Raw genomic sequence first — 52,053 nt, 5'->3', positions numbered from 1 at the left:
CCACGCCAAAATCCGGTGCCTCGGAGAGCAGGCCATGGCCGTCCTGAAGGGCTGGCGCCTGCTACGCAAGCTCCGCTGCAGCACCAACCGGATCACCGACATCGTGAAGGCCGTCGTCGTCCTTCACCACGCCTCAACCTGAGGTTGGAAAGGGCTCAGTGAGTCAGACGCACCAGCAGAACCACCAGTCACATTCTCACTGTCAGTAAGGCAGCACCTGAACAACCACACCGCCACCGACAAACCCAACGACACACCGGAGAAAAGGCAACCCCCACCATCGGGTGTATTCCGGGATCAGAACTCCCTCGACGAACTCGTCCAGCTTGTGCAGGTAGAGCGAGGTTCTCGGCCAGGCCCTCGGCCCCGGCGACCTCCTCGAATTCCTGCGCAGGGCTGGCCTTGACCCCGACGACGTCTGCCTCGACGACCCGCTCATCGAGTGGCGCGGCGGCGGACCAGCGGTATGGAGCCCCGGCCCCGACCAACAGTGAGATCAGCAGCAGGCGGGCCGCCACCCTCACCAATTGGCGGCCCGCACTGCTGCGCGGTCGGGGGCGCCGCCGAGCACGGCCCCAGCGACTGGGTCAGACCGCGGGCAGCGCCAAGTCGCCGATCGTCAGCCGAGGCTCGTACCCAGCGCCTGGATCACAGAGGTCCGGGTCCCTCCAAGTCCCGTAAATGCGTAGACAACAAATACAGGCAGGGGCCGGGCGGATAGATTCCGCCCGGCCCAATCTCACAGCCCATACAATCAGGCATGCGGCGTGGCGCAATTCAGAAATATGGCACCTACTCTGCCACACCTGTCTGATCCACTACTTCGACACCCGAATCCATCATACGCCGAGCGACTTGCGCCAGCAGACGATCATCCTCGATGATCAGCGTTGTGGATTCCTGCACGTCGGAGATCAGGAAAGTCTCTTCGCCGTCAATCAAAAACTTCCGGAGGATGAATCGCCCAGGAGGGGCATTCCATAGATGCTCGAATTCTGCCATGCTGGACATTATTGAGATCCTTTAATTCGGACCACGGCCGTATGGTCCACCATATCTGAACGTAGACCCGTCTCGCAATACTATCTGCGCTGATCGCTGCGGTGAGCCCAGAGATGTCTGCAGAAGTATATTTGCCCGATCCGCTTTGCTCGCGTATGGGAATGTGGGATGAGTGTGGTAGATCCACATCCTGTCAGCACCGGTGCCCATGTATACGGAGTGTTCTCCACCTGAGTACAGGTAGTACTGCCCGCCGCCCCCGTTCCTCCCGGGTCCGAGCTGGTAGACGAGTCCCCACTCACGATTAGTCGCATTTGTCAGCGCAGCCATCTCTGCGGGCGAGACGCGCCCCGATACGGGCATTCCGGTTCCGCCGGGCTCCTTAACGAGCCCTCGAAGAAGGTACGCCGTTTCGCTTGCTTCTGCAGCTACGCCCTTGGCGGCGATCGTTGAGAATCGACCGGCCGCAGCCGCTTCGGGGGCGAGGGGCCCCAAGGGGAGCGAAGCGAGCGCTGCCCCTTGCCCCGTCCCCTGGTCGAAGGCGGCACTGCTCAGGTTTACGCCGTGGTTCTCTGCGGCCTCCTTCCTCATTGCATCTCCGGCACATTCAACCTCGCCGAAAAGCTTGAATCCTCGGCAGGCGAAAGTGACCGTATCAACTATTCCGATTGAAATTCCCGCGGCATAGTCTCGATCATTTCCGAGTGGCTGAGAAACCCATTCACTGGTGCACTTTGCTCGATTACATGTGGTCTTTTTGTGTCCTGTGTATGGCCCGTTCCCCTTGGCGTTAACGTAGGTTCCCGTGGATCCGCTTTTGCCGCAGTAGATTCCACACCCCTTGTCGCTGGAGATGGGCTTTTTGTCCACAGGCTGGCCGTTGGTTTCACCGCCACCACCGCAGTACCCGTATCCGAAGCAGCTTTCGAGCCCGGTCGGGTCCATTTGCGAGATCGGGTTGCCGTTGGCGTAGGTGTAGCCGTTCATCTGCATCGGGTCGTTGATGTCGATGATCGGGTCGACCGAGATGAAGCGGCCCGTGGTGGATTCGTACTCCCGGGCGCCGATGTGTGTCAGGGCCGTGTTGGTGTCGTCGATGCCCGTGCCGAGGAAGGTGTGGCTGCCGGGCCAGTTGCCGGGCTCGGCTCCGCGGGGGTTGCCGTACGGGTCAGACTTGCGGCGGGTCACCGCCTGGCCGGCCGCCATGTCCACAGAGGTGGTGGCGGTGTTGTGGTGGTCGGCGAGCAGGGTCGACAGGCTGTGGCCCGTAGTCTTGCCGTTGGTGCGGCGGACAGTGGTGGGTGAGCCGGGGCTGCTGTAGTAGCGGGCCGCGTCCATGGCCTGGCCGGCCTTGTTGACGGTGATCTCGGCTTCGCCGAGGTAGAGGGTCCGGGAGGTGCCCTTCTCCTCGATCAGCCGGTTGCCGCCGGCGTCGTAGACGTACTTGGTCGCGGTGTCGGGAAAGTTCCACTGCTGGTTCAGCGCGTTGTCGGTGCTGCAGGTGTAGATGATCAAGTCGGTGCCGTCGGCGTCGTTGAGACCTGGGACGTCGAGGCAGTTGCCGGTCTTCGCGTTGTACAGGGACTTGTCGGGGCGCGAAGTGAACTTCTGGTACTCGTTCGTGCTGTCGCACGCCCGCAGGACTGCCTTGCCGCCTTCGGCGGTCAGGCACTTGCCGAGGGCCCGTACGGTGCCGTCGGTCATGCGCCACTGCTGGGCCTTCGTCTCCTTGCAGGACATCAGCTGGACGGGGGTACCATCCGCGGGGTTGCCGTTCTCGACGTCGAGGCACTTGCCGGACAGACCGGTCACGGCCACCGCACCGATGCCGGGGCTGCCCGCGGAAGTGAGCTTGTTGCGACGGTCCCAATTCAGGGTCTGGGTGTCACCGTCGATGCGACGGGTCGTCGTGTTGCCGGAGGCGTCGTAGGTGTAGGTGGACAGTGAGTTGACCGTGGAGCCGGGCTTGCGGGCCGTCTTCTCTACCTTGGTCAGGGCATGCGGCTGGGATCCCTCGTAGCGGTACGTGGTCTCGTCGTCGTTGGCCTTGTCGGTTAGGTCGTGGTCGATGAGCTTGGTGCGGTTGCCGATCGAGTCGAACCCGTACTCCTGCCAGAAGCCGTCACCATCAGGGCCGGGCGCGACATCGGCGAGGCTCGGGGCGGCGCACGTCTTTCCGGTCCAGGCGTTGGTGAGCTGGCCCATCGGGTTGTACGCGTAGCACTCGCGGTCGGTGGTGCCGTCGCCGCGGGTGTCCACGACGGAGGTGATGTTGCCCCCGACGTCGTACTTGTAGGAGACGTCACTAATCCGATTGGGGCCACCCGTTTCCCGGTCGCTGGTCGACTGGGTGAGCTGTCCGGTGCTCGGGTTGTATCTGTTGGTGGTCCACACGCGGTTCGGCGCACTGCCAGTGGTGGCCCGCAGGAGCTGCCCGAAGGGGCTGTAGACGGTTTCCGCGGTGTACCAGTTCAGGCCCGACAGGCTTTGGGGCATGCCGTCACGGTCATAGCGGCTGATCAGCTTCTCTGCCGCCAGGCCTCCGGGAGTGGCGGGGAGGGTTGCCGACTGGACCTTGCCCGTGGGCGTGTAGGTGGTGCTGTACGCGTAGCTGCCGGCGAGGCCCTTCGTGATGTCCTTGGTCGCGCCCGTGGCCGTGGACGTATCCGGGATCGTGATGCGCGAACCCGTGGGCCGGTACTCGGTGTCGTAGCCGGTGACCTCGGATTTGAACTGGACGCCGTCGACGTAGCGGACGGAGGCGACCGGCTTGCCCTTGGCGCCCGTCAGGGTGTCGAAGCTCCATGAGGCGATGAGGGTCCCGGTGGCGGAGTCGTCGCGGAGTTCGGTGGCGCGGCCGAGCGCGTCGTACACGGTGTACTGGGCGCGGCCGCTGGAGTCCTTGGCCCAGATCTGCTGGTCGAGCTTGTCGAAGCCGAAGGTCGACGTCCCGGTGTCCGGGTCGGTGGTGGAGATGGTGCGGCCGCGGGCGTCGTAGGCGTACGTCCACTGGTTGGCGGCCGAATCCTTGACCGAGGTCAGCTTGTTGCGGTTGTCGTAGGCGTACTCGGTCTTGTTCCAGGTGGTGCTGCCGATGTCGGTGGACGTCGCGTACTCGATGGCCTTGGTACGGCCCAGTGCGTCGGTCGAGGTCCGTGTGGTGCGGCTGCCCGGGAGGGGGATTTTTCCGGCCGCGTCCATGGAGGAGCGGGTGAGGGTCCAGTCGCCTGCGTACTGAGTGGTGGAGGAGTACTGGGCGACGCCCTGGTGCAGCGTGGTGCTACTGAGGGCTCGACCGCGACCGTCGTAGGCGGTCTGCGTGGAGTTCGGGATATCCGTCACGGAATCCGGTACGAAGATCTTCTCGTTCGGCGCGCCGTCGGCGTGGTAGCCGTTGTCGGTCTGGCGGACGGTGCCGTTCGCGTTGTAGAAGGTGTCCGTGATCAGGCGGCCTCCGCCGAGTGCCTGGCTCTGGGTCTGGCGCGGGCGGAGCAGGCCGTCGTAGATCGTGTTCGTTTTGGTGTAGGTGCCGTCGTCCTGCAGCGTGCCGCTGGTGACGATCGGAGGGGCGTCTTCCTTGATCTGGTAGCTGAAGGTGAAGGCTGCCTTGTCCGTGCCCGGCTTCTGCGACGGCGTGTATACGGCGGTGGTGCGGCCCAGTGCGTCGTACTCGGTGGTGACCTTGCGGCCGTTGGCGTCCGTGGTCTCCACGGGCGTGCCGCGACCAGGTTCGATCTTGGTCGTGGTGGTGTGGCCGAGCGCGTTGGTGCTGGTCACGGAGAACGCGGGGCCGGTGGCCGGGGTGTAGGCGGTGGTGAGCGGGTTGCCGGCGGCGTCGAGCACCTTGACGGGGCGGCCGAGGTCGTCGTAGTCGGTGCGTGTGGTGGTGATCCAGCTGGTACCGGCCGCGTCGTTCGTCTCGACCTGCCGGGCGAGTCCCTTGGTGGGCGCGGTGCCAAAGGCGTCGAGCGCGTCGTAGGAGGTGCGGGAGGCGGAGACCAGCGCGCCGGTGTCCTTGTGGGCGCAGTCGCCGGCGGTGGTTTTGAGGTCGCTGGGCAGGCCGATCAGGTTGTTGGTGGGGTTGTGGACGTAGGAGGTGGCCGTGCAGGTCTGCCCGACGATCTTCCCGTCGGGCTCGACCGCTTCGGTCTGGGCCGTCTTGACGAGGCCGTAGACGTCCTCGTGCTCGTAGAAGGTGCGTTTCGTCCGTGTTGCGCTGCCGCTGATCGTTTCGATCGTGTCCGTGCGCGCGGTGCCGGAGCGGTACGCCTCCAGGTCTGTGGTGCCCGATCGCTTACGCGTCGCGGTCTTCTGGCTCCACGGCTCGGTGAGCACGCGGGAGACGACGCTGCCGCCCGCCTTCTCGTACGTGATGGTCTCGAAGGCCTGTCCCTGGTACTGGCGCAGGTCCTTGCCGAAGTCCCGGGTGCCGGTGGAGTCCTTGACCGTGATCTCGGCGCGGCCGGCGTCGCCGGACATGCCGCGGAAGTAGCGGGTCAGGCTCTGCGACTGCTCCGTCGCCTGAGGGCCGCCCGGGTCGGACTGCACGCCCCGGGTGGTCACCACCTCGGCGTAGCCGCGCCACTGGTTGTAGGTGCGCAGCTCGGGCTTGGTGAACTCGTCGTCGTCCTTGGCCCAGGCGGCGTCGCCCTTGTACTCGTAGGCGGTGGTGACGTCGGGCTGGCGGCCGACGCGGTCCTTTTCGGTGACCTTGTCGACGACGTACTTGTTGAACCACTCCAGCGGAGGGTTGTCCAGGTCACCGTCGGGGGACCAGTGGGCGGGGAAGCAGCGGGTGGTGTTCTTGTCCGGCGCGGGGTGGGCTCCGCCGACGGGGCAGGGCGCCGAGTAGTCGACCTTGGTCTCGCCGCCGGTCTCGCTGCGGATGGTCTCCACCCGCAGCCGGTCGAAGCCCGGGGTCTTGTCCGTGGAGCTCGTGGCTACCCGGTTGGGCATGTCCACGGCGTTGGCGATGAAGGACACGGGCGGAAGCGGATCGCTGGGGTTGCCGTTTGCGCCGTAGCCGGTCCGGGTGATGGACTCCAGCCACAGCGGAGGGTGCGTGTCGGTGCGCTGCTTGGGGAGGGACTGGGCCAGCGACCACTGGTCGACCTTGGACAGTGCCGTGGAGCCGGGGGTGCGCTGCGCGTAGGTGGTGACGCCGGTGAGTCGCTTGCGGGACCAGAAGGTGGGCGAGCCGATGTAGCAGTTTTCGGCGTCCGCCTTGCAGTTCAGGGTGGACGGGGTGTCCCACCATGCCTGCTTGTCGCCGTAGTTCTTGGACTCGAACTGGGTGTCACCGCACTTGACGCTGCCTTCCTCCTTGCAGCGCTCCGCGACGGTGAAGTCGACGCGTCCGGCCGGGGCGCCCGCGAGGTTGTCGGAGCGCAGGCCGTAGAGGATGCGGACCGGGTAGCCGCCGCGGGTGTAGCCGACCTTGGCTGGGTCCTTCTCCTTGTACGCCTCGTTCCTGGCGTAGCGGTTCGCTTCCTTCGCCCAGTCGATGATCATGGCGTTGCCGTGGACGTCCTCGACGTAGTCGAGGTTCCAGCGCCACGCCTGCTGGCAGGCGGAGTCCGCGAAGGCGTCTTTGTGGCAGGGCTCCCCGGTGTGGTTGCCGAAGACCGGAACGGTGAAGACAGACTCTGTGCTGGTCCGCGCGTCTTCGCCGTGAGCACCGATCGACTGGCGGCCGAAGTGGTATCGGCTGCCGTCGCGGGCTGTGACGACCCAGTACTCGCCGTCCTGCGCGCCGTTGGTGGCGCCGGTTTTGCGCTCCACCTTGGAGCCGTCGTCGGAGGCTGGGATCCACTGCCCGGTGGTGTCGTCGTGGACGAGTTCGGTCGTCGTTCCGCCGAGTGACATGACCACGCTGTCGCCGGCCCAGCACAGGTCGGACTTCTTCTTGTCGCTGGTGTTGTCGTTGTTCGGTGCGCTCGGCTTGGCTTCGCGGTCATCGGCGCAGGAGCGGTAGCGGCGCTCGATGAAACCGGGGTTGTAGTCCCAGCCGTCGCCGATCCAGGATGCCTGGCCGTTGGTTGCGGACGTCTTGCCGTCGACCGCCTGGGAGGAATACGAGAACGCGATCTGCGGTGCCGGGCCCGCGGGAGGCGCCGGGATGTTCAGCGGGTAGGACCATGAGAAGCCGCCGCCGCTGCCACCTGCCGTCCAGGAACCGGAAGGTGACAGAGGGGTCGCCTTGTAGTTGCCGCCGGCTCCCGAACCGCTGTCGGAGGCGGCCAGAACCACTGGGCCTCCCCCGCCGACCGCCATGGTCCGCAGCCCCTGGCTCGGCGCTGTCGCCGGATCGACCGTGGCACGGACCGTTCCGCCGGCGGTGTCATTGGTGTTCGGAATGTCCTTGGCCACGGAGCATTCGGGGAGGGTCGGCGTTGTGAGGAAGCACTGCGGAAGCTGCTTCAGAGCCAGCCGGGTCGACCACTCGGTTCCGTAGAGGTCCTTGAACTGCTTGTAGTCCAGTTGGACGTCGACCGGGGTGGAACCGCCAGAGGGCGGCGTTACCGTGATGATCGCGCCGTCGACATCCGCGGCTTCCGTCGCCGTGCGCGCTTCGACCGCCACCGACCACGTGCCCGACGGGGCAGGTGGTGTCGGGTTGGTCTGCGTGGGAGATGCCTTGCCGATACTGACGGGCAGTGTGCCGGCCTGGACCAGCTGATTGCCTGAGTCCGCGGTCAGGGCGACGGGGGCGGACCCGGCGCTTGGCGGAGTGACCTTGGACGGTTCGTAGCCGGGAGGCGGCGGCGCCGCCACGCCGTCCCAGCCTTCGAGCTTGGCCGCGGCGACTTTGTCCAGCTTGGCCTTGAGATCCGGCTGCAGATCAGGGAGCTGGACGCCGCTGCGGTTACCCGGCGGCACGGCCCATGCCTGAGTGGGCAGCAGGGACGAGACGAGAAGCACGGACAGTGCGATGCCTGTCCGCCCGGCAAGGCGCGCGCGTGTTGCGCGCGCCTTTCTATTTCCGGGCAGGCGGAAATTATGCGCCGAGAACGGCGACATGTGGACCCCCCCACGAGCTGCCGCCGCGGCTATGGCACACGGGCGGCAGGAAACTGACAATGAGCCAGCTGATTCTGTGGCCAATGAAGGCGAAAAGCCATGGTTCCCAGATCCGATGTGGGCTTTGTCACCCTACGCGCCTCATATCGCCTGATAACCGGTGCAAACCTGCCCTAAATGCCAATCCAGCGACGTGGTTCCGGAGTGACGATGTCGGAGGGATGGTTCATGCTCGGCTCGCGCATCCTGTGCGTGAAAGGCGGGCGGGGAGCTCGCCGTTCATCTTTCGGGCGAGCAGCCAACAATGACGCGTGAGTGCCGAGGGTCGCGGAAATCCGCGCCCTGAGGGGGGAGAAGTACAGTCATGTCTGTCAGCGAATCCGTGGACCCGAGTCCACCAACAGCCGCTGAAAGTGATGCAGTTGTTGTGCCTCCGCGCCCTTGGTTCCGGCGCCGCCGGAGCCTGAGCGGCCTGGCCGCACTGCTCGCGGTCGCCGTCGCGGTACCAGTTGGCGTGCACCTCGGGGCGGGACGGCCCACGACGCAGGGGACCCGCGACGAGGCGAACATCGCCGCACCGCAGGCCCGGAGGCTGGCTGACGAGAGCGGCAAGGAAGTCGAGGTCACGGCCGAGCGCAGCGCAAACACCACCACCTGGGCCCAGCCGGGAGGCTCGTTCCGGAAGAAGGTGTACTCCGCCGCCATCCGGGCGAAGGTGGACGGGCAGTGGAAGCCGATCGACACCCGCCTGGAGCGGGTGGAGGGCGGTTTCGCTGCCAAGGCGGTCAACGGCCGAACCGTCTTCAGCGCCGGCACCAAGCGTGCTTCGCGAGGGGTGACGCGGGCGTCTCTGACGCGGGCGTCTCTGACGCGGGCGTCGTTGACGCAGGACACGCCCGGTACGGCCTGGACCGACCTCGTGCGCATGAACACGGACGGCCACGATCTCGTGGTGAGCTGGCCCGGAGCCCTGCCCGAGCCGGTCATCGACGGATCCCGGGCGCTGTATGAGAACGTCCGTCCCGGCATAGACCTGCTGCTGACGGCTCAGGACGGCGGCTACTCCCACGTCCTGGTGATCAAGGACAAGCAGGCTGCAGCCGACCCCCTGCTGGGTGAGCTGAAGTACCGGCTGGCTTCGCCCGACCTGACGTTTCAGCTGGATTCCGAGTCGGGCGCGGTCAGCGCACGCAACGACACTGGCGAGGAGATAGCGGGCTCCCCGTCCCCACTGATGTGGGACTCCTCCGGCAAGGTCACTACCACCGACAACGAGCCGGCCTGGAAGGCGACCGAGCTCTCCAAGCAGCACCCCGCCCTGGGCCTGCCCGGGCTGGCGGGCGCGGAGGGCGCCCGCGTAAAGGTCGCAAAGGCCGCGCTGGCCGACGGAGTACTTTCCCTGACACCAGACGGCTCACTGCTCAACGCACCGGAAACCGTCTACCCGGTCTTCGTTGACCCCTCCTTCAAGGGACACAAGCACGCTTGGACACTGCTGTACAAGACGGAGGGAAACTCCAGCTTCTACAACGGGCAGAACTACAACGCGAGCGGCACCAACGAAGCCCGTGTGGGATACGAGTCCACGACAGGCGGCACATCCCGGTCTATTTTCAATTTTGACTTCGGCGGCGAGCTGTACGGTGCTGCCATCGAGTCGGCCGCCGTCTACGCCCTACAAACGTACTCGTGGTCCTGTGACCGCAAGGCGATGGACATCTACTCGACCCCGTACATCACCTCGTCGAGTACGTGGAACAACACCAACACCGGCGCCTACTGGAACCGGAAGGTCGCCACAGAGATGGCGGGCTATGGCTACAACAGCTCCTGCCCTGACAACTGGATCGCCCCCGACATCAAGGGACTGGTCACCGACGCCGCGAACAGCGGTTGGGGCGCGCTGTCGCTGGGCTTCGCCGCCCCGAACGAGTCGGACTCGTACTACTGGAAGAAGTTCATCGCCAACGGCGAGACCGCCCCGTACGTCGACATCGTCTACAACCACCCGCCGGACATCCCGATCGCCGCGAACATGCAGACCTTCCCCGGCGGCCCGTGCCTGACCAGCGGGGCCGGAACCAGCATCGGCAAGACCAACGTGACCTTCCAGGTCAAGGCCAATGACCGCGACGGCGTCGAAACCCTCAAGACCGTCCAGATCGAGGTGTGGGACGCCGCCAGCGGACAGCAGATCTACAACCAAACGCCCACGCCCAACAGTGACGGCGTGGTCACCGCGGAAGTCCCCTGGGACAAGTTCACCTCGGGTCGCAAGTACTACTGGCTCTCCCGCACAGTTGACAAAGACAACTTGGGATCAACCGGCAGTGGTCCCCTGGACTCCGGCAGCAGCGGCTGGTGCACGTTCACCGTCGACCACGTCGCCCCGCCCGCTCCTACCGTCAGCTCCGTCCAGTTCCCGCCGCCCCCCGAATGGAGCGTCGAGTACGCCGGGACGAAGGACCAAGCGGTCGACGTTCGTGGCAGCGGCGCCAAGGCCGAGGAAATCCGCGAGTACCAGTGGAGCCTGAACCGACCCCTGTTCGACCAGAAGGCCACACCGACCAGCGGTGACCTGGCCACCCTCAAGCTCCAGGTCGACACCACCGGCCCCAACACCCTCTACATCCGAACCGTCAGCAAGGCGGGGAACATCTCCCCACACACCGCGTACCTCTTCTACGTCAAGCCCAAGGCAGGCCAGGACGGCCCCGGCGACGTCAGCGGCGACCGGCACCCCGACATCCTCGCCATCGACAAGGACGGCAACCTGCGCACCTACGCCGGCGACGAGAAGGGCGACACCGACGCCTACCTCCCCGGTGCCGTCGACAACGGCGGGCCTGCCCCCGCGGGCTACTGGAAGGACCCGGTGACCGGCAAGTCGGCCCTCATCGCCCACTCCACCGACTGGTACCCGGGTGACGGTCTCACCGACCTCGTGGCCCGGATGCCCGACGGCAAGCTGTACGTCTACCCAGGGATCGGCACAGGCCAGTTCGACATCAGCCGCCGCATGGAGGTCCTCCTCCCCGCGAGCGCACCCGACCCCGCGACGTTCCGCCAGATCGTCGCCACCGAAGACGTGACCGGAGACGGTCTCCCGGACTTCTTCGCCATCGACACGGCCGGCGGCTTCTGGGCCTTCTCCGGCTACACGGGATCGAGCTTCGTCTCGTACAAGAAGATGGCCGCCAACTGGGCGCCCCGCGACATCGTCGGCGTACGCGACGTCAACGGCGACAAGATCCCCGACCTCCTCTTCCGAGATGACGCCAACCACGACCGCGGACTCGTCCTGCGCAAGGGCAAGGCGGGGACGAACGGCGGCGTGGACCTCACCTCGCTCGAGTCCGCGGCCAAGTCCGAAGGCGGCGCGGACAGCACGTACGCCACGACCGGCTGGAGCCGCGCCGAAGTTCCCATGCTCCTCGGATCGCCGGACACCAACGGAGACGGCATCCCGGATGTCTGGTCCGTGGACACACTCGGAAACCAGTGGCTCTTCTGGGGCGGAGCCTCCGCGCTCGGAGCAGCGGCCGGCCGCGACGAGGACGGCTGGAACACCTTCCTCGCCATCGGTTAACTCCCACAAAGCCAACAGCAACGCCCATGACGGCGCCCGGCCAAGACCTCCTGGCCGGGCGCCGTACAGCTGCCGCGACAACCGACGCTCCCCCGCTCCCTTTCAATCCCGGAGGACCACTTCTTAGAGGTCATCTCATTTGGTGAGTCTGCGGTAGCAGATGAGGGTGCAGGCGATGCTGGTGAAGGCGAGGAAGTGTTCGGCTTTGCGTTCGTAGCGGCGGTGGAGGCGGCGGCAGCCGGCGAGCCAGGCCATGGTGCGTTCGACGACCCATCGGTGACGGCCGAGCCGCTGCGAAGACTCGATGCCCCTGCGGGCTATGCGGTGCTTGATACCCCGTTCGCGTAACCATTTGCGCAGGTGGGCATAGTCGTAGCCCTTGCCCGCGTGGAGCTTGCCGGGCTTGCGACGTCGGCGCCCGCGGCGGGAGCGGATGGGCGGTATGCCGCGGACGAGAGGCTCGAGGGCCTGGCTGTCGTGCAGGTTCGCGCCCGAGATTCCGACGGACAGGGGCAGACCGGTCCGCTCCGTAATCAAGTGGATCTTCGAACCGAACTTGCCCCGATCGACAGGATTCGGACCCGTCAGCTCCCCCTTTTCAGGGCCCGCATGTTCACCGAGTCGATCGCACAGCGCGACCAGTCCAGCTCACCTCGAGCACCGAGCTCGTCGAGCACCAGACGGTGGAGCTTGGCCCACACCCTGGCCTTGCTCCACTCGGAAAAGCGCCGGTGAGCGGTCGCCCCCGATGGCCCGAACGAAGCCGTAGGCAGCTGTTGCCAAGTGCAGCCCGACGTGGCCACGAACACGATCGCGGCGAGCACTTCCCGGTCACCGTGCCGGCGCCGACCACCACCCTGAGGCCGCGATGGCGCCTCCGGCACCACCCGCTGGAACAGCACCCACAACTCATCCGGCACCAGCCGCTCAACGATCCCCGTCACGACCGACAGCCTACCCAGTCACCCAAATGAGATGACGTCTTAACCGCGAGCAGCTTCATGGCCGTCCTCTGCAGCCCCAGATCGTCACGGGCATCGCCGAGCGTGGGGTGGTCAGTCCGACATGTGGCGGGCGTAGCGTTCGTGGGCCGACTGGCGTGTGCAGCCCAGGGCCGTACCGATCGCATCCCAGGACACCATCGCCTCGCGGGCCGCACGGACCGTGCCGATCGCCAGTGAGGGAGTCGTGTCCTGGAGGCGGGCGACGGCGCGCCGTGACTACGACGTCGAGATCCTCTGCTGCCACTTGACGCTCTCCTAGAAGGGTCCGACTGAGATCAGCCGGGGGTGCCGAATCGTGATCCACGAGGATTTCGATCACACATACGATGCCGACATGATCACCGCATCCGTGGACACCACCTCACAGAGTTACGCCATCGGTCAGGTGGTCGGAGTCCTGTCCGTCGCCATTGTCGCCATCGTGCTGCTCTGGCGCCTCACCCGCTCCTGGCGCACACCGTCGACCCCGGCAGGCGGCGATCCCGCCGGGACCCTGCGCGAGGAGAGGAAGCGGCGCCTGCTCATCGTCGGTGTGACAGTGCTGATCGCGGGAGGCGCGGGGGTGAAGGCCGCGGCCTCATACAACCCCGAGCCCCGGGCCTCCGAGTCGGTAGCGACCGGGCCCGTTCCCGAGGGCCAGGGTGCGCCGGCGGGCACGCCGCGTTCCGTCGTCCTGCCGGACAGCTTCGCGGACTTCCAGCTGATGACCGGTGAGGCCGCCGCTCGGACCGAGGCCGCGATGCTGGCGGGCCGCAAGCTGCCTGAGGGTTGGAAGACCGGCTTCTACGACAAGGACGGGGACGACGATTTCGACCTGCTCGTCTCCGTCCGCAGCGCGGAGTGGGACCCCAAGATCGTCAACGAGAAGGCCACCAAGTCGATCACGCAGGAGTTCCGCGACTTCTTCGCCGGCGCGAAAGCCCACGACGTAACCCGCTTCGAGCCGGGCCCGTACGGCGGAGGCCTCAGCTGCGGCCTTGCCCAGGGCCCTGACGGCGACCAGGCCATGTGCGCCTGGAGCGACGCCACCACCTTCGCCGCGGTCCGGATCGTGCACCCGACCACCCTCCCCGACGCCGCGCAACTCGCCCTCACACTCCGCAACACCGCCACGCACTGAACACACCGCCACGACGCGCCTACCGCCGAGCCCTGGACGTCAACGCGCACTATCGCGATGTTCACGTCCACCGACAGCACCACCACGTCCGCCACCGACGGGGAACAGCAGATCCTTCAACCGAACTGCAAGGTCATCCACGGCTCCGAACTGTCAGCCCAACCACCCGGACGGACAGCCATTTTCGGGCGACCTCGCCAACACCTGTCACTGTCTCCGCCGTTACTCACCGTGGCCAGATCACAGAACCTGAGCCAGAACCCCTAGAAGTAAACAAAGCCACTCTGGGGTACCTACGGGCCCGGGGTCAGGCCTTGATCTTATTGAGGAGCATGAGCAGGCTCAGGTGCGCTTCTCGGGCGGGAGGGCGGACATGGCGGTGGTGGTGGTGTGTGCGAAGGCGTTCCGTACCCCCGACGCGGTCAGCAGTGCCGGCAGTAGAGCCTGAGGCCGCCACCGCTGCCAACAGCTTCTTGCGCCAAGCCGGCTACACCGGTGAGGACGGCCAGGGGGTTGTCGTCGGTCATCTCGTCGCCGTCCTCAACCCAGAGCCTTGCAGTCCAGCGGGCCGAGAGCCCGCGCAGCTGGCTGAGTGTCGCTTCGGCGAGGGCATAGGTCAACTGTTCGGAGACGGCAAAGACCCCCGAGCCGTCGTTGACGACATCCGCGACGTAGTGGGGCCAAGAACGCCGGTTGAGTTCTTCCTGGGACGGGAGGTCAGGGGAGGGAGCCTCGAAGTACATCTCCCATTCGACCACGGCGTCATCTGGGTAGAAGTCCTTGCAGACCACTGATGGCAGTACATGTCCGGGACCGCGGTTTCGCGTTGCGGCGGCCGTGGCATCGTCGGGTGCGATGAAGAAGGCTATAGCGATGGTCACTGCCGCATGGTTCCAGGCAAGCGGCACCAGTGCAGCTCACCGCCAGGTGTTGGTGTCCACGATCTCGCCGGTCTCCAGGTCGATGCGGCCCTGGAAATCACCCGCATTCCGCGTGACCATGATCAAGAGCGGTCGGCCGTCCTGCGGCACAGCGAGGTAGAAGCCGTGCACATCGCTCGGCGTGCACACCAGGCCGCGCGGCGGATTCAGCCGGAACCGCTCCGAGCCGTCCGCCCAGAAGACCACCGCATTATCCGACGGGGTGAACGGTGCAGTGTTGATGGCTTCCACCACCACGACCAGCGTCTCATCGTACTCCCGCCACGCCATGACATCCTGCGGCGGACGGTCGTACGACTTCTCGGCGCACCCCGCCGGGCCACTCCACCGGACCGTGGTATCGCCCGGGGCCCAGGTGACCACTACGCCGGAATCTCCTTCTGTCACTCGGAGGATCTCCGTGGGCTTGCCGACTGGTATCAGCCGGGATCGGTCATCGAATTCCATGATCTCAATCTGGGTCCTGCCGCCGGGTAGCCGGCCCAGCCTCGGGTCCATCTGGGGCCCGATCATGCTCTCCTGAACGAGGTTCGGTCACCGCCAGAGACGCGGTACCGGGGCAGGAGCGAGACCTCCGACCACGCCCAACTCGCCGCGCCCGCCGACCTCGGCACGATGATGGGCACGGGGAGCCGGGTTGCGGGGCGATCGGGAGCTGCGGTGGAATCGGGGCGGGCTGCGCGGCGGAGGACTGGGGCCCGGACGGAGGATCGGTTCATGGACGCGAGGACCGCACTGGACAGTGTGCTGCAGCAGGCGCACGTGGTCCGGGTGGGCTCGGTCGGCGAGCTCGGGATGGATGGGGAGATCCAGGTGGATCTCTGCGATCCGGCGGAGTCGGCGCAGCTCAGGACGGCGATGGCCGTGGATTCGCTGCCCGGGATCCACTGCATGTGCCTCGGGGATGTCCGCTTCGAGTTGTTCGACCGGGACGGTGGGCGGCTCGCAGTCGTCGTGCTGCACCACGGGGCGACATTGAGGTGGGGGCAGTGGGACGGTGACGCGGTCCTCGCTGACGGCCGCCTGCTGCTGGACTGGCTCGACGGGCACGGAATGCCAGGTCCACTGCAGCAGTTCGAAGCCGACCGGCTACGGGCGCAGGAGCAAGCCGCAGAGCAGCGCAACTGGCTGGCCGCGATGCCCACCGGACTGGAGGGGACCGCAGGCCGGATCCTCGGCCTCTCCCGGACCGGCGGCGCGGCCTCCCCTGAACTGCTCGCGGAACTCACGAACCGGCTGCAGCTGGCGCTCCCCGACCCGGTGGAGCGGGTGCTTGCCCTGCTCGACTGGTACGGATCCGGCAGCGGGCGCTGCTCCGGCTACCCCCTCCACGAGGGCGTGCCCGGCGAGCTGCTCGGCAGGGTACCGATCGCCGACCTGCTCGCCGCCCTGGCCGACCCGCGGGCTGGAGAGCGACACGACGCCGGGACCGTGCGGCATCTGGTGGGCTGGAAGACCCGCCCCCGCCAGAAACGGGACGTCGCCCGCCTGCCCGAACCACTGCGCGCCCGCCTACTCGCACACGCCCGCCACTCCGGAGACCCCGACAAAAAGAACCGTGCAGAACGATGGCTGGCACCCCCACGAGCCTGAGTCCGCCGCGTATGGCTGGCCCCGCCAGCCGAATACTCCGCCCACCCGCACCGACATGACGAATTCAGATTCAGCGGCGGGCCCGCACTCAGGCATGCAGATAACCACCCAGGGCGACACCAGCCGCATGCGCGCTCCCCGGCCGGGGAAGTGGCCTGTGGTCCCCGACCCCGCTGACGATGCAGTCATACGGCCACGGCTTCATGGCGAGGAAGAGTGATCGACAGATCCGCTAGTCGAGCTTTCCCTGACGGATGGTCCGCACGGCGAGTACAGAGTTCATGGGTTCGATGAGTTGTTCAACGGCGACATCCACGAGGCGCGCTGGGGCATCCCCGTGCAGCAACGCACTCACGTACTCAAGGGCCTGCGATGGAGAGAGCAACGGCAGCCTCTGGCGCAGGATGGGCACCGCACGAATGCGCCCCAATACGGCGGCGGCTTCGCGTATCTCATCGTGTAGATCGTCCACAGGAGTGCGGATGGCCAGCCCGCGGATGCGAACACGGTAGTCAGCCTCCCAGCCTCCGACTCTCTCGGAGACAGCCCCAATTTGGTGCAGCCCTCCGTCGATGCGGTCGACCAGGTAAGGGCCGTGACCGATCAACATGGAGCCGGGGTTCCGGGTGCGCGCGTACTCCTCGGACTGCCAGTAGACCTTCCACACCAGCTCGTGTTCCCTTACCTCCAGCACTGTTGTGCGCAGTGGCTCCACGCCCAGAGCCGCCCACTTCTGGTTCTCTCGGACCAGCTCTTCCTCGACGATACGGACTGCGGTCTCTCGCTCGATCACGTGTGCAGCATCAGCTGTAGATCAGAAGCTGGCCAGCAAGTTCTATTGATCCGAAATAGTTCGGGTTCTGGGTCGTTGGTAGGGTGTGAGTGATCTGGTAGGTGACGCGCGGCATCTGTCGCCGTCGGCGTAGGAGGCCCTTCGGTTGCGGGTGGTGGCCGCGTTGGTGGCGGGGCGGGACCGTGAGGATGTAGCGGCGACCAGGACCCCGCCAACCCGAACAACGTCATCCTGGTCTACTCGGGCCGCTCCCAGTCCAAGAACACCAACGGCGGCGGCGCCAACGACTGGAACCGCGAGCACGTCTGGGCCAAGAGCCACGGCGACTTCGGCACGGCCACCGGCCCGGGCACGGACCTGCACCACCTGCGCCCCGAGGACGTCACGGTCAACAGCACCCGCGGCAACAAGGACTTCGGCATGGGCGGCAGCCCGGTCGCCGAGGCCCCCGGAAGCTTCACCGACTCCGACTCCTTCGAGCCGTGCGACGCGGTCAAGGGCGACGTCGCGCGCATGCTGCTCTACATGGCCGTGCGCTACGACGGCGGCGACGGCTTCCCGGGCCTGGAGATGAACGACAAGGTCACCAACGGCACCGCCCCCCTCTTCGGCCGGATCAGCCTGCTGAAGCAGTGGAACCAGATGGACCCGCCGGATGCCTTCGAGCAGCGCCGCAACCAGGTCATATTCGACACCTACCAGCACACCCGGTCTGGGTGTGGAAGGAGCCGTACCAAAGGCAGGGGACCTCGGCGATGTGGACTTGGTCGGTGCGGCCGTACCGGGCGACGCGCGTGGTCGTGAAGGTGGCGGTCTCCGCGAGTTCGTCGGGCGTGCCGAGCCTGGCGCCCTTGAGGCGGGGGCGGCCGCGCTTCCTGGTCGGCGCTGGTGCGAGGCCGAAGAGCACGGCGCTGGCCGGCAGCCGGGTGGTGAGGGTGATCGCCTCGGGCAGGTGGCGCAGGGCCCTGCCGTGGTAGGCGGCGTCGGCCACCACGTGCAGGGGCTGGTTCAGGCACACGGCCAGCAGTTTCACCATCGACGCGGCCAGTTCGACCTTGGATGGTCCGGTCTTGGGCCGCCACAGCCGGGCCATCACCGGCAGGCACACCGGCCGGGTGAGGAACGGCAGTTCCACGATGATCCCGACGACCACGAAGCACGTTCCGCGCCCGACCGGTTTCGGGCCCCTGGCGGCGCCGTCGTGCTGCCACGCGGCACCGAATACCTTCTTCCCGCTCCGCTTGAACAAAGTGTCGTCGACCGCGACCGTGATCGCCGCGCCGTGCGCCAGCAGCGTTCTGACGATCAGACGGGCCAAGACGATCCCCAGGATGTTGACGTTCCAGCGCGTCCGGGAGAAGAAGGCATGGGCCCGGTCGTGCGGCCAGGCGCGGGCCAGGCCCGCCCCGGTCAGCATCCCGGTCACCGTGCCGGCCCCGGTCTGCGCGACCAGCCCCGTCACCATCGCGGTGAACGTCGTGAATCCCGGCGTGGTGAACACACGCAGCTTCCCCAGCACCGCCAGCAACGACGCCGGCACCGTCACACTCACGGGCATCGGCTTCCCCTCCCCGGGCGTGGTCGCCACAACGCCGATGCTGCCGACGCTCCGGCCCGCCACGGGCGCGAACAACCGGCCCGTCACCCGCCCGGGTGGGAGCTGCTGTCCGCCTCCCGCGCCCCCGACCGCTACCAGCGCGGTCCGAACAAACCACGCCGCCGCGACGGCTGCTCGGGGAAGGCAACCTCGAAGTGGAAGCCGTCGTCGCCGACCGCGCCCCGCAGCATCCTCAACACCGCCTCGGGATCGTCGTAGGGGCCGTTGACGAAGAAGGGCTTGCCGTCCCGGCCAAAGCCGATCGAGCTGGGGCCCGCAGGTTCGCCCAGCAGCACGGCAGCCTGCGTGAACTCCTCAGCGAGCTCGCAATCGGGTTCGAACCCGAAGCCGCGCGCGTAGGCGTCGGCCCCGAACACCAGAGCGCGGGCGAGGTCGGCCGGAACCTGCACATGCCCCTCGAAGGCGCTGAAATAGAGCCCCCGGTGCCCGACCAGCCGACTCTCACCCATCGGCTCCGGGGCGAGCACGTTCTTCACCCCCAGACACCACACATCCAGCAAGAACCCCGCGACCTGCGCCTTCGTGGAACGCGTGCTGTCCGCGGCGACAAGTACCGCGATCAGGCCGCGTACCTCCTCCGCGTCAAAGGCCCCGGGATCAAGGCCCGCCCACTGCGGCGCACCCTCAAGATCCACACTCCGACTCCAGCCGGCGTTCACCCAGCAACGAGGCTCGCCACGACCCGGCCCCGAGGCCGCGACCGCGCCGTTCAGCACCCCGACAACGTCTGAGGCGCTCACTCCCACCGCCCTGGCGATCGCCTTCGCCGACCGACCCTGCTGATCAAGGAACCGCACCCGCGCAACAAGCAGCTCATCCACAGCCGCACCCTACGGCCAACGCCAAGCACCCAGGACCCGAACGCCAGCAGTCACACCCACCCGAGCGACCCTGCGAAAACTGCGAAAGTCGAGAGCACAACCGCAACCCGTTCATCGACCACCCGGAGTGGGTCGACTCCATCTGGTAGCAGCCCGGGTGCGCTCGGCGTGCTACTTGACGTAGATCTCGTCGAGGGTGTCGATGACCCCCGCCGCGTTCAGGTGGTAGCGGAAGGGCAGGCCCTTGTCCGGGTGGGTGTCCAGCCACCCGGTCAGCTCGCTGGTGGAGATGGGCTTGCCCATCACCTCCGAGGGGAGGATCGGTGCCGTCGCGGTGATCTTGGCGGTCTCCGAGATCGGGATGTACGTCCACGCGCCCGACGGTTCGAAGCGCCCGGGGCAACCGTACGTGCCGTGCTGGACGATGAGACTGGTCATACCGCCTTCGGGCGTGTAGCGGTGCACGGCGATCGTGTCGGGCGAGACCGGCATCCTGTGGTCGGCGCCGCAGGACGGCGCGGGGGGCGGGGCCGGGGCGGGTGGATTCTTCCCCGCCGGGGTGGCGGTCGCCGAGGGCTTGGGCGCCGCGCCGGTCTTCGAGGGGGCCGGCACGGCGACCGTGGCGCCGGCGGTGGGCGGGGCCGTGGCGGTGGGCGGGGCCGGTGCGGCCGCGGTGGGCTTCGCGTCCGGCGCGGCCAGGTCGTCGTCGTTCTGACAGGCGGTGAGCGCCAGCACGCCGCACACCGCCAGGGCGGCCATGGCCGCCTGTCTCCGAACCGCTCTCATGGTCTTCTCCCTCTCCCGGATTCCGGCGTCGCCGCACCGTAACCCCCCAGATCCAGCCGGGGCGACGGCCGGACGCGGTTCGTCACCGGGCCGGGATCCCGTTGTTGCGGAGTGCGGACCTCCGCCCCCGCCCCGCGAACGCCCGTGACCGCCCACCCGGTCGGGGGCAGGGGGCCAGACCGCCGGCGAGGGAACTGGAACTGCGGCCAGGCGGCCGCATGATGGACGGGTACGACGTGGCCCAGCACGGCTTGGCGTCGGTGTTCTTCGCGGTGATGAGCAGGTGCTCGCCCCGCTCCCCCGGAAAGCGGTGCAGCACGGAGTAGGACATCTCCGTGCCGTCGCACTGGCGGACGTCGGCGGCCGGCTTGGCGGCGACCTTGGCGGCGACGGCCCCCGGGGTGTGAGCGGGGTGGCCGGGGTACGACGGGGCGGAGGTCGCCCTGGGCTGCTCGGGGTACGACCTGGTGGGTTTCGGCTTGGGGGTGGGCATGGGGGTGGGCTTGACGGTCACGGAGCCCTCCTGGTGGGCCATAGCGCGGGGCACCGTCCCGTCCGTGCCGCCGGCGCCGCCGGTAGCGGCCATGGCACCACCGACGGCGGTCAATGCCAGAGTCAGCGCGGCAGTGGCGGCCGCGGCGGCCGCCGCGGTGGTGCGAATACGAGAGGTACGCATGACCGGGCTCCCTGGGGAAATGTGCGGATCTCGCGGTGCGTTCCCCGCGAGGTGCTTAGCCTTGCCGGGCCCGCTATGTCCCGCTCAAATGCGGCTGATGCCCCGCTCACGTCCAACGGCGCTCCGGTCCCGAGCCGCCGGTCGCGCCGACGCACGATCACGGGCGGGCCGTGAGCCTCTCCAGCGCCGCGTCGTACCGCGCCCGGAACCCCTCGTCCGCCGACACCCGCAGCAGCGCACCGAGTGCCCGGACCACGCCATCGTCGTAGCCGGACGACTCCGCTTCCCGGGCCGCCAAGTCGAGCTGCCGGATGCCCTCGGCCTTGTCCCCGAGCCCCAGCAGCGCCTCTCCCCTCACCATGAGCAGCAGTATCCGGGGCACGTCGGCCGTACCCGCCCGGTCGTCGAAGGCGAGGGCCTCGGTCGCGGTGTCGAGGGCCGAGCGCCATTCCCCGGCGTCGACCCGATGCCGGGCGAGGTGCTGCAGGGCCAGTCTCTCGATGGTCCGGTCGCCGGCCTCGCGCGCCAGCTCCACCGCCCGCTCGCAGACCTCCGCGGCCTGGTCCAGGTCGCCGAGCGCCGCTTGCGCCACGGCCAGGACGATCAGCGCGTTCGCCTCGGCGTTCAGGTCGCCCGCCCGGGAGGCGAGCATGGAGGCGGCCTTGAGGCGAGTGAGCGCCTCCGCGATGCGCCCTTCCTCGATCAGTACCCAGCCGAGCACGTTCAGCAGCCGCGACTCGCCGTGCTGCTCGGCGTCGGCCCGTGCCGCTTCGAGCCCGGTCTCCAGGAGCGGGACCCATCCGTCCCGCACGCGCCACACGATCAGCGGCCACAGCGTCAGGACGATCCGCCAGGTCCTGCCGTGCAGTCCGGCGTCGCGCGCGGCGGCCACCGCCAGCGTGAGGTCGTCCCTCTCGGCCGCGTACCAGGCCACGGCGACGGATCGGTCGCCGAACTCCCGTACAGCGGCGGGCGGCAGGAAATCCGCCGGCATCGGGAAGCACTCCTCGTTGCCGGGCTCCGCCGCCGCCACAGCCGCGAGGGCCGTGGCGATGTAGTGGTCGAGCACGCGCTTGAGCGCATCGGGCCCGGAGTCCAGGCCGCGCGCGTAGAGCCGTACGAGATCGTGCAACGTCCAGAGGCCGGGCGCCGTCTCCGTGACCAGGTGCGCGACGGCCAGCCGCTCCAGGGCCGTCTCGGCGGCCGCCGGGTCCGTGCCCGCCAGGGCCGCCGCCGCGTACCGGTCGACGTGCGTTCCCGGGTGACGGCCGAGATGGGCGAACTGACGGGAGACATGCCCGGGGAGCTGTTGCAGCGTCAGGCGCAGAGCCGCCCGCACCCCGGTGTCCTCCACGTCCAGCAGGCTCAGCCGACGCGTCTCGTCGGACAGCTCGGCGGCCATCGCGCCCAGCGACCGACCGGGCCGTTGCGCCAGCCTGGCGGCGGCCACTCGGAGCGCGAGCGGCAGCCCGCCGCACAGCTCGGCCAGCCGTCGCGCGGCCACCGGCTCCGCGAGCACCCGTTCCCTGCCGAGCACCTCGGCGAGGAGCGCCGTTCCGTCCTCCGGCCCGAGCACGTCCACGGGTATGGGCCGGGCGGCGTCGGTGACGATCAGCCCCGGCAACTGGTGCCTGCTGGTGACGACGGTGACGCAACGGGGACCGCCCGGCAGGAGCGGTCTGATCTGCTCGGAGTCCCGCGCGTTGTCCAGCACCACGAGCAGCTGACGGTCGGCGGCGAGCGACCGGAACAGCGCGGCCGCGCCACTCGCCGACTCCGGTATCCGGCGCTGTACGACGCCGAGCGCCGACAGGAACTCGCGCAGCACCTCCATCAGGGCCGGCTCGCCCGTGTCGCCGAAGCCGCGCAGGTCGGCGTAGAGCAGCCCGTCGGGGAACCCGGCACGGCCGTGGTGGGCCCACTGCAGCACGAGGGCCGTCTTCCCTACCCCGGCGGGCCCGGTGACCAGACAGACGGGTGCCTCGCCCGCGGCGGCCCGGGACAGGGCGCCGAGTTCCGCCTCCCGCCCGTGGAAGCCGCGCGGCGCGCGCGGCAGCAAATCGGGCGCGCCGGTACGGGGAACAGCACCCGGGACGGGGGCAGGGAGCGAGGCGTTCGTCGTGGTGGCCGGGCACGAACCCGGAACCGCGGCGGCGACCTTCGTCATGCCCCCTGCGGTGGCCTCCGCCGTATCCCCTTCCCCGCCGCGCAAGACCGATGTGTAGGCGTCCGCCAGTTCCCGGCCCGGGTCCACGCCCAGCTCGTCGGCGAGCAACCGCCGGGTGCGATGAAACCAGTCGAGCGCCTCCGAGCGACGCCCCGCCCTCTGGAGCGCCCCTATGAGGGCGGCGGACAGCGACTCGCGCAGCGGATGGGCAACCGCCTCGGCGCGCAGGACAGCGGCGGTCCGGGCATACTCGCCCAACTGCGCGTAACCCGCCGCCAGCTGCTCCACCGAAGTCAGCCGCAGCTCCTCCAACGCCTGCGCGGCGGCCTGAAGCGGTGGGCTCGGGCAGACGTCGGCCAGCGCGGGCCCCCGCCACAGCGACAGCGCCTCCCGGTACATCGCCACGGCCTCGGCCGGGCTGCGCAGGCTGCGGGCCCGGGCCACCATTTCCTCGAAGCGGTGCGCGTCGAGCCACTCTCGCGGCATCCGCAGGACGTACGCCGCGCCCTGGGTGATCAACTCAACGCCGTACTCGCCGGCGTCGGCACTGGCCAGCAAGGTCCGCAGCTGCGACACATGCCCCTGAATGACGCCGCGGGCTCTCGGCGGCGGCTCGTCCTCCCACAGAGCGGCCGTCAGCTGATCGACCAGCACCGGATAGTTGGGGCGCAGCAGCAGGGCGGCCAGCAGACTGCGCCGTTTGACGGGACCGAGCGCCAGCACACCTGCCTCGGTGACGACCGACACCGCTCCGAGCAACCGGAATTCCATCTGCCCCATGCCTCCCGCGCAAAGGACTCAGGGTATCCGGTGCGGGAGCACGACTTCGGGGGTCCGGCCGGCCGGCGAGGACGTGCGTGATCACGATCGCGGCGGGTGCCTCTGGAGGTGCAGCGGTGGGCCGGGCTGTCCGGCCCACCGCTGCACGGGCTCACCCGTTGGCGCAACTGCCGGCCGGGAGCGTTCCGGCCCGTAGTAACACGGACAACGCATCCTCCGCTCGGACAGCCGGCATACGTAGCGCATCACCGGCTACGCCGGTTGAGTGGGTTGAGACGCTGCGATCACCGCGGACTGAACAGGAACTTCTGGTTCTGGGCCCCGGTGCACTTGAACAGGCCGAGCCAGCTGCCGTTGGCCGTTCCGTTGCCCAGTACGTCCATGCACAGGCCGGTGTACACGTTCACGAGGGTGACGACACCCTTCTCGACAGGATCGATTTGTGCCCGCCAGACCTGGGTCTGCTGATTCTGGCAGTCCCATTGGTTGAGATAGTTCCCGCTTCCGGCTCCGGGACCGCCGGACGCGTCGATGCACTTGCCGGACTTCGCGTTGCGGAGGGTGAACGTATCGCCTGTGGTCCTCGTACGCCATGACTGATTCTTGCCGTGCCAGTCGTCATAGGTGATGACGTGCGCGCCGTTGGCGTCCGATCCGGCGTCGACGTCCACGACCCGGCCGCCGTTGCTGAGACTGGTCAGGGCGAAGGAGTCGGTGGTGTTCCGGAGCTGGAACTGAACCGGATAGTGGTCTGAGCCCCTGCCTGGCAGCCTTTCGGCGCGGTAGTTCCGAATATCGCGGGATGCGACCATGTAGTCCAGTTCGTGCCCGCTCTGATGTGTGGGATTGCCCGACCGGTAGATGGACGCATGCATGTCCCTGGCGACGCTGTCCAGCGATTCCGGTTCCCGGTTGAAATCACCCATTGCGTACCAGTTTGCGTGGACGATACCCGCCTCCTGCCGAATACTGTTCAGCAGGACGGGAACATCCCTGCCTCCCGTGCCGGTCCTGGTGGACAGGGCGTGCACGCTGAAGATGGCATGCGAGCCGAAGAGTACTCCCAGCGCCGGGCGTGCGCTTTCGCCCGGTTCGTTCCGACCAAGACCTGGAGCGACGAGGACCCTGTCCGCAGGCTGGACCGTGACTATCGCCAGGTTCATCTGGCGGTCCGAGAACGGATTCAAGTAGTAGACATGACGTTGCCCCTGACTGGTTCGCCAGAGGTAATGCCTGACCCGGAACCCGTTGACTCGATAATCTGCCTGATGGGTCATTTGCAAGGCCGGATCGGCCCCGGTCTCCTGGACCGCGACAATGAAGTTCGTCCGGCTCAGGACCTCAACTTCGCTCCATTTGGCTCCTTGGGAATTATAGGTAGCCATACTGAAGGTTTCCGGCGGCATGTCCAAGGCGTGTGCAGGAGTGGTCGGCACCCCCACGAGCAGTGCGAGAACCCCTGCGAGCGCCGCCCACAGGGAAAGCCCCCTCCTCTCTCTCCGTGTGCGAAGCAATCTAAATGCCCTCAACCCAAACCCTCCATAAATATGCCGCTCAAGATTTCCTGCGTTGACGCCGAGTGGACAGCCTTGTCCTTCATCCACCGAGTGGACGCTTCGCGAAAGTGAGGCGTGTGAGCGAGCACTGGGCCCGGTCAGCACATCCGGCCCGCTCACCTACGCCCCCGCATCCTCCAGCCCACCGCTCACGTTTCGCTGACGTCCCGCTCACGCCCACGAACCACACGACATCGACACGTGGCAGCCACACGTACCGCCGGGCGCGGATTGCGACGGTGGCAGACCGCGAGGCACCCTGCCTCTCGTAGCCGACGTCCACGGAGGCGACCAGGGCCAACCACCCGAGCCTCACCACCTGGTCAAAGTCGAGGGGGCAACGCGGTCCTGGTTCATGACCTCCGCATCATGTTGGCGCCGTGACGTTTCAGCACCCCGACCGTTGGGGTTGACGATGCACCGAGCCGTCCCCCGGCTCCCCGGGTGCCGGGCCCCGACTTCCTCCCCGGGAACCCGGCACCCGCTTCCGGGGAGGCCCCATGCCCCACTCCGGCCGCGTACACCAGCTCCACCGCGCAGCGAGCTCCAAGCGCACGCCTGCCCCCACCAAAGCGCCAGAGCCCGCTGCCGACGTACCGGCCCCTGCCTCGGCCCCGGCAGAGATCCCCGAGCAACAGCCGCGGTGGGCAACCCTGGACCGCAAGGAAACGCGTCTGCGCCGGGACCAGCTGCGCTCCCTGGCCGCCCTGCGCCGGCAGGTCGCCCGCGACCGCCAGGAGCGGGACGAGATCATCACCGACAACACCCTGATCCGGGTCGCGGTCGACTTCCTCCTGCATCACGCCGACACCCTGACCGGCGACACCGAGGAACAACTGCTCAAGTCAGCCATCACCGCCACCAACCGCAGCTTCGACGCCACCCACCTCGCCGCCGTCACCGCGCTCACCGCGCTCACCGCGCTCACCGCGCTGCAGGAATCAGACGACCCCAAGAGGGTCTTCGCCCTCTGCAACCTCATGACCTAGGCTCTCTTGCAGATCAAGCACGAAGCTTCCGCCCGCGCCGCCACCACGTAACCGGCCCAGGTCCGCACGGTGACCGGCTGCTCGGCGCCCCTCAGGCAGCTCCATCCACCCGCGACCGCCGGGAACAACAGGCGCCCCCTGTCCTCGTCGGGGCCCCGAAGGGCCCCGACGCCCAGCTAGCCGCGCGTGCGCCTGCCCCGGCCCCAGCGCAGCCGTACGGCGGCCTTCGCGAGCACGGCCACGGCCGACACCGCCCACACCCACTCCGGCGCCCAGGCCGACACCACCGCCCGCGCCGCCTCGACGGCAAGCTCCTGGGCCACCCGGCCCACCACCAGGCGGCCGGACCGTCGGCGCGGGGCCGACTCCCCGGCAGACCCGGCCGACTCCCGCCCGGACTCCTCGTTCGCCGGCTCTTCATGCAGTTCTGACGCGCTCATGACAGATCACTCCTCGTGCGGAAACGCGGATCACGCCTCCGACCGGAGACGTGATCCGCACTGTCGAACACGAAGGGGTAAGCCACGCAAGGCCGTTAAAACGACAGTTCAGAACCCATATGAGCGAGCCTCGCGCACCTGCTACACCAACAGCCTCCAAACCCCGCAAGCCCCTTCAGTGAGGCACCCGTCACACGACGAACCCGACTTTTCCAACTCCCTGCGGTCACGGCCAAAGCAGAAGGGCCCCACCCCGGAAACGAGGTGAGGACCCTTCAGGCCGTAGGGCGCTCGGTCACGGGGCCGGGGTGAACTCCACCTCCGTGCCGCCGTAGCCGGCCGCGATGTCCAGCAGGTGCTCGCGCTCCGCACTGTCCGCGGCCAGACCCCAGCGGAGCTTGGTCGCCGTCCACTCCGCGCCATACCGGCACAGGGCGTCCGGCGCCGGCGGCAGCCACTCGGCTGGATCCTGGTCGGCCTTCGAGCGGTTCGAGCGGGCGGTCACCGCCACGAGCGAGGACAGCTGGTCCTGGTCGTTCGCGTACGCCTCACGCCGCTTCGCGGTCCAGGCGCTGGCCCCAGCCGGCGGGGAGCGTCATTCAAACCGCGCGGTATTCGTATGGCTGGTTCAGTGGCCCCATCAGGTTGGTTCGGGTTGGCTTCGCCACGTGGTCGGTGGATTCACCGGAGGATAACGGTGACGCCGCGGCTCTCGAGGAGTTGCACGGCTTCCTCGAAGTAGGTGAGCTTTCCGCCGTGGTCGAGGGTGAAGTTCAATGCATGGCGAGCGATGTCGGCGTCGTGCCAGATCAAGGTGAAGGGCCCTATGACGCCGCGTTGGCCGTCCAGGCAGTATTTGAGATCGTCGAGCCCTCGGCCGAACCAGCGGCCGGGACCGATGAGCGCTTCGCCCAGCGCGCAATAGAGGCCGGGCCTGTCGGTGATAAATCGTCCCTCAAGGTGATGAGTTCCCCCGGTGCGATCCGGCTCGCCGCCTGGATGAGGGCGTATCAGGTGGAGCCACTCAGCTCGGCCCCGCGTGTCTAGTGAGGCCCACTGGTTGGGTGTCGTTGGGAAGCCCTGGTACCAGGTCTCCCAGATCCGTCGGGCACCCAGCGAGGGTCGATCGTCGTCCCCGCCGTCTGCGAGTGTGATGTCGACCAGGGACCCGCCCAGCACGGACGGACCGACATGGGCGATCTCCAGACGGACCCAGTGGGACCCCATCTCCCGCCCGAACCGGTCCAGTGCCACCAATACCCCCCACTCCTGGGCCCAGACTTGCGGGTTGCGCAAGGCAGCGAGCAGCCGCTCGCCGGGCTCGCACCCAATCAGCTGCAAGGGGATGTCCGGGCGGACCTTGCGCGGGGCGACGAGGCCGTCGATGCCGAGACATTCCCCGACAGGCCCGCCCCTGTAGTCCTCTTCTGTTATTGCGAAGCGTGGAGCGGCAGGCATGGTGCCGGGGCCGGCGCCGGGCCAGACCTCGCTGTGTTCGATCACGCCAGTGCCGACGACGACGTCGACGAGGTCCGGATCGGTCGCGTTGGGCGAGTGCGAGATAACGACCGTGTCCACCAGGGTCCACGCGAACTGGGGGCCCTCCTCATCCGAGATGTCAACGTCCAGATTGCCCAAAGACCGCGTGGCCTCGTCGGGAAAGGCGAGCACATCCCGCCATGGGCCTGCTGGCGTGCACCCACGCAGAGTCAGGAGTTCACGTGGCGGCGGCACCGGGTCGGCGAACAGTCCCTCGACATCGGCGCACCGCCCCCAGAAGTCGACATCAAGGTCAGCATCCTGGCGGGTCAGAAGGTATCTGACCGGAAAGGTGTGATCCCACGTGGCATGGTCCTCGACCTGCACGAAGCCTCCGAACATTTGAACCAACTTGGCGGGTCAACGATACGGAGCTGCGTTCCCCGGCCCGATGGAAGGGGGCAGTCATCTCTCGTTTTGACGAGTTCCGCCGATGGCCTGTTGGCCGTTGCGCAAAGCGGTGCGCGTGGCGTGATGCGGGACCGGATCGCGCCGCTGATGCCGGCCGATCCGGTCCCGTGGGAGCTGTGAAATGGGGGATCAGATCGCAATCGCCAGGCCGAAGACCGTCAAGGTCGGCATGATCGGCGAATAGAAGACGTCCGTGTGGCACTTGATGTTGGGGTTGTTCGGTTCGGCGACGCCGTTGGGGTCGCAGACCACGTAGTCGCCGCCACCACCGCTGATGGTGTCGCGGGCCTCCATGCCGTGGCCGCAGGTTCCGTCCGCGGTGGTGACGACGGGGCCGCCGCTGTCGCCGGAGACGGACGCCGGCTCGGTGAGATTCGTCCGTTTGGCCTTGATGACGGGCTTGATGACGTAGTCGAGGCTGTCTGGCTTGTACCAGGTGTTGTCGTTGTATACCTGGTTGTTGCAGTGGACCCCGGACATGGCCCCGGATGTGCAGACGTAGTCGCCGTTGTTGTTGATGTTCGCCCGCGCGATGTGCTTGCCGGAGTTCGTGGTCCAGTCTCCGTCGTAGTAGTGCGGGCTGATCCCACCGCTGAAGATGTTGAGGACGGTGACGTCGCTCTCGGGGTGGGCCATCGCGACATCCCCGATCCACTCGCCTTGGCGGTCCGTGTAGACGCCGGACATTCCGCAATGCGCCGCGTCAGCATGTGTGGCTCACCATCGCGCCAAACGCTGAATCCCGTGGAGCAGTAGGAGTTGTGGGGCGTCTTGAGCCCGGCACCGCCCACCAAGGTGCCCAGTCGTCCTGGCGGGAGGTCGTCGCGGGTGCGGGCGCGGGGGAGGCCAGGACCTTCACTCCGCCCGTGATCTTCATCGCCTCCGTCGAGACCGTGCACATCGCGGCGGTCGCCTGTGCGGGGGCGAGCCCCGGCTCAAGGGCGAAGCCGAGTTCGAGCCCCGAGCCGTCGGGTGCGACGGACAGGGTGTGCCACCGGTGGGTGCCGTCGATGGGCAGGCGGCCGGCATCGGTGGCGGCGGCGAGCTTCTCCCTCGCCTCGACTACCTCCGCAGCCGAGCAGGAGGCCTGTTTCGTGACGACGGAGAGGCCCTTGCCGGAACGGTTCGCGAGGTTCCGGACCTTCGCGGGAAGCTCGCCCTTCCAGTACAGGCTGAGGCGGCCTCCCTCAGGGTCGACCACCAGGCCGGCGTATCCGGGAATGCGGTGGCGCTCGTCCTCCGGAAGGTTGTTCGTGATCTTGTAGGCCAGTTCGTCCAGTGCGTGCTGACGCTTGAGCGCCGCGGCGCTGACCCCCGTCGGCTTCGTCTCGGAAGGCGCCACGGGTTTGCCCGCCGCCACCAGTCCCCCCGATGGCGCGGTCATCGCGATGAGCGCCACCAGAGCGGAGCGCTTCGATCCTCATCTCATGAATTCCCCAGGTCGTTGTTGGTTGTCTCGCGGACCTGCTGGATCGTCACGCCGGGCCGTGCCTCAGGAACAGGAAGAGGAGCACGGCGTGACGGTACTCGGATCCTCGGGGACCGCTGTCCGCAGTGCGCGGTCCGCCGCCGCTATCGGCAGTGGCTGTCCGACTGGCCCGTGCCGCCGTGGTACGAGCCGCCCCAGTCGATGTACTGCCCGGGCGCGTAGAGGTACACGGGCCTGGCCTACCAGGTGTAGTACCCCGGGTGGGAGAATAGGGAGCGTTCGAGGACGACAGCTTGATGAACGCGTCCATGTCCTCCCGGGCCCCGGCGGCCGGACGGACCGTCACCACGCAGTTCTTGCCGATGCCGGAGTCGTAGGTGAGGCAGACCGTCGCATCGGACCAGATGTCCTCGTGATCGACGACCTTGTACCCTGATGTTGCTGCTGGAGGGCTGAGCGTGGACCGGGGGTCAGCAGGGGCTGACGTACCAGACCCAGCGCCAGTCGGCCGACTCGTCCCAGCTGAGACCACCCTCCGAGGTCCAGCGGGGGACCTGGTCCCGGGAGTAGAACGTCGCGTACAGGTCCGCGCGCTGGTTGTTGATCCACGAGCCGGTCGTGTTCCACGCGATGCGGAACAGGTGGTTGCAGGTGAACATGTCGAACCGGTCGCCCGTGAAGTTCTCGTACATGTAGGCGCATACGTACGAGTAGCGGCAGCCGTACACCGTGTCGCCCGGGACCGCCGCCGCGTCGAGGTCGCGGGCCTTCTGCTCGCCGGGCAGCGCGAGCAGCAGCTCGCCACCGGGCAGGGCGATCTTGTTGGCGCCGATCTGGGTGCCCTTGGTGCTCGCCAGGTAGCCGTCGACCCGCTTCTGCAGGCTCCTGGCCTGGGCGGCGTTCAGGCCGGCGCTCGTGGCCTGCGCCGCGAAGTCCGCGCGCGCCCCGTCGGCGGCTCCGGCGGCACCCGGTGCGGCCATGAGCACCAGGAGGGCCACAACGAGGGCGGCGAGGAGCTTGCCCAGCCCGTCGGACCGTAAGATTCCTTGCTTCGTCACTGCGTTGCCTCTCTGCTTCACACTTCGGCACGGTGCCGACCGCCACTGTGCGGGGAGGAGTCGGCCGGCGTCGATGGCACGGCGCGCAGATACGTTGCGCACTGAGCGCAGACAGGCCGCGGATGACCGGGAGTTGGCCGACACCCCGCTATCCCGGCGGCCCGCCGACCGCCAACTATGGGCGTGTACACATCACCGTGGAGCGGGGGCTTCGTGACGGGTACACAGCCACGTACACAGACGGTCAGCGTCCGCGCGCGGGACGGTTTCGAGTCGTGGGCGGGCATGGTCGGCGACCTCGTGATGCCCGTCTCCATCACCAGCCCGCACGTCGAGCGCTTCCGCGGCACCGCGACGGCGCTCGACCTCACCCATACCGACCTGTCCGGGTTTGCCTTCTCACCGATGTCCGCCCGGCGCGGCGCGGGGCACATCCGGCGCGGGGACCCGGAGAACTACTTCCTCTTCCTCGTCCACGGCAGCCCGGTGGGCCTGGAGCAGAACCGCAGCAACGCCCTGCTCCGCGCCGGCGACATGGCGCTCTTCGACTCCTCGCACCCGATGAGCTGCGAGTTCCTCGACGAGGGCCGGCTCTCCCGCGTCTCTCTGCTGCGGGTGCCCCGCAGCGCCCTGCCGCTGCCCCAGGACCAGGCCACCCGGCTCCTCGGCACCCGGCTCGCCACGGGCACCGTCTCGGGCGCCCTGCTCGCCTCGTACCTGACCGGGCTGCGCACCCACGCCGAGCGCGCCGACCCCACCGAGCTGTCCCGCCTCGCCTCCGTCGGCCTCGATCTGTGCGCCGCCTACCTCGCGGTGCAGTCCGGCGGCCCCGGCGCGCTGTCCGCCGAGACCCGCCGCCAGGTCCTGCTGGCCCGGATCCGGGCCTTCATCGACCACAACCTGCCCGACCTGCGGCTCGGCCCGGACACCATCGCCGCCCACCACCACATCTCCGTACGGCTGCTCCATTCGCTGTTCCGCGAGGAGCCGGAGACCGTCGCCGCCACGATCCGCAGGCTCCGCCTCGAACGCAGCCGGGCCGACCTCGCCGACCCGCGGCTCGGCCACTCCAAGGTCGGCGAGATCGCGGCGCGCTGGGGCTTTCGCCACCCGGCGGACTTCAGCCGGGCCTTCCGCCGCGTGTACGGCATGCCGCCCAGCGACTACCGCCGCCTGGCGCTGCTGAGCGGTGCCGGACAGACCGAGGGCCCGGTATCGACGCATCTCCGATGCCGGGCCGTCGTACCGTCCGTACGGCCATTGGCTTGACTCTTTCGGCCGACGGCAGACGTGCGCGATCGCACGTCCGGCGTCCACCCGCAGATACAAGCGCAGACGTCCTTCGGGGGTCAGCGGTGCGTTCCGATGTCCCCTGCTGGTGGCGCTCCTGGACTCGGCGGCCGCGTTCACCAGGAGCCCTGGGATCTCAGGGCTCCCGCGTGAGCGGCTGTGCGTGGCGTCAGCGTGCGAACTTTTCGATGGCCGCAGGGGTGGCGGGGGTGAAGAAGTTGACGAGGTTGCCGTCGGGGTCGCGGAACAGCAGCGACCGGTTGCCCCAGGGCATCGTGGTGGGCTCGTTGACGAAGTCGGTGACGAAGCCGGTCAGGTTCTGGTGAACGCGGTCCACGTCGTCGACGAGGAACTCGGTGATCACGCTGTGGTTGTCCGCCGGCCGGGCAGAGCCCGGGGCGAACAGCGGGACCGTGCGGGTGCCGGCGATCGCGAGGGTGGCGCCCGCGGTCTGGAGTTCGGCGAAGTCCTCGGTGGCCCACGTGGCCCGCGTCCCTGTTGCTCGCTCGTAGAAGTCGACGAGGCGTGCGACGTCGCTGGTGATGATGCGGATCGAGACGAAGTCCATGGGAATCTCCTTGGCTGTGCTGGAGGCGTGCTCGTCGCAGGCTAGGAGAAATAGTGGACAGAATCGGTCCTGTATTCGCGTTAGGCTGCCACCATGCCTCGACCAACCGGCCGCGTGCTGACACTCCTGGAGCTGCTGCAGTCGGGCGGCACCCGGACGGTGGCCGAACTCGCCGACCGGCTCGGCGTCGAAGGGCGCACCGTGCGCCGGTATGTGGACCAGCTGATCGACCTCGACGTGCCCGTGGAATCGGTGCGCGGCCGCTACGGCGGGTACCGGCTGGCTCCCGGGTACCGCTTGCCTCCGCTCATGCTCAGCGACGACGAGGCGCTGGCCGTGCTTCTCGGCCTGGTCGCGGGCCGCCGAGCAGGGTTGACGACGACGGAGCGCACGGCAAGCGAGACGGCGTCGGCGAAGATCCGGCGGGTGCTGCCCAAGCGCATCGCCCGTCGGCTCGACACACTCCTGGAAGCTCTCGCCTTCACGGATCAGCCCGGCGAGTTCGACACCCCGGACGCCGGGGTCCTGCTCACGATCGCCGATGCGGTGCGCCACCACCGACCGGTCTCGATCCGCTACACCGACCGTGACGGACGGCGCAGCGAACGCACGCTGCACGCGTACGGGATCGTCGCCCATGCGGGCCGGTGGTACGTCACGGGCAAGGACACCCAGATCGGCGAGGACCGAACCTTCCGGCTCGATCGCATCGCAGACGCGCGGACCCTGCCCGGCTCATTCGAAGCGCCAGTGGGTCCCGGGCCGGCACAGCGCGTGTTGTCAGGGTTCGCCACGGCCGCGTACCGGCATGAGGTGACCTTGCGGATCCACGGGACAGTTGAGCAGATCCGCGCCCACCTTCCGGCCAGCGTCGCGAGCCTGGAGGAGCACGAGTCCGCGGCCGGCGAGGACCGCGCGACCGAGCGCTGGCTGCGCGTCGAGCTGCGGGCGCAGCGGCTCGACTGGTTGCCCCCGGTACTCGCCTCACTCGACCGGCCGTTCGTCATCGAGCGCCCCGATGAACTGCGCGGCCTCGTCATCGCGCTCGCCGATCGCCTCACGTCCTACGCCGCCGAGCCCGACCGCGAGGAACCAATGTCATGAGATGGCACAGGCGGTGCGGTGTGCTGTCTCGTGGGGTTGGTGCCTCTAGGCGGAACTGGTGGTGCTGGTCGGCAGAGCCTGCTGATAGAGCGCCACCAACACACCATGCACGGGTTGGTCTTCTGCATTCTCCTGGGCCTCATCGACCAGTTTGGCGAGGGCCTCGCCGAGTTCTCTTGCCTTCGCAGGGCTGAGACGCAGGTGGCGCAGTGTCAGGTGGGTCTCGGCAGGTGAGAGGTCCAGCTCCTGGGCGAACGCGGCGAGCATCGCGGCGGTGCCTGCCGCTTGGGGTTCGGCGACGACCATGTGGCGGGCCGTGCGCTGGTGGTACTGCTCGGTGCCGCCGCGGACCTGGCGGGTCTCGGCGATGTGGACCAGCCCGGCTTCGCGGAGCACTTTGAGGTGGTGGGCCACGTTGCCCTTCTTCGCGTCGAGCTGCGCCGCAAGCTGCCTGATGGTGGCAGGCCGGTGGCCCAGGGCGAAGAGCAACCGCTGACGCAACGGGTGGGCGAGTGCCGCGAACTGCTCAGGCGCACCGATCTCCAGAACATCCTCAGGGGGTGGCAGATGGGGAGGCTGATCACGCATGCCGAAAGTGTCTAAACTCTTTGACGTTTTCGCAAGGGCAGTGCTCTACTCCCTGCCATGACCACTTCAACGAAGCTTCCGCCGGCCCCTGTCATCGACGAGACAACCCGGCTCCTGATCGAGCACTACGTTTTCCCCGAGATAGCCGAGCAGCTCGCCGGCCTGCTGCAACGACGCCTCGCCGAGGGCGCCTACGACGTCGACGACGCCGAGGAGCTCGCCCGGCTGGTCACCGCGGACCTGCAGTCCGTCAACGGCGACCGACACCTGAGACTCAAGCACCACGCCGACCCGGTGCCCCCGAAGCAGGGGGCGGCCACCCTGGACGCCATGCGCCGGGACTTCGACACCTCGCTGGGCGGTGCGCCCCGGGTGCAGTTGCTCGACGGAGGGGTCGCCGTGGTGGAGCTGGCACCGATGCTGTTTCCGCTGGAGTGGGCCGCCGAACCGCTGAGCGCCGCACTCACCCTGGCCTCCCGCGCCCAGGCGCTGATCGTTGACCTTCGCACCAACCGGGGCGGCGACCCGGACACGGTCGCCTTCGTCTGCAGCTACCTGCTCGACGAGCGCACCCACCTCAACACCATGCACTGGCGCGGCGGCGAGCGCAGCGAGCAGTCCTGGAGCCTGCCGCACGTTCCCGGCACGCGCTTCGGCGGCAGCAAGCCGTTGTATGTGCTGTCCAGCGACAGCACCTTCTCTGCCGCTGAAGAGCTGGCGTACGACCTCCAGCAGCTCGGCCGCGCCGTAGTCGTCGGCGAGCGCACCCGCGGCGGCGCACACCCGTGCAAGGGCTGGACCGTGCACCCACACCTGGAAGCCACCGTCCCCGTTGGCCGTGCCATCAACCCGGTCTCCAGCACGAACTGGGAGGGCACCGGCGTGCAGCCGGACATCCCTTGCGCTGCTGCTGACTCCCTCGACCGCGCACACGCACTGGCCCTCGCCCGACTGACAGACTGACCCAGTCCAGCAGCGTTCGAATGGCGAGGCACGCAGCCGAGGTTATCGACCTGATCCACAAGGCACCCCCAGTGGAGATCAGGCATCGATGAGTCACGACACGCGGACTGAGGTAGGGGGAGTGCCTGTTCGAACCGCACACTCCGTGATCGGTTGAGATACGGCTTCTCACGCCCGGCTCGGACCACTTGATACTGCACCCAGCAGCCTTTTCCAGTCCGTGCAGAGCATTTGGCAGCAGTGGACTGATCACACTGCCTTGAGGAGTTCCCTCCTCCGTTGGTGCGAACCGACCACGGTCGATCACGCCCGCTGTCAGCCATTCGCGGACCAGTTCCCTGGCGGGGAACAGTCCGAGAGAGTGGTCTTTGATCCAGGTCATCGAGGCGTGCAGGTGGAGACTGGCGAGGTAGCTGTCGGGAGTCTTGTCGTATCGGGTGTCTCACCGTCCCAGTTCCGGCCTCCTGGTACGTCACGCTCTGGGGCGGGTGAGGCACGTGGAGCCGACGTGAGCCGACCGGTGCACTGATGTCCGGGCGGGGACTCATGGGACATGGCCCGGCACCCGGCTCAGGTTCCGGGGAGGATACGGCGCGTTTCGTAGGCCCACATCGCGATCTCGACCCGGTTGCGGGCGCCGAGTTTGGCCATCAGGCTGGCCAGATGCGTCTTCACCGTGCTGAGGCTGATGTGCAGTGCATCGGCGATCTCGGTGTTGGTCAGCCCGCGGGCGACGGCGTGGAGCACCTGCTCCTCGCGGGCGGTGACGGGGGAGACCGGCTGGGCTACGGGCCGGCCGGCGGGCAGGTCCGCGAATGCCTGGAGCAGACGGACGGTGACGCTGGGCGCGATGAGCGCCTCACCGTCGGACGCCGACCGTACGGCCTGCGCCAGAAGGTCTGGTCCCGTGTCCTTGAGGAGGAATCCGCGGGCGCCGGCACGCAGCGCGCCGTAGACGTACTCGTCGAGGTCGAACGTGGTGATGACGACCACGGCCAGCGGGTCGGCGACGCCCGGGCCGGCGACGAGCCGGGTGGCCTCTAGCCCGTCGAGTACGGGCATGCGGATGTCGAACAGACAGACGTCGGGGCGCAGTTCGCGGGCCAGACGTACGGCCTCCCGCCCGTCGGCGGCCTCGCCGACCACCTCGATGCCGGGCTGGGCGTTCAGCATGATCCGCAACCCGGTGCGGATGATCGTCTGGTCGTCAGCGACGAGGACGCGAATGGACACCGCTCTCGCTCCTCGCTCTCGGCAGTTCGGCTTCGACATGCCAGCCCCGGTCGGTACCCGGGCCGGCTCGTAGTGTGCCGCCGAGCAGCGTCGCGCGCTCGCGCAATCCGGTAAGTCCGTATCCGTCGCGACCCCGGCCGGTGCGCCGGCCGTTGTCGCGCACGCTCACCCGCACCGTGTGCCGTTCCGCTGCGACCCGGACGACGAGCTCGGTCGCGTCGACCGCATGGCGCAGCGCGTTGGTCACCGACTCCTGCACGATCCGGTAGACGGCCGCGTCCACGGCCGGGGGCAGCGCGTCCAGCTCGCCGTCGAGCCCCAGGTCGACCCTGAGGCGACCACCCGGGGTGCGCACCAGGCGCTCCAGATCCGCGACACCGGCAGGCGGCGCCAGCTCGGCGCCGACCCCGCGGTCGCGCAGCGCGGCGACCATGGCGCGCATTTCCTCCAGCGTGCGCGCCCCTTCCTCCTCGACCCCCTCCAGAGCCTCGACGGCGGCGGACGGGTCGGTGCCCGCGAGCACCCGGCCCGCCTGAGCGATGATCACCATGGCCGACACATGGTGGGCCACCGTGTCGTGCAGTTCCCGGGCGAGCTGCTCGCGCTCGCGGGAGCGCACCTGCTCCAACTGCCGCTCGCGAGCGGTCCCCCGGAACCGCACGGCAGCCCCGACCACGCCGGGCAGCAGCAGGAAGACCAAGCCCACGACCTTTTCGACGACCGGGGTCTCGTCCATGACGACACACAGCGTGCCGGCCGCGAGGATCACCGCGCCGCCCAGCACGATCTCGCGTCCCGATCCCCACCGGGGCAGCGCGTACACGAGCACGAGCACGACCGCGCCGGCGGTGTACAGGCCGACGGGCTCGCGCGTTGCGGCGACGAGCGAGGCCACCGGAAGCAGGACCACCGAGCCGAACGCCAGCGTCACCGTCGCCAGCGGGCGGGTCCGGCGCCACAGGGGCAGCAGGCACAGCCATACGGCGAACACCACCGCCACCGGCCGCCACACGACGTTCTCGCGCAGGGTGGCCTCCAGCGCCACACCGGCAAGGCCCGCGGCGAGCAGCGCCCAGTCCCGCCGCACCCGGGCGGGCGCGTCGGGCGGCCGGGGTTCGGTCCAAAGGGTTCGCAGGTCGTCTCGCAGCACGTACTCAGCCTAGGGACCGCGGCGTGCCGCGCATCGGCCGAAAGGACGGGTCGTCACTCCGCCCCGGGGCCGAGGGATCCGCGGCCCGCGGGCCGATGCCGCGGAGCGCCGTGGCAACGAGCCTCGGCATCGGCGGCCGTACAAGGACGGCCGACGAAGTGGTTGGAGGACCCGATGCTCTCGAAAGCCCTGTTGCGCCTGGGCGCAAGCGCCGCCCGCCATCCCTGGCGGGTGATCGCAGCATGGCTGATTGCCGCCACGCTCGCCGTCCTCGCCGCCGTCGCCTTCGGCGGGCGGACCGCGGACTCGATGACCGCTCCGGGACTGGACTCCCAACGGGCCGCGCAACTGATCGAGCGGGCCGGCACCGGCCAGGAGGGGATGACCGCCCAAGTGGTCGTCACCCCCCTCGACGGCGGTGCGACGTTCTTCGACCACGGCAGCGCGCGCACCGCTCTCACGCGGCTGCAGACCGAGGTGAAACGGCTGCCGCACGTGCTCGGCACGAGCGACCCGGCGGGGGCGCTCGACGCGGGCGGGGACACCGCCGTGCGCGGCGGCCTCGTCTCGGCCGACGGGCGGATCGCAGTCGTCCGGGTGCAGTATCCCGACCAGAGCCGGCTGTCGGCCAAAGACCTCGACGCCCTCGTCGATCTCGGCGACCGGCTGCGCGCCGAGCTGCCCCTGCGCATCGAGATGGGCGGGAACCTCTTCTACGCCTTCTCCGACCCCGACGGCGGCGCGAGCGAGCTGATCGGCATCCTCGCCGCGGCGGCGATCCTGTTCCTGGCGTTCGGTTCGCTCGTCGCCGCCGCGCTGCCGATCGGCATGGCGGTCTTCGGGCTGACCATCGGAGTTGCCACGATGACGGTACTGGCGGGGGTGACGGACGTCCCGGCCTTCGCCCCCGTCCTGGGCAGCATGGTCGGGCTCGGAGTGGGCATCGACTACGCGCTGTTCGTGCTCGCCAGGCACCGGGAGTACCTCGCGCGCGGGCTCGATCCCCACGAGGCGGCCGGTCGAGCGGTGGCCACGGCGGGGAGGCCCGTGGTCTTCGCCGGCGGCGTCGTCGTCGTATCGATCCTCGGCCTGGCGGTCGCGAACGTGCCGTTCATGACGGTGGGCGGGCTCGCCGTCTCGATCGTCGTTCTGATCATGGTGGTCGCGTCGGTGACGCTGCTGCCGGCCTTCCTCGGCGCCGCCGGCCCACGCCTGGCCCGGGCCGGCCGGATCGGCCGGGCTCTGCAGACCGGGAAGCTGGGCCGGCTCGCACGGCGGCGGAACGCGGTGGCGGCCGCCGCTCCCGCCGCCGGGTGGCGGCGCTGGATCGGGCACGTCAGCCGGCACCCGGTGCCGTACGCGATCGGCGCGGCGGGGCTGCTGCTGACCGCGACGCTGCCCGTGCTGGGCCTGCGCGTCGGCCTGCCCGACGACGGGTCGCTGCCTCAGAGCCGTACCGAGCGCCGCGCGTACGACCTCGTGGCCGAGGGGTTCGGGCCGGGCACCAACGGTCCGCTCGTCATCGCCGCTGACCCCGCCGGTGATCCGGGCGTGCTGGACCGTCTCGTCGGGGCGGTCGCGGCGGATCCGGGCATCGCGTCCGTCGCGCCGACGCACGTCGACCGGGACACCGGCATCGCGACCCTCGTGGTGTTCCCGACCACCGGTCCTCAGGACGAGGCCACGGCCGACACCATCGCCCGGCTGCGCACCGGCGTGCTGCCCACGGCGATCGGGCACGGCCCGGCCAGGGCCCACGTCGGCGGCGCCGCCGCGAGCCTGTCCGATGTGGGCCAACGCACCAGCCAACGCCTTCCGGTGTTCGTCGCCGCCGTGCTGGCGATGTCGTTCCTGCTGCTGATGCTGGTCTTCCGCTCGATACTCGTACCGCTCAAGGCGGTACTGCTGAATCTGCTGAGCATCGGCGCGGCCTACGGCATCATGGTCGCGGTCTTCCAGTGGGGCTGGGGAGGTGCACTCATCGGGCTGGAAGCGACGGTTCCGATCGTGTCGTTCATCCCGATGTTCCTGTTCGCCATCCTGTTCGGCCTGTCGATGGACTACGAGGTGTTCCTCCTCTCCCACGTACGCGAGGAGTACCTGCGCACCGGCGACAACGGCACGGCGATCGTTGAGGGCGTCTCGCGCACCGCCCGGATCATCACCTCGGCCGCCCTCATCATGGTGGCGGTCTTCCTGTCCTTCGCCGTCGCCGAGGACCCCTCCGCCAAGATGTTCGGGCTCGGCCTGGCCACCGCGATCTTCATCGACGCCACGGTCGTACGCATGGTGCTGGTACCGGCGACCATGACGCTCCTCGGCCGGACCAACTGGTGGCTGCCGAAGTGGCTGGACCGGATGCTTCCCCGCGGCCCGGTCGGCACCGACGACACCGACGCGGAATCCACGGGTGAGGCCCCGCGTCCACGGCTGGTTGACCGTTGACTCAACTCCTGCCCGCCCTGGCGTCCGGCACCTCAGCGCCTCACCCAGGGGCATGTCGAGTCGTGATCATCGGGTGGTCCTGGTGAGGTCCTTGATCCAGATCATCGAGGCGCGCAGGTGGAGACCGGCGAGGTGGCTGTCGGAGTCTTGTCGTATCGGGTGGCGATGCCTCGCCATGCTTTGAGCTTGTTGATCAGGCGTTCGACGGTGTTCCGCTCCATACCTTGGTTCTGGGCTGATCCCGGTCATTCGTAAGATCGGGACACCCAGGGTTTCGGGTGTGGCTTGTGTTCCCTCGCCGCTGGTGTGGCTTACAAGGATTGGCCGCCCGGGACCCCGCGACGACTCGACTGCTGATTGGGATGCGCGAACCGAATCGCTCGTATGGACGTGACAGCGAGGTCGTCTGCTGGGACAGCACAAGGACACGATGAAGGAGGTCCGGGTGCCCGAACTGTGGGCCGGGACGGATGCGGGCAAGGCCGAACACCACTGCACTGTGATCGATGAAGACGGCGCTAAGGTGATCTCGCGCCGGGTGGCGAACGACGAGGCCGAGCTGCTGCAACTCCTGGCCGACGTAATGGACTTCGCCGACGGCAGTCCGGTGACCTGGGCGGTGGACCTGAACGCCGGCGGCGCCGCCCTCTGGATCGCCCTGCTGGTCAACCACGGGCAGAAACTGCTCTACATCCCCGGCCGGAACGTGCACCACGCCTCTGGTTCCTACCGGGGCGACGGGAAGACCGACGCGAAAGACGCGTACGTCATCGCCGACCAGGCCCGAATGCGCCGCGACCTGCAAACCCTCCAGGAGCCCGGCGAGATCGCGGTCGATCTGAAGATCCTCACCGCCCGCCGCCTGGACCTCTCCGCGGACCGCACCCGTGCGATCAACCGGCTTCGTGCCCAGATGCTGGAGTACTTCCCCGCGCTCGAGCGGGCCTTCGACTACAGCACTTCCAAGGCCGCTCTGGTGCTGCTGACGGGCTACCAGGCTCCGGCCGCCCTCCGCCGGATCGGCCGGGCCCGCCTCACAGCTTGGTTGAAGAACCGCAAAGTCTATACCCCCTCGAAGGTCGCGGACCTCGCGGTGGCCGCGGCCGAGGCCCAGCTCACCACCGTCCCTGGGGAGAAGACCGCAGCCAGGATGGTCAACACCCTGGCCAGGGAGGTGATGGCCTTGGACGAGGAGATCGCGCAGATCAGCGCCCTCATCGAGGAACGGTTTCGCGAGCATCCCGCCGCCGAGGTGATCACCAGCATGCCCGGCATCGGTGACATGCTCGGGGCCGAGTTCATCGCGGCGACGGGCGGCGACATGACGGCCTTCGGCAGCGCCGACCGGCTTGCCGGCGTCGCCGGACTCGCGCCCGTTCCGCGCGACTCCGGGAAGGTCAGCGGCAACCTGCGCAGGCCCCGCCGATACAGCCGAAGACTCCTGCGGATGTGCTACATGTCCGCCCAGGTCGCCGCCCGCTTCTGCCCGGAGTCCAAGGCGTTCTACTTGCGCAAACGCGCCGAGGGGAAGTCCCACAAGCAAGCCGTCCTGGCCTTGGCCAGGCGCCGCCTCAACGTGCTCTGGGCTCTCATACGGGACAACCGAACCTTCGAGCTCAGCACGTCCCGCCCCATTCTCGCAGCGGCGTGATCCCGTCACAAGGCGTCACCATCCTGGCTTGACATCATGATTGGGAATCCTTGTGGAGATCGGCGTCGTGGCTGACGGGTCGGCCGCCTCTGGAGCCCTTCTTCTTCCGGTTGGCGGCCTGGTCCTTCTTCTCCGGGATGACCGCCTTGATACGGCGTTTGCGCAGGTGGGCGCGGATCCGCGGGACGAGTACGCCTTGTCCCCGGCGACCGCGTCCGGCCGGATGCGGGGTCGGCCGACGGGCCCGCGTACCCGTACCTTCTTCAGGACGGGGATGAACAGCGGGCTGTCCGCTGCCTGGCCTGTGGTCAGGATGAACGCCAGCGGGCGGCACTTGCGGTCGGCGGCGAGGTGGACCTTGCTGGTCCGCCCGCCTCTGGAACGTCCGGGGAGGGCGGCCTTCAGCCGGAGTTTCCGCCGACGCCGGATGCGTCGTCGTTCTTCCAGCGCGGGATCACTTTCGGTCTCTTGCCCGTTTTGCTCTTCGAGGCCACCTCCTTTGACCTGGCCTTCTCCTCCTCGGCCGCGGCTTTCTCCAGGGCGGTGACGACGGCCTCGTCGAGGTGCATCCCGGCCGCGTCGTGGTGGGCTCGGGCGGTGGTGGAGTCGATGCTGACCAGGGACAGGTCCACCTCACCCCGCTTCGCGGCTTCCGTGATCAGGCCCTCCAGCAGGGCCTCGAAGACGCCGGCGTCACGCCACTGCCGGAAGCGGTTGTGGACGGTCGACCAGGCGCCGGACTCCGTCGGCATCTCCCGCCACTGCCCGCCCGTCTTGAACCGCCAGATCACGCCCCCGAACTGCTGCCGCAGTCGCTCGGGGTACGGCCCGTACTCGCCGATCGGCAGGTATGGCTCGATGAACTCCCAATCTGGATAGGTCAGTTGCACTCACGTCACGTAAGACCGTCCATCGGACCGGACCGTGCCACGAAGGAACATCCCGCAAATTGATCACGACTCGATACGCGCCCTAGAACCCGCAGACGCTTCGCGTGCTTGCCGCAAGACGTCCAGAAGATCGCAGATATCGCGTCCTGACAGCTGCGGCCGGCCGGAAGCCGTAAGACCTCGGCTCGAACCGTGCTTCCCACTCGGGCTCCGGCGCGTTCTTCACCCCAGCTTGGAGGACCCGATCACGAATGGGGAGGCTGGGCGCTGCCAACTGCCCGGATCGCGCCCCGGGGTGACGTGTGGATGGTGCAGCCCCGGCGCCTGCCCACCTTCCCTGTGGACCGGCGCCGGTTGGATCTGCGTGGGTCAGCGTGGGGCGGCTGTCCGCCGACGGCGCGCGTACACCGCCAAACCGCCGGCCGCCGCCAGGACCACGGCCCCGGTGACGGCTACCGGCTGCCAGGACGCCTCGGCCGCAGGGCTCACGGACGCGGCGGCCGTCTGAGCCGGCTGGTCCTCCACCAGGCCGTGATATCCGCCGGCCAGGCCCTTGCGGTCGAACTCCGAGCCGGGCAGTTTGTCACCGTAACGGGCGGATACCAGCTTCTGGTAGGCGGCGAGGGTGATGGCGCGCTTTCCACCGAGGCCGGTGGTCGCCTCCTCGTTGAGCGGCTCGACCATGCCTTCGGCGGTGAGCCGGTACCAGGCATGGATCTGCGGCTCGGTGAACGTGCGGGCCTGCGGGGTGCCGCGTTCCGCAAGGCTGACATCGTTGTCCCCGTCCCGGATGCCGGCCAGCTGCCAGCCCTCGGCGCCGGGGTTCTGCACGCTGCTTCCCGAATTCGCTGCGCTCCCCTGGGGCGCAAGCAGTACGGCGGCCCGGTGGCCGTCCGAGGCGGTCACCCGGGAGGCCAGGTAGGAGAGCCGCAGCGCGGTCTGCGGGGTCGCCTGGCTCTTGCCGGCCACGAACTCCGGACTGATCTCGAACATCGGCACCGGGTCCTTGAGATCGAACCGGGGCGGCGCGCCGACTGCGGCGGGTGCGTTCCCCGGGGCGCCGAGGGTGCCGCCGTCCGCGGCGGCGGCGCTACCGGGCTGCCGGGTCGAGACCAGGAAGCGGGAGACGGTATCTCGGAGCTGGTTGCTTTGGAGGGTTTGCTGGGCTGACTGGTAGCCCGCAACGCCGTCGCCCTCCGCACCCTGTGCGGAAACGTTTCCGCACAGGGCTGCGGCGATCACGGTCGTGGCAAGGACAGCTGCCCGGACGGCCGCGTGCTTGGTGCGTCGGATGGTCTGCACGGTCGGTCTTCTCCTCAGCCCTGGATGCCGATGCGGGAGTGGGTCCACTGGAACGAGTTGTTGTTCACGTAGGTGGAGTAGTTCCACCAGGTGTAGGTCTGGGTGGTCTGCCACGGGTCACCGACCGCGATCATGTTGCTGGTGCTGTCGTAGCCGTATATGACGTTCATGTGGCCGCCGCCACTGCGCCAGCCAATCCGGACCGCGAACGGCCGGCCTGCCGCGATCTCTGCGGTCGACTCGCTGAACGAAGCGTTGCGGTACAGGCTGCGGCCACTGTTGCCCAGCCCCAGCCTGGCCAGGCCGTTGGCCATGTCTTCCAGTGTCGCCGGCTGGTTGTTGCAGTTCACCCAGGTGCCCTGTGCGGCGAGCTGGCAGAACTGCTCCTGGCTGACGGTGCGGCCCCAGAATTTGGCGATGGTCACGCCGGAGGCGTCCCAGCACCACTGGGTCCTGACCTGCTTCTGCATGTCGATCTTGACCGTCCTCACGGTCGTGGACGTCGGGCTTGGGGTGGGGGTGGGTTTGGTGGGTGTCGGATTCGGGTTCGAGCCGCAGACCGGCAGGCCGGTGGTGTTCTCCAGGATGAACGCGTCGGCGATGTAGTACGAACCGGTGTAGATCCACCGCGGATTGCTCTCCACGGTGTCGCCAGTGGTCCGGCAGGACATCTGGATCTTGTCGCCCGCCCTCGAAGAGCCGTTGACCTGGGCCGAGAGGGACGGCTTGGCCCGGTGGTTGACGGTGTTGTAGTTGCCCTGCCCGCCAATGACCGTGCCGCTGACCACGTCGGCCCGGGCGAGGGCGCCGAAGCCGAACAGCAGGCCGCCGGAGAGTGCGGCAGTGATCGTGGCTATCAGCGCTTTCTTGCGGCGGGATGCGCGACGTTTGTGCATCATGCTCCTTGATCCGAGAAAAATTTGGGGAACTCACTTGCCCGGCAGCCCGGTTGTCCAGGCTGCAGGACAGGCAGCGAAGGGAACGAGGCTGCAGCCCCTGGTTCGGCGTCGATGCGATGGCTGACGGTCAGTCATCGCCGGACGGAACGGGAGTCCCGCTGCTCGCCGGAGCGGCGGCGCGGATGGACGGTCCGGGAAGCCCTGACAGGCGGACCCCAGTAGCCGATGGAGTGTCCGGTAGCCGGCGCGGGCGGTCGCTCTTCCGAGCCACCGCAAGCCGACGTCAAGCACGCGTTCGGAGGATCACCCTGAGGCGTCGAGGCCACCGCTTGGGGCGCCTCGTCTGCTCGACCTCGGACGATCTCGGCGTCACCCGGAGAGGCGAGGGTCGACGCTGCCGTCCGCCCGCCTGAAGACCGCCGATACCAGCGACACATGGGCGTTGCACCGCCGCTTTACCACGCTTCTACGACCAGACATAACCGCGCCGCTTTCCTCGAGTGGATTGGGTGCCCGGAATCCTGCCAGAGAGAAATGGCGATTTGAACGCCGTTGGTCTACACGCGAAGATATCGCGCATTCAACTACCGAAAGAAGAGAAGTGACGGACCGTCAATCTACTTGAGATCTCTGCCAGTTGTGGAGCGCGATGCCATTAGTCTAGGCCTTTCAGGGGACCCGATAGCATGCGAGCTTTACGCAAAATTTACGGTTTTCGGACTTTTATTAGACGTGTCGTCAAATAGCCGAATCGCCGAGAGTGCACGCCATGTGACTCTCCATCATTTCCGACAAGAGAATCGCCCCACGCTTTCCTGGCAGGGCCGAGCGTGAAGGAGACCGCAGCTGACGCCGGCCGTGGGCGGGAACCGCTGTCCCGACCTGCCTGGTACTACAGCCTCAGCCTTGTGACCGCTGATCGGTGATGTCGTTGCCTGGTCATGCTGGTCGATGTGGCATCGGAGCACCGGCACCGCCGGCCCAACCTCGCTCCAGCCGCCACCAGGCCGGACGGCTACTGCTAGGACCTGGCCAGGGACGGTCGCCGGACCGGTCAATCCGCATCGGCGAGGGACCGTCCGCCCCAGCGGATGCCCTTCTCACTACGGATACGGGCACGCTCACGGCGCTGGGCGGCCAGCAGGTCGGGGTGACGGGCATTCACGTTGCGCCAGCGTAGGTAGAAGTGCAGGGCAGCCGTGGAAGATCGCGGAGCTTCTGCGGACCTGGGCACATGTTGTGGTGCAGGGTCCGTGGTGGTCCCGATTGGCCCTGTTGTCCGAACACCTCGGGCAGTTCGATGGCCTCAAAGCGGCCCCGGAGAGGGCCCCGAGGCCGACGCCGGAGGCTGACCACGTGCGGGCATGTCGATCGGCGCCCGTTTCGGTGCAGGGCCGTTTGGGTGTCGGCGTTGGGCCGGCGGCTTGCACGCGGCGGCGCCGGGCGGGTCGACGGGGGCCGATGACACCTGACGGCATGCCAGGCATGTGACCACCGACGAGGGAGGAACCCCCCAGAGCGAGGGCATCGTGTCGAACCGCTCCCCCAGATGCAGGGTGACGTCCGCGGTGGCTGCCATCGCCTCGGTCTGCATGGTTGCCGCGCCGTCCGACGCCCGGCCGGCCGCCTTGCTTCCCGGAGGGCCGACCACCGCCACCGTGGTCTGGACGCCCTGCCCCGGCGCTACCGGCTTCGACTGCACCACGGTGCGCGCACCGCTGGACTACCAGCGCCCCGGCCGGCAGACCATCCGCCTCGCCGTCATCCGGCACCGGGCGACCGACCTGGCGCATCGGGTAGGCACCCTGATGTTCAACCCCGGCGGGTCGGGGACCAGCGACCTTCCGGTGCTGTGCACGTTCTTTCCGCAGCAGATCCGAGAGCGGTTCGACATCGTCAGCTGGGACCCGCGGGGGGTGGGCCGCTCGAACGCTGTCCGCTGCTTTGCCGACGCGGCGCAGGCGACCGCCTGGGCCGCGCAGTTGCCGAGCGGATTTCCCGTAGGCAGTCAGCAGCGCCGGCTGTGGATCCGGCTCCAGGCGGAACTGGGGCGGCGCTGCGAACAGCGCGACCCGCTCCTGCTGCGGTACGTCTCGACCACCGACTCGGCACATGATCTGGACCTGCTGCGCGCCGAACTCTGCGAACGGCGGCTGACGTACCTGGGAATCTCCTATGGCACGCTGCTGGGTGCCACGTACGCCAACCTCTTCCCGGACAGGGTCAGGGCCATGGTCCTGGACGGCAACGTCGACCCGCAGGCGTGGTACAGCGGGAATTCGGCGCTCCCCCTCCTTCTTGCGGCAGGGTTCCGATGTGGGGGCGGCGCAGACGTTGGAGCAGTTCCTCGACCTGTGCGGCCGGGCCGGCCCGAGCTGCTGCGCCTTCTCGGCCGGCAGCCCGCAGGCGACGCGGGCGACGCGGGCGACGCGGGCGACGCGGGCGACGCGGGCGACGCGGGCGACGCGGGCGACGTACCAGGATCCGCTGCGCCGCCTGCTGTCGCACCCGCCGGGGCGACGTGACGTACGCCTCGGTCATCAGCGAGGTGGCCCACCTGCTGTACACGGTCCACCCGGCCTGGACACAACTGGCCGACCTGCTGCAACAGGTGTGGCTCGGCGGTACGCCCCGGGGCATCGTCGAGGAGGGCCCCGGAGACCTGCTCAGGATGGTTACCAGTGGCGGCGCCCCCTTACTCGCTGCGGGCGCCCTCCGGAAGGCCACCCCGGCCGGGGAACAGGAGTATCCGGGCTTCGAGCAGTTGGACGGCGTGGTGGGCGGTGAGAGCCCCAATCCGCGCGACCCGGCAGCGCCAAGGCCATGGCCGCCGAACTGCGCGACGCCCGGCTGCTGACGGTCTCCGGCTACGGGAACACCACCCTGCTCGACCCGAGCACGTGCGCGGCGGACCACAAGACCGCTTGCCTCGTCCGCGGTGTGCTGCCGCCGCGTGGCACGGTCTGCTGGCAGGACGTCCCGCCGCTTGCCGAGACGGCCCCTGCCGCGTCCCGGTGAGCACGTGAATCCGCAGGTCATGGGAGTGGAAGGGGCCGGGCCCGGGCCGTCACGAACGCAACGGGGCTCCGGTTGAACGGAATGACCTTCCCAAGTCGCCCTGAACCGCCGGAGCTTCGATGTGCCGCCACTCTGCCACCGTCTGCCTGATCAAGTCGCCTGCTCTGGACGGTGTACGTACTGCCCGCACACCTCAACCTCGACGCCCTCGGTGGCGTTGACGCCGTCGCCGTGCATGCGTGGTGTCCCCTTCTCGCCGGTCCCGGTCTCACCGTGGAGTCCGGCGCGTGGCGCCAGCCAGTGCCAACGCCTCCACCGGAAGCGACGCCACGAACCCGCTGCCGCTCGGCAGATTGACGATATGGAACAGGTTTCCCTGCGCCGGGGTTGAAATCAGAGATTTCAATGTGTGCGTGCGCACATCCAGCCGCTGCGCCAGAAATCAGCCCTGCCATTCCAATCCAAAGAATGCCCAAACCCCTCTGCAGAGGGGTTTGGGCATTCACGGCGACCATCCAGGCAGCACATTCCGACCAGTTACTCGCCGCGGCCGGACGAGCGGGAATTCCGCTTCCGCCACACTGCGCCACCCACCGCACACACCAGGAGGACCGCCGACAGTACCGGGATAAGCTGGCCGAAACCCATGTCCTCGAACACAACGCCTCCTTGGTGTTCAGCAATTGGACAGCAGCGGACAGGCGGCAGCAGGAATGGGCTCCTGTGGCTGCCCCCGCGATGTCGCCCCGGAGCTTACGGGCGGACTGGATGCAACACTCCCAGCCCGCCCGCCGTCCCGGCCGGAAGGTCTACTCGTCCTTCAGGTATCCGCCGACGAAGCCTCGGTAGTCACCCCAGACGCGCTCGCGCTTGTCCCAGGAGCTGCCCCAGCACGACGCGGTCCAGGTGGTCTCGCTCTGAGCGTTGTCGGCCGGCGGCGAGGAGATCCACTCCTTCACCGGGCTGTGGGAGAAGTCGCAGCCCGGCACGTACAGGTAGTGGTAGGCGCTGCCCGGGTACACCTTGGTGGTGTCCTTGCCCTTGACCTGGTAGTTGGTCCGCACGCTGACCCGCGAAACCTTCACGCCCAGGAACGTGTCGGTGTACGAGTACGAGGCCCACATGTCTCGGTAGCCGGACGCGCGCAGCGCCGCGGTGGAGTTGGTGGACGCCGCGTCGTCACCGCCGGCGGACTCGCGCTCCACCACGACGTCACCGCCCGCAAGCTCCGTCCGGGTGATGCCCGCGGCAGCCGGGGATTCAGCCGCCTCGAAGATCTGCTTGATCAGGGTGCGGTCCTCCAGCAGGTCGAGGAACCGGGTCTTCTTGGCGTCAGAGAGGGCCGAGAATCCCTGCGCGGTCTCCTTGGCCTGCCCGTCCCCCTGGGCGGACTTCATCGCGAGGTAAGCCTGGTACTTCGCGACCCGCGAAGCCTGCGAGACCAGGCCGTCGTCGGCCTGAGCCGAAGCGGGCAGCATCGCCAGAGTGACACCGGCAAGAGCGACACCTGCAGCGGAAACAACGCTTTTTCTGATTACAGAGCGCACGCTGAATTCTCTCCCCTTGACTTTCACACCACTTGACTGGATTCGGACAGAAAGGGAAGAAGCATACGCATGCATACCCCCACGAGCCCCCTGCTCCCCGCATTACGCGTCCGATTCTTTGAGCCCCTGCCGGCCGCGCACCACAGAGACTGCCCGAGACAGCCATAACGAGTCAATCGATCTCCATTTATTTGAGCATGATCTGAGTTACGAAGACCTTGCAGCCCACCCTCGATCCGGAATCAAAGAATCCGCCAATTCGGAATTTGCTAATCCGTAAAACTGAGGCAACCTAATGCCTCGGAATGCCCGATTTCCCCCAACCGGCCCACGAACGCCATGGGGCCGGCGCCGGGGTCGCGGGTGCATCACTGTGCAAACGGCCGCCAACGGCCATGCGCAACCGGTGCGACCACGAGCCTCACCCGGATCAAAGCGACGGAACCGGCCACTTCCACCGCACAGCACCGCACACGCTTCACCGCACAGGTCGCCAACCTCGGCCGCCCCCCTGACCTCGCCGTCCGGACCCTCTCACGAGAGGCCTTCAGGTGGCGCCCGCGAGACCGCAGGGGGAAGAAGGCAGGGGTTACCCCATCCAGGGGTGGCACCGGCCGCATACGCGCTCCCCGGCCGGGATGCGGCGCAGGTGGTGGAATTTTCGCCGAGGTGCCCCTGCCGGCTGGCGGGGGCACCTCGTGCGGTCAGGTGCTGTCCAGAGCGCCTGGGGCACCTGCCCTCGTCCGCACACTCCTGTCGGCACGGCGTGATCTTGAGCGTAGCGGGCAGGCCGCCCGCCAACGGGCTCAATGCGGGAATCGTCCCGGCTGCTGTCGGTCCCGGGTCGCCCGAGCCTCAGCCGCGCGTGAGGCATCCGTGGCCGGCATCGACGTCGTCATCTACAGGCCGAGGCTCAAAAGGATCGTGACCGTCGGCGGGAGCAGCGCGAGCCACCCCGCCCATCGGCGTGCCCTGGTCAGGGTGGGGTGTTTCAGGGGCAGCCGGGATGCCACCACGAGCACAGGGGTAGCCGTCCAGGACGCGAACCAGAAGACTATGAGGACGGCCACGGTCTGAGGGTGAACCTCCTGGGCCATCCCGGCCAGACACCCGAAGAGGAAGGCGACCGGGATCAAGGCCACCGTTGCAGCCGTGACCCATATCGACACCCTGCCGACAGCACGGGTCTCGGCGGCGCGGTCGGCAGGCAGAACGGAAGTTGTCTCGTGCATGGGTACAGCCAAGCGGCTCCGCCACGGGCTCGCCTGGGCGCACGTACTCAGCTCCTCATCGGCCCCGTACTCATTTCACAGCCGGGACCACTGACATCTCGCGCCGTCTTCCTGTCGGACGGCACGAGAGTGTCAGTGGTTGGCGATACGGGAGTGCGGTGGCGGTCGCGGCGGCTTCGCCGATACCCCTGCACCCAGGGGGCTGCCAAAGCCCAGAAGTCCCGCCGCTGCACCGCTCACCCGGCAGCGGCAGCGGCAGCGAGGCATGAAGTAGGCGGGCGGGTGGCGAGGGCGGCGCCGCCGCGGTGGCGGGCAGCGGCCCGGCGCTGCAGCGCCCCGAACGACAAGCGGCCCGTGACAGGGTCCCAGAGGCTCGCGGGCCCGGAGTGACGGTGGCAGCTGAGCCGCTGGCGGGGCGGGCGTGTGTGGCCGATGTAGCGGATCTTCCGGTCGCGGGGATCGACGAGCCCGTAGACCACACACAGCGTCCTGCGTGCCTCGGCGGTCATATGGCCTGCAGGCCGAGTACCTGTGTCTGAACCCGAGCTGTGGATCGCACCTATTCCGGGGGCCGACACCCTGACTCCGATGGAACTTCCTCCCCGGATCCGAGTGGCCGGATCGGGTCGGGAAGGATGAGGGTCGTGAACATCAAGGAGGCTGTCGCAGGGATCGGGACTGCTCAGGACGAGCCCGGTCTGCCCATGGCATGGCGGTGGTCACCTACGCCCCGGTTCGTGTTCTCCCTAAGGGTTGTCCCGTAACTGCTGGTCACGGGTGAGATGATCTTGGTGTGGCTAGTGTGATTACGGCGTCTGAGCCGTCCTGGATAGCCCCGTTC

37 protein-coding genes and 6 pseudogenes are annotated in these 52,053 nt (G+C 68.3%); 14 read left to right on the top strand and 29 right to left on the bottom strand.

From position 1 onward, the window contains the following. Nucleotides 1-142: pseudogene (locus tag ABTY04_RS34875) on the top strand (IS5/IS1182 family transposase); the annotation flags it as partial. Between the two features lie 650 nt (nucleotides 143-792). Here ABTY04_RS34875 and ABTY04_RS34870 read toward each other — a convergent pair. Together ABTY04_RS34870 and ABTY04_RS34865 are read right to left on the bottom strand one after the other, a co-directional pair. Next, entirely contained in the window at nucleotides 793-1,002 is a 210-nt protein-coding gene (locus tag ABTY04_RS34870; RefSeq protein WP_352217458.1) for a hypothetical protein, read from the bottom strand. 21 nt (nucleotides 1,003-1,023) lie between these two features. Continuing rightward, nucleotides 1,024-7,923 (bottom strand): ricin-type beta-trefoil lectin domain protein, encoded by a 6,900-nt coding sequence (locus ABTY04_RS34865; protein ID WP_352217457.1) that lies wholly within the window; start codon nucleotides 7,921-7,923, stop codon nucleotides 1,024-1,026. Nucleotides 7,924-8,449: 526 nt separating this feature from the next. Between ABTY04_RS34865 and ABTY04_RS34860 the strand changes: the two genes are divergently transcribed. After that, complete coding sequence (locus ABTY04_RS34860) at nucleotides 8,450-11,611, top strand: DNRLRE domain-containing protein (protein ID WP_352217456.1); 3,162 nt, start codon at nucleotides 8,450-8,452, stop codon at nucleotides 11,609-11,611. Nucleotides 11,612-11,746: 135 nt separating this feature from the next. Here ABTY04_RS34860 and ABTY04_RS34855 read toward each other — a convergent pair. Beyond that, nucleotides 11,747-12,546, bottom strand: a protein-coding gene (locus tag ABTY04_RS34855) for an IS5 family transposase (RefSeq protein ID WP_502996780.1) whose coding sequence is annotated in 2 segments (ribosomal slippage) — nucleotides 11,747-12,198 and nucleotides 12,198-12,546 — 801 coding nt in all. Because the reading frame shifts where the segments join, the coding sequence is not laid out codon by codon here. A 403-nt stretch (nucleotides 12,547-12,949) separates the two neighbouring features. Here ABTY04_RS34855 and ABTY04_RS34850 point away from each other — a divergent pair. Next, the gene (locus ABTY04_RS34850) at nucleotides 12,950-13,735 is read left to right on the top strand and encodes a hypothetical protein (protein ID WP_352217455.1); all 786 of its coding nucleotides are present in this window, start codon (nucleotides 12,950-12,952) and stop codon (nucleotides 13,733-13,735) included. A gap of 422 nt (nucleotides 13,736-14,157) precedes the next feature. Here the strand turns inward: ABTY04_RS34850 and ABTY04_RS34845 are convergent, their stop codons facing one another. After that, nucleotides 14,158-14,616 carry a hypothetical protein gene (locus ABTY04_RS34845; protein ID WP_352217454.1) on the bottom strand — a complete coding sequence of 153 codons (459 nt, stop codon included), beginning with the start codon at nucleotides 14,614-14,616 and terminating at the stop codon, nucleotides 14,158-14,160. A 36-nt stretch (nucleotides 14,617-14,652) separates the two neighbouring features. Further along, a complete protein-coding gene (locus ABTY04_RS34840) occupies nucleotides 14,653-15,123 on the bottom strand; it encodes a hypothetical protein (protein ID WP_352217453.1) in 471 nt (156 codons plus the stop codon). Between the two features lie 270 nt (nucleotides 15,124-15,393). Between ABTY04_RS34840 and ABTY04_RS34835 the strand changes: the two genes are divergently transcribed. Then, a complete protein-coding gene (locus ABTY04_RS34835; protein WP_352217452.1) occupies nucleotides 15,394-16,269 on the top strand; it encodes a hypothetical protein in 876 nt (291 codons plus the stop codon). Between the two features lie 232 nt (nucleotides 16,270-16,501). Here ABTY04_RS34835 and ABTY04_RS34830 read toward each other — a convergent pair whose 3' ends face one another. Then, nucleotides 16,502-17,062, bottom strand: a complete 561-nt coding sequence (locus tag ABTY04_RS34830; protein ID WP_352217451.1) for a YrhB domain-containing protein — start codon at nucleotides 17,060-17,062, stop codon at nucleotides 16,502-16,504. Between the two features lie 198 nt (nucleotides 17,063-17,260). Between ABTY04_RS34830 and ABTY04_RS34825 the strand changes: the two are divergent. Continuing rightward, nucleotides 17,261-17,776, top strand: a pseudogene (locus ABTY04_RS34825) (endonuclease I family protein); the annotation flags it as partial. Here the strand turns inward: ABTY04_RS34825 and ABTY04_RS34820 are convergent. From ABTY04_RS34820 to ABTY04_RS34795, 6 genes are all read right to left on the bottom strand, one after another. Continuing rightward, complete coding sequence (locus tag ABTY04_RS34820) at nucleotides 17,745-18,620, bottom strand: IS701 family transposase (RefSeq protein WP_502996779.1); 876 nt, start codon at nucleotides 18,618-18,620, stop codon at nucleotides 17,745-17,747. The pseudogene ABTY04_RS34825 and the gene ABTY04_RS34820 sit on opposite strands and share 32 nt — an antisense overlap. Before the next feature lie 131 nt (nucleotides 18,621-18,751). Then, nucleotides 18,752-19,501: a hypothetical protein gene (locus tag ABTY04_RS34815; RefSeq protein ID WP_352217450.1), complete on the bottom strand. Its 750-nt coding sequence runs from the start codon at nucleotides 19,499-19,501 to the stop codon at nucleotides 18,752-18,754. 171 nt (nucleotides 19,502-19,672) lie between these two features. Beyond that, nucleotides 19,673-20,287 (bottom strand): hypothetical protein, encoded by a 615-nt coding sequence (locus ABTY04_RS34810; protein ID WP_352217449.1) that lies wholly within the window; start codon nucleotides 20,285-20,287, stop codon nucleotides 19,673-19,675. Nucleotides 20,288-20,369: 82 nt separating this feature from the next. Beyond that, nucleotides 20,370-20,963, bottom strand: coding sequence for a hypothetical protein (locus ABTY04_RS34805; protein ID WP_352217448.1), 594 nt, complete (start codon nucleotides 20,961-20,963; stop codon nucleotides 20,370-20,372). Nucleotides 20,964-21,120: 157 nt separating this feature from the next. Continuing rightward, nucleotides 21,121-23,901: an AfsR/SARP family transcriptional regulator gene (locus ABTY04_RS34800; protein WP_352217459.1), complete on the bottom strand. Its 2,781-nt coding sequence runs from the start codon at nucleotides 23,899-23,901 to the stop codon at nucleotides 21,121-21,123. Nucleotides 23,902-24,194: 293 nt separating this feature from the next. Continuing rightward, nucleotides 24,195-25,316, bottom strand: a complete 1,122-nt coding sequence (locus ABTY04_RS34795) for an RICIN domain-containing protein (protein WP_352217447.1) — start codon at nucleotides 25,314-25,316, stop codon at nucleotides 24,195-24,197. Between the two features lie 650 nt (nucleotides 25,317-25,966). Here ABTY04_RS34795 and ABTY04_RS34790 point away from each other — a divergent pair. Beyond that, nucleotides 25,967-26,455, top strand: a complete 489-nt coding sequence (locus tag ABTY04_RS34790) for a hypothetical protein (protein ID WP_352217446.1) — start codon at nucleotides 25,967-25,969, stop codon at nucleotides 26,453-26,455. Nucleotides 26,456-26,631: 176 nt separating this feature from the next. Here the strand turns inward: ABTY04_RS34790 and ABTY04_RS34785 are convergent, their stop codons facing one another. From ABTY04_RS34785 to ABTY04_RS34760, 6 genes and pseudogenes are all read right to left on the bottom strand, one after another. After that, complete coding sequence (locus tag ABTY04_RS34785; protein WP_352217445.1) at nucleotides 26,632-26,895, bottom strand: DEAD/DEAH box helicase family protein; 264 nt, start codon at nucleotides 26,893-26,895, stop codon at nucleotides 26,632-26,634. A gap of 295 nt (nucleotides 26,896-27,190) precedes the next feature. After that, a pseudogene (locus ABTY04_RS34780) lies at nucleotides 27,191-27,478 on the bottom strand (HNH endonuclease); the annotation flags it as partial. A gap of 98 nt (nucleotides 27,479-27,576) precedes the next feature. Continuing rightward, nucleotides 27,577-28,776, bottom strand: a complete 1,200-nt coding sequence (locus tag ABTY04_RS34775; protein ID WP_352217444.1) for a barstar family protein — start codon at nucleotides 28,774-28,776, stop codon at nucleotides 27,577-27,579. A gap of 198 nt (nucleotides 28,777-28,974) precedes the next feature. After that, nucleotides 28,975-29,532 carry a chymotrypsin family serine protease gene (locus ABTY04_RS34770; protein ID WP_352217443.1) on the bottom strand — a complete coding sequence of 186 codons (558 nt, stop codon included), beginning with the start codon at nucleotides 29,530-29,532 and terminating at the stop codon, nucleotides 28,975-28,977. A gap of 16 nt (nucleotides 29,533-29,548) precedes the next feature. Beyond that, entirely contained in the window at nucleotides 29,549-30,229 is a 681-nt protein-coding gene (locus ABTY04_RS34765) for a hypothetical protein (protein ID WP_352217442.1), read from the bottom strand. 515 nt (nucleotides 30,230-30,744) lie between these two features. Beyond that, a complete protein-coding gene (locus tag ABTY04_RS34760) occupies nucleotides 30,745-31,332 on the bottom strand; it encodes a hypothetical protein (RefSeq protein ID WP_352217441.1) in 588 nt (195 codons plus the stop codon). Nucleotides 31,333-31,545: 213 nt separating this feature from the next. On the opposite strand from ABTY04_RS34760, the gene ABTY04_RS34755 reads away from it, so the two are divergent. Then, on the top strand, nucleotides 31,546-32,601 hold the full coding sequence (locus ABTY04_RS34755; protein WP_352217440.1) for a helix-turn-helix domain-containing protein: 1,056 nt from the start codon (nucleotides 31,546-31,548) through the stop codon (nucleotides 32,599-32,601). 190 nt (nucleotides 32,602-32,791) lie between these two features. Here ABTY04_RS34755 and ABTY04_RS34750 read toward each other — a convergent pair whose 3' ends face one another. Beyond that, nucleotides 32,792-33,190 (bottom strand): VOC family protein, encoded by a 399-nt coding sequence (locus tag ABTY04_RS34750; RefSeq protein WP_352217439.1) that lies wholly within the window; start codon nucleotides 33,188-33,190, stop codon nucleotides 32,792-32,794. A gap of 93 nt (nucleotides 33,191-33,283) precedes the next feature. Between ABTY04_RS34750 and ABTY04_RS34745 the strand changes: the two genes are divergently transcribed. Continuing rightward, nucleotides 33,284-34,294 carry a helix-turn-helix transcriptional regulator gene (locus ABTY04_RS34745; RefSeq protein ID WP_352217438.1) on the top strand — a complete coding sequence of 337 codons (1,011 nt, stop codon included), beginning with the start codon at nucleotides 33,284-33,286 and terminating at the stop codon, nucleotides 34,292-34,294. Nucleotides 34,295-34,339: 45 nt separating this feature from the next. On the opposite strand, the gene ABTY04_RS34740 is transcribed toward ABTY04_RS34745, so the two are convergent. Further along, on the bottom strand, nucleotides 34,340-34,882 hold the full coding sequence (locus tag ABTY04_RS34740) for an ArsR/SmtB family transcription factor (protein WP_352217437.1): 543 nt from the start codon (nucleotides 34,880-34,882) through the stop codon (nucleotides 34,340-34,342). A 57-nt stretch (nucleotides 34,883-34,939) separates the two neighbouring features. On the opposite strand from ABTY04_RS34740, the gene ABTY04_RS34735 reads away from it, so the two are divergent. Then, nucleotides 34,940-35,845: a S41 family peptidase gene (locus ABTY04_RS34735; RefSeq protein ID WP_352217436.1), complete on the top strand. Its 906-nt coding sequence runs from the start codon at nucleotides 34,940-34,942 to the stop codon at nucleotides 35,843-35,845. A gap of 570 nt (nucleotides 35,846-36,415) precedes the next feature. Here ABTY04_RS34735 and ABTY04_RS34725 read toward each other — a convergent pair. Beyond that, nucleotides 36,416-37,078 carry a response regulator gene (locus ABTY04_RS34725; protein ID WP_352217435.1) on the bottom strand — a complete coding sequence of 221 codons (663 nt, stop codon included), beginning with the start codon at nucleotides 37,076-37,078 and terminating at the stop codon, nucleotides 36,416-36,418. Beyond that, complete coding sequence (locus ABTY04_RS34720; protein WP_352217434.1) at nucleotides 37,053-38,228, bottom strand: sensor histidine kinase; 1,176 nt, start codon at nucleotides 38,226-38,228, stop codon at nucleotides 37,053-37,055. The genes ABTY04_RS34725 and ABTY04_RS34720 overlap by 26 nt, the downstream gene beginning before the upstream one ends. Nucleotides 38,229-38,402: 174 nt before the next feature. Here ABTY04_RS34720 and ABTY04_RS34715 point away from each other — a divergent pair, with 174 nt between their 5' ends. Then, complete coding sequence (locus ABTY04_RS34715; protein WP_352217433.1) at nucleotides 38,403-40,673, top strand: MMPL family transporter; 2,271 nt, start codon at nucleotides 38,403-38,405, stop codon at nucleotides 40,671-40,673. A 66-nt stretch (nucleotides 40,674-40,739) separates the two neighbouring features. Here ABTY04_RS34715 and ABTY04_RS34710 read toward each other — a convergent pair. Next, nucleotides 40,740-40,891: pseudogene (locus ABTY04_RS34710) on the bottom strand (IS5/IS1182 family transposase); the annotation flags it as partial. 212 nt (nucleotides 40,892-41,103) lie between these two features. Between ABTY04_RS34710 and ABTY04_RS34705 the strand changes: the two are divergent. Further along, nucleotides 41,104-42,324, top strand: coding sequence for an IS110 family RNA-guided transposase (locus ABTY04_RS34705; RefSeq protein ID WP_352217432.1), 1,221 nt, complete (start codon nucleotides 41,104-41,106; stop codon nucleotides 42,322-42,324). 46 nt (nucleotides 42,325-42,370) lie between these two features. Here ABTY04_RS34705 and ABTY04_RS34700 read toward each other — a convergent pair. The 4 genes and pseudogenes from ABTY04_RS34700 to ABTY04_RS34680 form a co-directional block, all read right to left on the bottom strand. Further along, a pseudogene (locus tag ABTY04_RS34700) lies at nucleotides 42,371-43,214 on the bottom strand (transposase); the annotation flags it as partial. A gap of 369 nt (nucleotides 43,215-43,583) precedes the next feature. Beyond that, nucleotides 43,584-44,516, bottom strand: coding sequence for a hypothetical protein (locus tag ABTY04_RS34690; protein WP_352217431.1), 933 nt, complete (start codon nucleotides 44,514-44,516; stop codon nucleotides 43,584-43,586). A 14-nt stretch (nucleotides 44,517-44,530) separates the two neighbouring features. Further along, on the bottom strand, nucleotides 44,531-45,415 hold the full coding sequence (locus tag ABTY04_RS34685; protein ID WP_352217430.1) for a papain-like cysteine protease family protein: 885 nt from the start codon (nucleotides 45,413-45,415) through the stop codon (nucleotides 44,531-44,533). A 1,054-nt stretch (nucleotides 45,416-46,469) separates the two neighbouring features. Continuing rightward, nucleotides 46,470-46,616: pseudogene (locus ABTY04_RS34680) on the bottom strand (IS630 family transposase); the annotation flags it as partial. A 367-nt stretch (nucleotides 46,617-46,983) separates the two neighbouring features. On the opposite strand from ABTY04_RS34680, the gene ABTY04_RS34675 reads away from it, so the two are divergent. Genes ABTY04_RS34675 through ABTY04_RS34665 form a run of 3 tightly spaced genes read left to right on the top strand, consistent with a single transcriptional unit; the run spans nucleotide 46,984 to nucleotide 48,433 of the window. Continuing rightward, nucleotides 46,984-47,940, top strand: coding sequence for an alpha/beta fold hydrolase (locus tag ABTY04_RS34675; protein ID WP_352217429.1), 957 nt, complete (start codon nucleotides 46,984-46,986; stop codon nucleotides 47,938-47,940). Next, a complete protein-coding gene (locus tag ABTY04_RS34670; RefSeq protein ID WP_352217428.1) occupies nucleotides 47,937-48,272 on the top strand; it encodes a hypothetical protein in 336 nt (111 codons plus the stop codon). Before ABTY04_RS34675 ends, ABTY04_RS34670 begins: the two co-directional genes overlap by 4 nt. Then, the gene (locus ABTY04_RS34665) at nucleotides 48,239-48,433 is read left to right on the top strand and encodes an alpha/beta hydrolase (protein WP_352217427.1); all 195 of its coding nucleotides are present in this window, start codon (nucleotides 48,239-48,241) and stop codon (nucleotides 48,431-48,433) included. The genes ABTY04_RS34670 and ABTY04_RS34665 overlap by 34 nt, the downstream gene beginning before the upstream one ends. 809 nt (nucleotides 48,434-49,242) lie before the next feature. On the opposite strand, the gene ABTY04_RS34660 is transcribed toward ABTY04_RS34665, so the two are convergent. After that, the gene (locus ABTY04_RS34660; RefSeq protein ID WP_352217426.1) at nucleotides 49,243-49,911 is read right to left on the bottom strand and encodes a hypothetical protein; all 669 of its coding nucleotides are present in this window, start codon (nucleotides 49,909-49,911) and stop codon (nucleotides 49,243-49,245) included. Between the two features lie 968 nt (nucleotides 49,912-50,879). Next, nucleotides 50,880-51,212: a hypothetical protein gene (locus tag ABTY04_RS34655; RefSeq protein ID WP_352217425.1), complete on the bottom strand. Its 333-nt coding sequence runs from the start codon at nucleotides 51,210-51,212 to the stop codon at nucleotides 50,880-50,882. Nucleotides 51,213-52,053 lie beyond the last annotated feature (841 nt).

It is taken from the genome of Streptomyces sp. NPDC097981 (genome assembly GCF_040302565.1).
Taxonomy (GTDB): domain Bacteria; phylum Actinomycetota; class Actinomycetes; order Streptomycetales; family Streptomycetaceae; genus Streptomyces.
This window is presented reverse-complemented; position numbering and strand designations above follow the sequence as displayed.

Excerpts from the sequence above, each read along its gene's own strand:
- ABTY04_RS34745 (WP_352217438.1), top strand. The coding sequence starts at position 33,284 with ATGCCTCGACCAACCGGCCGCGTGCTGACACTCCTGGAGCTGCTGCAG.
- ABTY04_RS34665 (WP_352217427.1), top strand. The coding sequence starts at position 48,239 with ATGGCCGCCGAACTGCGCGACGCCCGGCTGCTGACGGTCTCCGGCTAC.
- ABTY04_RS34840 (WP_352217453.1), bottom strand. The coding sequence starts at position 15,123 with ATGGAATTCGATGACCGATCCCGGCTGATACCAGTCGGCAAGCCCACG.
- ABTY04_RS34705 (WP_352217432.1), top strand. The coding sequence starts at position 41,104 with ATGAAGGAGGTCCGGGTGCCCGAACTGTGGGCCGGGACGGATGCGGGC.
- ABTY04_RS34735 (WP_352217436.1), top strand. The coding sequence starts at position 34,940 with ATGACCACTTCAACGAAGCTTCCGCCGGCCCCTGTCATCGACGAGACA.
- ABTY04_RS34765 (WP_352217442.1), bottom strand. The coding sequence starts at position 30,229 with ATGACCGCGCCATCGGGGGGACTGGTGGCGGCGGGCAAACCCGTGGCG.
- ABTY04_RS34820 (WP_502996779.1), bottom strand. The coding sequence starts at position 18,620 with ATGCCCGTGAGTGTGACGGTGCCGGCGTCGTTGCTGGCGGTGCTGGGG.
- ABTY04_RS34715 (WP_352217433.1), top strand. The coding sequence starts at position 38,403 with ATGCTCTCGAAAGCCCTGTTGCGCCTGGGCGCAAGCGCCGCCCGCCAT.
- ABTY04_RS34795 (WP_352217447.1), bottom strand. The coding sequence starts at position 25,316 with ATGCCGCCGGAAACCTTCAGTATGGCTACCTATAATTCCCAAGGAGCC.
- ABTY04_RS34740 (WP_352217437.1), bottom strand. The coding sequence starts at position 34,882 with ATGCGTGATCAGCCTCCCCATCTGCCACCCCCTGAGGATGTTCTGGAG.
- ABTY04_RS34870 (WP_352217458.1), bottom strand. The coding sequence starts at position 1,002 with ATGGCAGAATTCGAGCATCTATGGAATGCCCCTCCTGGGCGATTCATC.
- ABTY04_RS34805 (WP_352217448.1), bottom strand. The coding sequence starts at position 20,963 with ATGCGTACCTCTCGTATTCGCACCACCGCGGCGGCCGCCGCGGCCGCC.
- ABTY04_RS34775 (WP_352217444.1), bottom strand. The coding sequence starts at position 28,776 with ATGTTCGGAGGCTTCGTGCAGGTCGAGGACCATGCCACGTGGGATCAC.
- ABTY04_RS34790 (WP_352217446.1), top strand. The coding sequence starts at position 25,967 with ATGCCCCACTCCGGCCGCGTACACCAGCTCCACCGCGCAGCGAGCTCC.
- ABTY04_RS34655 (WP_352217425.1), bottom strand. The coding sequence starts at position 51,212 with ATGCACGAGACAACTTCCGTTCTGCCTGCCGACCGCGCCGCCGAGACC.
- ABTY04_RS34685 (WP_352217430.1), bottom strand. The coding sequence starts at position 45,415 with ATGATGCACAAACGTCGCGCATCCCGCCGCAAGAAAGCGCTGATAGCC.
- ABTY04_RS34835 (WP_352217452.1), top strand. The coding sequence starts at position 15,394 with ATGGACGCGAGGACCGCACTGGACAGTGTGCTGCAGCAGGCGCACGTG.
- ABTY04_RS34660 (WP_352217426.1), bottom strand. The coding sequence starts at position 49,911 with ATGCTGCCCGCTTCGGCTCAGGCCGACGACGGCCTGGTCTCGCAGGCT.
- ABTY04_RS34785 (WP_352217445.1), bottom strand. The coding sequence starts at position 26,895 with ATGAGCGCGTCAGAACTGCATGAAGAGCCGGCGAACGAGGAGTCCGGG.
- ABTY04_RS34750 (WP_352217439.1), bottom strand. The coding sequence starts at position 33,190 with ATGGACTTCGTCTCGATCCGCATCATCACCAGCGACGTCGCACGCCTC.
- ABTY04_RS34850 (WP_352217455.1), top strand. The coding sequence starts at position 12,950 with ATGATCACCGCATCCGTGGACACCACCTCACAGAGTTACGCCATCGGT.
- ABTY04_RS34770 (WP_352217443.1), bottom strand. The coding sequence starts at position 29,532 with ATGTCCGGCGTCTACACGGACCGCCAAGGCGAGTGGATCGGGGATGTC.
- ABTY04_RS34800 (WP_352217459.1), bottom strand. The coding sequence starts at position 23,901 with ATGGAATTCCGGTTGCTCGGAGCGGTGTCGGTCGTCACCGAGGCAGGT.
- ABTY04_RS34810 (WP_352217449.1), bottom strand. The coding sequence starts at position 20,287 with ATGAGAGCGGTTCGGAGACAGGCGGCCATGGCCGCCCTGGCGGTGTGC.